This is a genomic window from Massilia scottii (assembly GCF_030846495.1).
GTDB classification, from domain to species: domain Bacteria; phylum Pseudomonadota; class Gammaproteobacteria; order Burkholderiales; family Burkholderiaceae_D; genus Telluria_A; species Telluria_A violaceinigra.
Genome location: NZ_JAVCWM010000038.1, coordinates 1 through 55,167 on the forward strand (window position 1 = coordinate 1; position 55,167 = coordinate 55,167).

At 62.1% G+C, this 55,167-nt stretch carries 50 protein-coding genes and 1 tRNA gene; 33 read left to right on the plus strand and 18 right to left on the minus strand.

Translation table 11 applies throughout. The features are described from left to right. From RBA41_RS30840 to RBA41_RS30850, 3 genes are all read left to right on the plus strand, one after another. Nucleotides 1-2,397 (plus strand): RHS repeat-associated core domain-containing protein (locus RBA41_RS30840; RefSeq protein WP_306628175.1); only part of this gene is annotated, 2,397 nt, incomplete at its 5' end. A 2-nt stretch (nucleotides 2,398-2,399) separates the two neighbouring features. Then, complete coding sequence (locus tag RBA41_RS30845) at nucleotides 2,400-2,726, plus strand: hypothetical protein (RefSeq protein ID WP_306628176.1); 327 nt, start codon at nucleotides 2,400-2,402, stop codon at nucleotides 2,724-2,726. Between the two features lie 98 nt (nucleotides 2,727-2,824). Next, nucleotides 2,825-3,232 (plus strand): hypothetical protein, encoded by a 408-nt coding sequence (locus RBA41_RS30850; protein ID WP_306628177.1) that lies wholly within the window; start codon nucleotides 2,825-2,827, stop codon nucleotides 3,230-3,232. A gap of 248 nt (nucleotides 3,233-3,480) precedes the next feature. On the opposite strand, the gene RBA41_RS30855 is transcribed toward RBA41_RS30850, so the two are convergent. The 4 genes from RBA41_RS30855 to RBA41_RS30870 all read right to left on the minus strand — a co-directional run bounded on the left by RBA41_RS30855 (nucleotide 3,481) and on the right by RBA41_RS30870 (nucleotide 7,063). Next, nucleotides 3,481-3,855 carry a DUF3052 domain-containing protein gene (locus RBA41_RS30855; RefSeq protein WP_306628178.1) on the minus strand — a complete coding sequence of 125 codons (375 nt, stop codon included), beginning with the start codon at nucleotides 3,853-3,855 and terminating at the stop codon, nucleotides 3,481-3,483. 33 nt (nucleotides 3,856-3,888) lie between these two features. After that, complete coding sequence (locus RBA41_RS30860; protein WP_306628179.1) at nucleotides 3,889-4,356, minus strand: DUF2061 domain-containing protein; 468 nt, start codon at nucleotides 4,354-4,356, stop codon at nucleotides 3,889-3,891. Between the two features lie 108 nt (nucleotides 4,357-4,464). Beyond that, nucleotides 4,465-5,049 carry a response regulator transcription factor gene (locus tag RBA41_RS30865; RefSeq protein WP_306628180.1) on the minus strand — a complete coding sequence of 195 codons (585 nt, stop codon included), beginning with the start codon at nucleotides 5,047-5,049 and terminating at the stop codon, nucleotides 4,465-4,467. A 25-nt stretch (nucleotides 5,050-5,074) separates the two neighbouring features. Beyond that, nucleotides 5,075-7,063 (minus strand): sensor histidine kinase, encoded by a 1,989-nt coding sequence (locus RBA41_RS30870; protein WP_306628181.1) that lies wholly within the window; start codon nucleotides 7,061-7,063, stop codon nucleotides 5,075-5,077. A gap of 125 nt (nucleotides 7,064-7,188) precedes the next feature. On the opposite strand from RBA41_RS30870, the gene RBA41_RS30875 reads away from it, so the two are divergent. The 6 genes from RBA41_RS30875 to RBA41_RS30900 all read left to right on the plus strand — a co-directional run bounded on the left by RBA41_RS30875 (nucleotide 7,189) and on the right by RBA41_RS30900 (nucleotide 12,086). Next, nucleotides 7,189-8,181, plus strand: a complete 993-nt coding sequence (locus RBA41_RS30875; RefSeq protein ID WP_306628182.1) for a TRAP transporter substrate-binding protein — start codon at nucleotides 7,189-7,191, stop codon at nucleotides 8,179-8,181. Between the two features lie 104 nt (nucleotides 8,182-8,285). After that, on the plus strand, nucleotides 8,286-8,852 hold the full coding sequence (locus RBA41_RS30880; protein ID WP_306628183.1) for a TRAP transporter small permease: 567 nt from the start codon (nucleotides 8,286-8,288) through the stop codon (nucleotides 8,850-8,852). After that, nucleotides 8,849-10,129: a TRAP transporter large permease gene (locus RBA41_RS30885; protein ID WP_306628184.1), complete on the plus strand. Its 1,281-nt coding sequence runs from the start codon at nucleotides 8,849-8,851 to the stop codon at nucleotides 10,127-10,129. Before RBA41_RS30880 ends, RBA41_RS30885 begins: the two co-directional genes overlap by 4 nt. A 315-nt stretch (nucleotides 10,130-10,444) precedes the next feature. Continuing rightward, complete coding sequence (locus RBA41_RS30890; protein WP_306628185.1) at nucleotides 10,445-10,966, plus strand: methylated-DNA--[protein]-cysteine S-methyltransferase; 522 nt, start codon at nucleotides 10,445-10,447, stop codon at nucleotides 10,964-10,966. Further along, on the plus strand, nucleotides 10,939-11,844 hold the full coding sequence (gene xerD, locus RBA41_RS30895; protein ID WP_306628186.1) for a site-specific tyrosine recombinase XerD: 906 nt from the start codon (nucleotides 10,939-10,941) through the stop codon (nucleotides 11,842-11,844). The genes RBA41_RS30890 and xerD overlap by 28 nt, the downstream gene beginning before the upstream one ends. A 77-nt stretch (nucleotides 11,845-11,921) precedes the next feature. Continuing rightward, entirely contained in the window at nucleotides 11,922-12,086 is a 165-nt protein-coding gene (locus tag RBA41_RS30900; protein ID WP_167087072.1) for a hypothetical protein, read from the plus strand. A gap of 234 nt (nucleotides 12,087-12,320) precedes the next feature. On the opposite strand, the gene RBA41_RS30905 is transcribed toward RBA41_RS30900, so the two are convergent. Both RBA41_RS30905 and RBA41_RS30910 read right to left on the minus strand, forming a co-directional pair. Further along, nucleotides 12,321-15,437, minus strand: a complete 3,117-nt coding sequence (locus RBA41_RS30905; RefSeq protein WP_306628187.1) for an efflux RND transporter permease subunit — start codon at nucleotides 15,435-15,437, stop codon at nucleotides 12,321-12,323. 3 nt (nucleotides 15,438-15,440) lie between these two features. Beyond that, nucleotides 15,441-16,673, minus strand: a complete 1,233-nt coding sequence (locus tag RBA41_RS30910) for an efflux RND transporter periplasmic adaptor subunit (RefSeq protein ID WP_306628188.1) — start codon at nucleotides 16,671-16,673, stop codon at nucleotides 15,441-15,443. A gap of 346 nt (nucleotides 16,674-17,019) precedes the next feature. Between RBA41_RS30910 and RBA41_RS30915 the strand changes: the two genes are divergently transcribed. Then, a complete protein-coding gene (locus RBA41_RS30915) occupies nucleotides 17,020-19,536 on the plus strand; it encodes a sensor domain-containing protein (protein ID WP_306628189.1) in 2,517 nt (838 codons plus the stop codon). Here the strand turns inward: RBA41_RS30915 and RBA41_RS30920 are convergent. Next, nucleotides 19,517-20,491 (minus strand): endonuclease/exonuclease/phosphatase family protein, encoded by a 975-nt coding sequence (locus tag RBA41_RS30920; RefSeq protein WP_306628190.1) that lies wholly within the window; start codon nucleotides 20,489-20,491, stop codon nucleotides 19,517-19,519. The genes RBA41_RS30915 and RBA41_RS30920 overlap by 20 nt on opposite strands. A gap of 38 nt (nucleotides 20,492-20,529) precedes the next feature. Between RBA41_RS30920 and RBA41_RS30925 the strand changes: the two genes are divergently transcribed. The 8 genes from RBA41_RS30925 to RBA41_RS30960 all read left to right on the plus strand — a co-directional run bounded on the left by RBA41_RS30925 (nucleotide 20,530) and on the right by RBA41_RS30960 (nucleotide 28,703). After that, nucleotides 20,530-21,021, plus strand: a complete 492-nt coding sequence (locus RBA41_RS30925) for an aminoacyl-tRNA deacylase (protein ID WP_306628191.1) — start codon at nucleotides 20,530-20,532, stop codon at nucleotides 21,019-21,021. 242 nt (nucleotides 21,022-21,263) lie between these two features. Then, nucleotides 21,264-23,681 carry a M66 family metalloprotease gene (locus RBA41_RS30930; RefSeq protein WP_306628192.1) on the plus strand — a complete coding sequence of 806 codons (2,418 nt, stop codon included), beginning with the start codon at nucleotides 21,264-21,266 and terminating at the stop codon, nucleotides 23,679-23,681. Nucleotides 23,682-23,924: 243 nt separating this feature from the next. Then, nucleotides 23,925-24,542, plus strand: a complete 618-nt coding sequence (gene plsY, locus RBA41_RS30935) for a glycerol-3-phosphate 1-O-acyltransferase PlsY (protein WP_306628193.1) — start codon at nucleotides 23,925-23,927, stop codon at nucleotides 24,540-24,542. A 60-nt stretch (nucleotides 24,543-24,602) separates the two neighbouring features. Beyond that, nucleotides 24,603-25,265 (plus strand): DsbA family oxidoreductase, encoded by a 663-nt coding sequence (locus RBA41_RS30940; protein ID WP_306628219.1) that lies wholly within the window; start codon nucleotides 24,603-24,605, stop codon nucleotides 25,263-25,265. 1 nt (nucleotide 25,266) lies between these two features. Then, a complete protein-coding gene (locus RBA41_RS30945) occupies nucleotides 25,267-25,557 on the plus strand; it encodes a DUF427 domain-containing protein (RefSeq protein ID WP_306628194.1) in 291 nt (96 codons plus the stop codon). A gap of 187 nt (nucleotides 25,558-25,744) precedes the next feature. Then, entirely contained in the window at nucleotides 25,745-26,980 is a 1,236-nt protein-coding gene (locus RBA41_RS30950) for a CmpA/NrtA family ABC transporter substrate-binding protein (protein ID WP_306628195.1), read from the plus strand. Nucleotides 26,981-27,102: 122 nt separating this feature from the next. After that, on the plus strand, nucleotides 27,103-27,909 hold the full coding sequence (gene ntrB / locus RBA41_RS30955) for a nitrate ABC transporter permease (RefSeq protein ID WP_306628220.1): 807 nt from the start codon (nucleotides 27,103-27,105) through the stop codon (nucleotides 27,907-27,909). Beyond that, nucleotides 27,906-28,703: an ABC transporter ATP-binding protein gene (locus RBA41_RS30960; RefSeq protein ID WP_306628196.1), complete on the plus strand. Its 798-nt coding sequence runs from the start codon at nucleotides 27,906-27,908 to the stop codon at nucleotides 28,701-28,703. Before ntrB ends, RBA41_RS30960 begins: the two co-directional genes overlap by 4 nt. 58 nt (nucleotides 28,704-28,761) lie before the next feature. On the opposite strand, the gene ftsH is transcribed toward RBA41_RS30960, so the two are convergent. From ftsH to RBA41_RS30980, 4 genes are all read right to left on the minus strand, one after another. Next, nucleotides 28,762-30,798 carry an ATP-dependent zinc metalloprotease FtsH gene (ftsH, locus tag RBA41_RS30965; protein ID WP_306628197.1) on the minus strand — a complete coding sequence of 679 codons (2,037 nt, stop codon included), beginning with the start codon at nucleotides 30,796-30,798 and terminating at the stop codon, nucleotides 28,762-28,764. Nucleotides 30,799-30,955: 157 nt separating this feature from the next. Further along, nucleotides 30,956-31,801 carry an endonuclease/exonuclease/phosphatase family protein gene (locus tag RBA41_RS30970; protein ID WP_306628198.1) on the minus strand — a complete coding sequence of 282 codons (846 nt, stop codon included), beginning with the start codon at nucleotides 31,799-31,801 and terminating at the stop codon, nucleotides 30,956-30,958. A 108-nt stretch (nucleotides 31,802-31,909) separates the two neighbouring features. Continuing rightward, nucleotides 31,910-32,950 carry a tRNA (adenosine(37)-N6)-threonylcarbamoyltransferase complex transferase subunit TsaD gene (gene tsaD, locus RBA41_RS30975; protein WP_306628199.1) on the minus strand — a complete coding sequence of 347 codons (1,041 nt, stop codon included), beginning with the start codon at nucleotides 32,948-32,950 and terminating at the stop codon, nucleotides 31,910-31,912. A 96-nt stretch (nucleotides 32,951-33,046) separates the two neighbouring features. Next, the gene (locus RBA41_RS30980; RefSeq protein ID WP_306628221.1) at nucleotides 33,047-34,105 is read right to left on the minus strand and encodes a 3-deoxy-7-phosphoheptulonate synthase; all 1,059 of its coding nucleotides are present in this window, start codon (nucleotides 34,103-34,105) and stop codon (nucleotides 33,047-33,049) included. Nucleotides 34,106-34,277: 172 nt separating this feature from the next. Here RBA41_RS30980 and RBA41_RS30985 point away from each other — a divergent pair, with 172 nt between their 5' ends. Then, the gene (locus RBA41_RS30985; RefSeq protein WP_306628200.1) at nucleotides 34,278-35,966 is read left to right on the plus strand and encodes an alkaline phosphatase D family protein; all 1,689 of its coding nucleotides are present in this window, start codon (nucleotides 34,278-34,280) and stop codon (nucleotides 35,964-35,966) included. Nucleotides 35,967-36,027: 61 nt separating this feature from the next. On the opposite strand, the gene RBA41_RS30990 is transcribed toward RBA41_RS30985, so the two are convergent. The 4 genes from RBA41_RS30990 to RBA41_RS31005 all read right to left on the minus strand — a co-directional run bounded on the left by RBA41_RS30990 (nucleotide 36,028) and on the right by RBA41_RS31005 (nucleotide 40,225). After that, on the minus strand, nucleotides 36,028-37,155 hold the full coding sequence (locus RBA41_RS30990; RefSeq protein ID WP_306628201.1) for a HupE/UreJ family protein: 1,128 nt from the start codon (nucleotides 37,153-37,155) through the stop codon (nucleotides 36,028-36,030). Then, entirely contained in the window at nucleotides 37,152-38,345 is a 1,194-nt protein-coding gene (locus tag RBA41_RS30995) for a tetratricopeptide repeat protein (RefSeq protein ID WP_306628202.1), read from the minus strand. Before RBA41_RS30995 ends, RBA41_RS30990 begins: the two co-directional genes overlap by 4 nt. A gap of 98 nt (nucleotides 38,346-38,443) precedes the next feature. Continuing rightward, nucleotides 38,444-38,686 (minus strand): hypothetical protein, encoded by a 243-nt coding sequence (locus RBA41_RS31000; RefSeq protein ID WP_306628203.1) that lies wholly within the window; start codon nucleotides 38,684-38,686, stop codon nucleotides 38,444-38,446. Between the two features lie 33 nt (nucleotides 38,687-38,719). Next, the gene (locus tag RBA41_RS31005) at nucleotides 38,720-40,225 is read right to left on the minus strand and encodes a DUF4331 domain-containing protein (RefSeq protein WP_306628204.1); all 1,506 of its coding nucleotides are present in this window, start codon (nucleotides 40,223-40,225) and stop codon (nucleotides 38,720-38,722) included. A gap of 119 nt (nucleotides 40,226-40,344) precedes the next feature. Here RBA41_RS31005 and ybiB point away from each other — a divergent pair, with 119 nt between their 5' ends. The 11 genes from ybiB (at nucleotide 40,345) to RBA41_RS31060 (ending at nucleotide 51,196) form a co-directional block, all read left to right on the plus strand. Further along, a complete protein-coding gene (gene ybiB / locus RBA41_RS31010) occupies nucleotides 40,345-41,334 on the plus strand; it encodes a DNA-binding protein YbiB (RefSeq protein ID WP_306628205.1) in 990 nt (329 codons plus the stop codon). Then, nucleotides 41,318-42,103, plus strand: coding sequence for a uroporphyrinogen-III C-methyltransferase (gene cobA / locus RBA41_RS31015; RefSeq protein WP_306628206.1), 786 nt, complete (start codon nucleotides 41,318-41,320; stop codon nucleotides 42,101-42,103). The genes ybiB and cobA overlap by 17 nt, the downstream gene beginning before the upstream one ends. A gap of 191 nt (nucleotides 42,104-42,294) precedes the next feature. Continuing rightward, nucleotides 42,295-43,503, plus strand: coding sequence for a BaiN/RdsA family NAD(P)/FAD-dependent oxidoreductase (locus RBA41_RS31020; protein ID WP_306628207.1), 1,209 nt, complete (start codon nucleotides 42,295-42,297; stop codon nucleotides 43,501-43,503). Nucleotides 43,504-43,621: 118 nt separating this feature from the next. After that, nucleotides 43,622-43,834: a 30S ribosomal protein S21 gene (gene rpsU / locus RBA41_RS31025; RefSeq protein ID WP_008451879.1), complete on the plus strand. Its 213-nt coding sequence runs from the start codon at nucleotides 43,622-43,624 to the stop codon at nucleotides 43,832-43,834. A 161-nt stretch (nucleotides 43,835-43,995) separates the two neighbouring features. Further along, nucleotides 43,996-44,445, plus strand: a complete 450-nt coding sequence (locus RBA41_RS31030; protein WP_306628208.1) for a GatB/YqeY domain-containing protein — start codon at nucleotides 43,996-43,998, stop codon at nucleotides 44,443-44,445. A gap of 190 nt (nucleotides 44,446-44,635) precedes the next feature. Beyond that, nucleotides 44,636-46,420, plus strand: a complete 1,785-nt coding sequence (gene dnaG / locus RBA41_RS31035; RefSeq protein WP_306628209.1) for a DNA primase — start codon at nucleotides 44,636-44,638, stop codon at nucleotides 46,418-46,420. A gap of 511 nt (nucleotides 46,421-46,931) precedes the next feature. Next, the gene (rpoD, locus tag RBA41_RS31040) at nucleotides 46,932-49,154 is read left to right on the plus strand and encodes an RNA polymerase sigma factor RpoD (protein ID WP_306628210.1); all 2,223 of its coding nucleotides are present in this window, start codon (nucleotides 46,932-46,934) and stop codon (nucleotides 49,152-49,154) included. 100 nt (nucleotides 49,155-49,254) lie between these two features. After that, nucleotides 49,255-49,333: transfer RNA gene (locus RBA41_RS31045), tRNA-Ile, on the plus strand. Nucleotides 49,334-49,804: 471 nt separating this feature from the next. After that, the gene (locus RBA41_RS31050) at nucleotides 49,805-49,948 is read left to right on the plus strand and encodes a hypothetical protein (RefSeq protein ID WP_306628211.1); all 144 of its coding nucleotides are present in this window, start codon (nucleotides 49,805-49,807) and stop codon (nucleotides 49,946-49,948) included. Between the two features lie 35 nt (nucleotides 49,949-49,983). Continuing rightward, on the plus strand, nucleotides 49,984-50,289 hold the full coding sequence (locus RBA41_RS31055; protein WP_306628212.1) for a helix-turn-helix transcriptional regulator: 306 nt from the start codon (nucleotides 49,984-49,986) through the stop codon (nucleotides 50,287-50,289). Beyond that, nucleotides 50,282-51,196: a reverse transcriptase family protein gene (locus RBA41_RS31060; protein ID WP_306628213.1), complete on the plus strand. Its 915-nt coding sequence runs from the start codon at nucleotides 50,282-50,284 to the stop codon at nucleotides 51,194-51,196. The genes RBA41_RS31055 and RBA41_RS31060 overlap by 8 nt, the downstream gene beginning before the upstream one ends. Nucleotides 51,197-51,210: 14 nt before the next feature. Here RBA41_RS31060 and RBA41_RS33530 read toward each other — a convergent pair whose 3' ends face one another. Continuing rightward, nucleotides 51,211-51,327 (minus strand): hypothetical protein, encoded by a 117-nt coding sequence (locus RBA41_RS33530; RefSeq protein WP_374709624.1) that lies wholly within the window; start codon nucleotides 51,325-51,327, stop codon nucleotides 51,211-51,213. A 56-nt stretch (nucleotides 51,328-51,383) separates the two neighbouring features. Continuing rightward, nucleotides 51,384-51,821: a site-specific integrase gene (locus RBA41_RS31070; protein ID WP_306628214.1), complete on the minus strand. Its 438-nt coding sequence runs from the start codon at nucleotides 51,819-51,821 to the stop codon at nucleotides 51,384-51,386. Between the two features lie 74 nt (nucleotides 51,822-51,895). Here RBA41_RS31070 and RBA41_RS31075 point away from each other — a divergent pair, with 74 nt between their 5' ends. From RBA41_RS31075 to RBA41_RS31085, 3 genes are all read left to right on the plus strand, one after another. Beyond that, complete coding sequence (locus RBA41_RS31075) at nucleotides 51,896-52,516, plus strand: hypothetical protein (RefSeq protein ID WP_306628215.1); 621 nt, start codon at nucleotides 51,896-51,898, stop codon at nucleotides 52,514-52,516. Nucleotides 52,517-52,636: 120 nt separating this feature from the next. Continuing rightward, nucleotides 52,637-53,395: an NYN domain-containing protein gene (locus tag RBA41_RS31080; protein ID WP_306628216.1), complete on the plus strand. Its 759-nt coding sequence runs from the start codon at nucleotides 52,637-52,639 to the stop codon at nucleotides 53,393-53,395. Between the two features lie 497 nt (nucleotides 53,396-53,892). Then, nucleotides 53,893-54,462 (plus strand): nuclear transport factor 2 family protein, encoded by a 570-nt coding sequence (locus RBA41_RS31085; protein WP_306628217.1) that lies wholly within the window; start codon nucleotides 53,893-53,895, stop codon nucleotides 54,460-54,462. Between the two features lie 169 nt (nucleotides 54,463-54,631). Here the strand turns inward: RBA41_RS31085 and RBA41_RS31090 are convergent. Continuing rightward, a partial coding sequence (locus tag RBA41_RS31090) for a hypothetical protein (protein ID WP_306628218.1) occupies nucleotides 54,632-55,167 on the minus strand: 536 nt, incomplete at its 5' end.

A 55,167-nucleotide genomic window follows, 5' to 3' on the forward strand; every position in this document is an offset into this window, starting at 1 on the left:
GTTGAATCCGAATATGGCCCGCTCCAGCGCCTGGTGTCGAGCACGATCCGCGATGCCAGCGGACGCGCTGAAACCACGCATTATGAGTACGACGTTGCCGGACAACTGATCCGTATGACCGCACCCGACGGCTCTGCGCTGGAATACACGTATGACGACGCGCACCGCCTCACCGGCATGCGGGACCGTGCCGGGAACAGCATCAGCTTCACGCTTGATGCCATGGGCAATGTTGTGCGGCAGGAAGTGAAGGACGCCAGCGGAAAACTTGTGGCGCAGACTACGCGCGCCTTCGACGCGCTCAATCGCCTGCAGCGGGAGCAGCGCAGTACCAAAGACCCGGGCGCGCGCTTTGAATACGATGCGGTCGGCAACCTGACATCGAGTACCGATCAAATGGCGCGCGTCAGCAAGGGAACTTACGACACGTCTCATCGTCTGATCCAACAGACGCTGCCTGCTGCGGATGCCACGGGCAAGCCGTCAACGGTCGACTACGCGTACACGCAGCAGGATCAGCTTGCATCGGTGCTCGATCCGCGTCGCTTGCAAACGCGCTACGTCGTCAACGGGTTGGGGCAGCAAACGGCGCTCATCAGCCCAGATACCGGCACCACGACCACGCAGTTCGATGGCGCTGGAAAAGTGATATTACGCACCGATGCGACTGGACGCAAGACCGTCTATCGATACGACGCGGCGGGTCGCGTGACAGCCATCGGCACCAGCACGTTTGAATATGGGGCGGCCGGCAGTCCCGCAGCCGGCCGTGTGACGGCAATGTCGGATGAGGCTGGAAAAACGATGTACGCCTACGACGGCATGGGTAGGCTCGTAAGGAAGGAACAGGCGAGCGGCCCAGGGTCAAGGCGGTTCATAACCGCGTACACCTATGGCAGTGAAGGAAGTGCTGTTGGACACGTAACCTCGATGACCTACCCCAGCGGCAATCGCATCGACTTCACCTACGACAGCAATGGGAAGCCGTCGACCCTAAGCCTGACGCGTCCGAATGCTGCGCGCACGACGATTCTAAGTCAAATAACCTACCAACCGTTTGGCGCCGTGCGCGCATGGATATGGGGCAATCACAGCGCGGGAACTCCGAACAAATACGAGCGCCAGTTCGACCTGGAAAATCGCATTATCAGTTACCCTCTTGGCCACCTGAAAATGGGAGGTGCGACGCGCACGCTCAGTTACGATGCCGCCGGACGGATCGTGGCGAGCACGCATGCGGGGAACGCGACGTCAAGCAGGCTGGACCAGCGTTACAGCTACGATGGACAGGATCGCCTGATCGGCTTTACCAGCGCCACAGCCAGCCAGCGCTTCGAGTACGACACCAACGGCAATCGTACCAAAGTCGTTATTGGCGCCAATAGCTACTCCAACACGATCGATCCCCGCAGCAACCGGCTGACTGCCACCTCCGGACCGGTGCCAGCGAAACGCAATGCGTACGACGCCACGGGCAACCTCGTCAGCGACGGAACGATACGCTACGGCTACGGCAACAACGGGCGCCTGAGCAGCACCACAGGCATCAATGGCGCGTCCACGCAATACCGCTACAACGGGGTCGGCCAGCGGGCAATGAAGTCGGAGACTGCCGGCACATCGACTTTTTTCGTCTACAACGCAGCCGGACAAATGGTGGGGGAGTACAACAGCGCCGGGACGCCGATACAGGAGACGATTTACCTGGAGGGGATGCCGGTTGCCGTGGTCACACCGCGCACGGCGAGCGCAGGGGAGAGTGCTTACTATCTCTACGCAGACCATTTGGGAGCGCCGCGAGTGATCACACGCGCCAGCGACAACAAGATGGTATGGCGCTGGGATAGCGCAAACCCGTTCGGCGAGGACCAGCCTGATGAAAACCCAAACCGCCTTGGGAATTTCACTTTCAACCTTCGCTTTCCGGGACAGTATTATGATAGAGAAACCAATCTACATTACAACTACCATAGGGATTACGATCCGCAGACTGGACGGTACGTGCAGTCGGACCCAATCGGGCTTCGCGGGGGACTAAATACGTTTGCCTATGGGGAGGGAAACGCCGTATCGAAGATTGATCCGTTCGGGCTCCAGGTAATGCCAACACCGTTAGGGCCGATACCACTACCTCCGCCAATCGTCTATCCTTCTAGTAAACCACCTATAGACCCGTGGAATGATACGCATACTGAGACTCGAATTCCCGGAATCTATCCTAAAGTACCCAAGGGTCCAGGCGTGCCCAGTGGCAATGGTCCGGATGAAGAATCTGCCTGTCGAAAAATGCTAGAGGCGTGCATGGGGGCGGCCGGTAAATGCGGGTACTTAACCAAACCCGTGCAGGTCATGTGTATTGCGTCTTACTTCGCCTGTATGGTCGCAATAGGGGATTAAAGATGAAGACAATTGAATTTGATCATCTTGCATCTTTGATGCAAGATGAAATTGAAGAGTTGATAATGTCAACTATAGAGTTTGTGATAGTTGCGGATGGGGCAAAAAAACACGCTCTACTATCTTTTTTAGAGAGTGAGGAGAAATATTTTAACGGAGAGCGGCGATTTTTGGATCGGATTGCTTACCTATGGGGTGCGCGGCACGCTTTTTCAATCATTCCATTTGTTACCGTTTGGAATAAAGCACTGATTAATGGTTTTGAGATTAAATCAAAGAAAGAGATAGATTCGAAAATCTATCTCTTCTTTGAGAAGCGCGGAAATTAGTTGTTTAGTTTCGTGCGGTCATAAACTGGCGTATCGGCAACTGGTGGGGTCGTTGGAACTCAAATGGGTAAGAAATCTGAGAATTATGAGTGTGCGAAATGAATGCTGGAAAGCGTGCATCGATTTACGCCATTTTAGGAATTGGGGGCGTCGGATTGACTACCTATTTCATTTATCTGATGCTTGAGGCGGATAGCATGAGACTGGTAGACGGAACAAAACTTGTTTTTTTGGGAGCTGCATGTTTGATGTTTTTTGCTAGCATTAGCAACTTGATGATTGCATTCGCACTCGAGTTTGGTCGTGTTACCGAGGTGGTAGGAATGCAGAGCTGCGCGGAATTACGTCGTGACGGCGATATTGTCCGGAAAAACGCGCGGATTCGATTGATCAGAAATCTTGATGCTGACAATAGCGCCTTGAATTCAGATCAAAAAATACTCATTTTTCTTGCAGGTTGGCGGCCGGCTTCCTGCGCTGAAAGCGGTGTCATGCTGCGCATGTAGATTGCTGATGACGCCCCTCCCGCCGGCGCAAGAGGTCCATCGCGACCATTTCGTCAAATGCTCGTTTCATGTTCGGCGCTTCCGCGATCAGGGCGGCTGTCTTGCGGTCTTGACCTCAAGGTCCACCTGTCGTTCCCGCTCATCCTTCAGTCCGTCGTTCCCGCCGTGTGCCGCCTTGGCGCGGGAACGACGGTGGCTATCGGTAACGGCAGTGGCTATCGGCAGCGCCCATGGCAGTCCAGATGCCCCTACAAGCGCTTCAACCTCACCGCCGACCAGTCGCTATCCATCGATATCATCGCCACGCCGGTCACCCCGCGCTCCTTGGCCCACGCGAAAATGGAATCGCGGGTGAGGTCGGTGGCCTTCGGCGCGCTCGGCTTGAGGTAGGCTACCCACAAGGACCCCTTGTCGCCCAGCCGCTCCAGCGCGGCCGGAAACCAGCGTTCCAGTTCAGCCTGGCTCAGTGCGAACACCAGCACCACGTCCGCCGGTCCTTCGTCTTCGTTGATCAAGCTCTTCGGCAACTGTTCCATCATGGCGGGATGGACCCCGCCATTGAAGACCGCCAGCGACTTGGCCGTCTTCAGGTACATCTTGTCGGCTATCGTTTTCTCGCTCATCGGATATTACCCAGATTGAATTAGGAAGCGAAATTATGCTACCAGTGTTTGACCCGGGTACGCACCGTTGCGTTCATTTTCATTTTGATTATATTGTTCAATTTCTTTCCGGCCACCCTTGCCGAAGCGGTCCCACAGGCGGTCGTGGAAGGGCAGGACGATGACGTTGAGCACCGGTTCGATCAGCGCCGCCAGCCCGCCGAAGGCCAGCGAGCCGCTGGCCCAGGCCATCACGCCGAAGGCGACCGCGATGTGCAGGCCGGTCTGGCTGAGCTTTTCCAGCCCCAGTGCCAGCATGCGGCCACGCGCCGTGCGCGCCAGCCCCGCCAGCGCATGCCAGGTTTTTTCGTGCAGCGGCAGCAGCGCCACGTTGAGCACCGGCTCGATCAGGGCGGCCAGCCCGCCCAGCGCGATGGAGCCCGTCATCAGCCAGGTCAGGGCGAAGGCGATGGCCATGTGGGTGGCGATCCTGCTCGTCGTTTTTGCCGCTGCCCTGACCATGATGCCGTCCTTCCTGTTGCGTGTGCGATTGGTGAATGATAATCGTTCGCATTTGGAAAAGACAGTTGATTCTGTATCCGATTCCGATAGGAGAAAGCTATGCCCGGGCTATTTGAGCAGGCCGGCCAGTTCCACCGCGGTTTTCACCTGCATCTTGTCGAAGATATGGGCGCGGTGCACTTCCACCGTGCGCATGCTGATGCCGAGCTGGTCGGCGACGACCTTGTTCATCTTGCCGGCCAGGATCAGGTCCAGCACTTCGCGTTCGCGCGCCGACAGGCTGGCCAGGCGCGCCTGCACCAGCGCGGCAGCGCCCGCCTGGCGCGACATCGCCAGCGCTTCCTCGACCCGGTCCATCAGGCGGTTGCCGTCGAACGGCTTCTCAAAAAAGTCGAAGGCGCCGCGTTTCAGGCTGTCGACCGCCATCGGCACGTCGCCGTGGCCGGTCAGGAAGATGACGGGCAGGCGCGCGGTCAGGCCGCGCGCGACCAGCTGGTCGAACACGGCCACGCCGTTCAGGTCGGGCATGCGCACGTCGAGCAGCAGGCAGTCGCCCTGGGCGTCGAAGCGGGCCGCGGCCTGCTCCAGGAAAAGGTGGGCGCTGGCGTGCCCGCAGGCGTCAATGCCGCGGGAGCGCGCCAGCCAGACGAGGGAGTCGCGCAGGACGTCCTCGTCATCGACGATATGCAACATGGGAGTCTCCGGTTTTTCGCGTAGTCTACCCCAGCGGCGCCGCTTGCGCCGGCAAGCTGAAGCTGAAGATGGTGCCGCCGGCCGGATTGGCGGCGTGTTTCAGGCTGCCGCCGTGAAATTCGACGGCGCTGCGGCATACCGACAAACCCATGCCCATGCCTTCGGCCTTGGTCGAGAAAAACGGCGAAAACAGGCGTTCGGCCACCTCGGGCGCAATGCCGTGGCCCTGGTCGGTCACGGCCACGCACACCTGGCCGTGCTCGCAGGTGGCGCTGATGCGCAGTACCCGCCGCGCGGGGGCGATGTCCTGCATCGCTTCGATGCCGTTGCGCGTCAGGTTCAGCAAAACCTGTTCGAGCATCATGCGGTCGGCGCTCACGCACGGCAGGTCGGGCGCGATATGGGTTTCCAGCACCACGTAAAACTTGCGCGCCTGCAGCTCGATCAGCGCGTAAATGCCCTCGACCAGGGCATGAACGCCGATCTGCTGGCGCTGCGGTTCGCGCTTTTTGACGAACTCGTGCACGCTGCGGATGATCTGGCCGGCACGCTGGGCTTGCAGGCTGGCCTGTTCCAGCGCCGGCTTGAGCAGGCCGGCGTCGACCGCCTGTTCGCTGGCCTGGGCCCGTCCCAGCACGTTCAGGGCGCCCGTGGTGTAGCTGGCGATCGCCGCCAGCGGCTGGTTCAGCTCGTGCGCCAGCATCGAGGAAATCTCGCCCATGGTGGCCAGGCGCGCGCTGGCCTGCAGCTTTTCCTGCTGCTGGCGGTTGAGTTCCTCGACGCGTTTCAGGTCGGAAATGTCGAGAATCGAACTCATCCAGCCGGTCTGGCGCCCGTCGCTGTCGACCAGCGGGGCCTCGAAAATGAGCACCGGCACGCGCACGCCGTCGGTGCGCTGGAAGATGGTTTCGAACTGCTGGGTCGCTTGGCCGGCCAGCACGGCGGCGAAGCGCTGCTGGTAGACCGCCATCGCTTCCGGCGCCCAGTAAGGCATGGGCGGGGTCTTGCCCAGCAGTTCCTCGGGCGGCAGGCCGACCATCTGGCAAAAGGCCGGGTTGACGTAGGTGACGCGCCCTTCCAGGTCGCGCGCGCGCAGGCCGGTGACGAGCGAATTTTCCATGGCCGTGCGAAACGCCATCTGCTGGCGCAGCGCGCCTTCGGCCGCCAGCCGGCGCGCGATGTGGCGCCACAGCGCCGCCAGGCTGGCCACCAGGCCCAGCGCCAGCAGCACCACCGATCCGACCAGCAGGTTGGGCAGCAGGCGCGGTTCGCTCTTGACGCTGTCGGTGGCCAGCATCACCGACGCGCCGGTCAGGTCGAGCGCGCGCTTGTGGGTGTACACCCCGCGCCCGGGACCGGCGGCGGCGCGCCTGGCCAGCAGCGCGTCGTCGCGGTCGAGCAGGGAAATGGCGTTATCCTGGGCGAACCACCAGGGCACGGTTTCGTCGAGCAGGATCTTGAGGTCGACCGTGGCCACCAGGCTGCCCATGTAGGCGCCGTCGCGAAACAGCGGCAGGTGGTAGTCGAGCAGGCGCTGGTGGGGCAGGGCGCCGCGATACGGTTCGGCGTAGCGCCCGATGCGTCCGGCGCGCGCCATCTCGGCGGCGTCGCGCGCGGGCGCGCCCAGGGAAGGGGCGCCGGGCGCCGCGCTCGACAAGATCAGGCGGGCGTCGGCATCGTACCAGCGCACCTGCTCCAGCTCGTGGCTGAGCTTGATCATCTGGGCCAGGCGCGCCTGCAGCACCGGCGTGGCCAGCTTGCCTTCGGCCAGTTCGGCGCCGAGCGCGGCCAGCGCTTCCTCGTTGCGGGTCAGTTCGAAGCGGATGGTTTGCTCGACCCACAGGGTGTCGGCGATCAGTTGTTCCTGGCGCTCGTTGGCTTCCATCTGGCGCGCCTGCCACGGCAGCCAGAACAGCACCGCCAAAAACAACAGCACCAGCAGCACCGGCAGCAGCCAGCGCCACGGGCCGCCGAGCACGAAAGGGGGGCGCGTGGGCTTGGAAGAGGAAGTCATGGCGCAAAGTGTCCGAATTTGTGTCTCTTGGCTATTGTGGTTATCCACAGTTGCAGTGCAGAATGGTGATTGGCAGACTGCCTTGCAGTCAAGAAATGTTAGTTACCATTAACAGGGAGACAAGTATGCAAATTAAATCGCTCGTCGTCGCGCTCGCCGCCGCGGCCAGTTTCAATGCATGGGCGCAAGCGCCAATCGTGATCAAGTTCAGCCATGTCGTGGCAACCGACACCCCCAAAGGCCAGGCCGCCGAGCGCTTCAAGTTGCTGGCCGAGAAAGCCACCATGAACCGGGTGAAAGTCGAAGTCTACCCGAACAGCCAGCTGTACAAGGATAAGGAAGAGCTCGAAGCCTTGCAGCTGGGCGCGGTGCAAATGCTGGCGCCCTCGCTGGCCAAGTTCGGCCCGCTGGGCGTGAAGGAATTCGAAGCCTTCGACCTGCCGTATATTTTCCCGAGCAAGGCGGCGCTGTACAGCGTGACCGAAGGCCCGATCGGCAAGGGCTTGCTGCAAAAACTCGAACCGAAAGGCATTACCGGCCTGGCGTATTGGGATAACGGCTTCAAGGTGATGTCGGCCAACAAGCAGCTGCGCGTGCCGGCCGACTTCCGCGGCCAGAAGCTGCGCATCCAGTCGTCCAAGGTGCTCGACGCCCAGATGCGCGCGCTCGGCGCCAACCCGCAGGTGCTGGCCTTCTCCGAGGTGTACCAGGCGCTCCAGACCGGCGTGGTCGACGGCACCGAGAATCCGCCATCGAACATGTTCACGCAAAAGATGCACGAAGTGCAGAAGCACGTGACCCTGTCCAACCACGGCTACCTGGGCTATGCCGTCATCGTCAACAAGAAATTCTGGGACGGCTTGCCGGCCGATATACGCGCCAGCCTGGTCAAGGCCATGGCCGAGGCCACCACGTTCGAGAAAGCCATCGCCCAGCGCGATAACGACCTGGCGCTCGAAGCGATCAGGAAAACCGGCAAGACCGCCATCTACACGCCGACCGCGGCCGAACAGGCCGAATGGCGCAAGGTATTGCTGCCGGTGCACAAGCAGATGGAAAGCCGCATCGGCGCTGAGCTGATCGGTTCGATCAACAAAACGGCCGCAGCAGCGAAGTAAACACCCCGGCGCGCGCCGCTCCGCCCTCGCGGCGGGCGCCGGCGCGCGCCGCACGCCTCACATTTCCCTTTCCTTGTTTTAAAGATTCAACATAAGGATTCGACATGAAATTTCTCGACCATCTGGAAGAGTGGATCATTGCGAGCCTGATGGGCGCTGCCACGCTCGTTGTGTTCGTCGCGGTGATCCACCGCTACCTGTCCGGCCTGCCCATTCCCGGCCTGCAGGACTGGCTGATTCAAATTAATACAAGCTGGGCCCAGGAACTGTGCATCTACATGTTCGTCTGGATGGCGAAATTCGGGGCGGCGTATGGCGTGCGCACCGGCATCCACGTTGGCGTCGACGTGCTGATCAACCTGATGAGCGAACGCTGGCGTAACAAGTTCATCGTGTTCGGGCTGGCGGCGGGCGCCGTCTTTACCGCCGTCATCGGCACCCTGGGCGCCAGTTTTGTCTGGCATATGGCGCAGACCGAGCAGACCTCGTCCGACCTCGAGATGCCGATGTGGATCGTGTATCTGGCGGTGCCGCTGGGCTCCTACCTGATGTCCTTCCGTTTCCTGCAGGTGATGGTGCATTTCGTGCGCACCGGCGAGCTGCCCAAGCATGACCATTCGCACGTCGAGGGCCTGGAAGAAGAACTGCCGGCGAAAGGCGGTGCCGCATGAACGCCCTCATCATTTTCGCCCTGCTGATCGTGCTGATGCTGACCGGGATGCCGGTCTCCATTTCGCTCGGCCTGACCGTGCTCACGTTCCTGTTTACGATGACCGATGTGCCGATCGCTTCGGTGGCGCTGAAGCTGTTTACCGGCATCGAGAAATTCGAGATCATGGCGATCCCGTTCTTCATTTTGGCGGGCAACTTCCTGACCCACGGCGGGGTGGCGCGGCGCATGCTCAATTTCGCCACCGCCATGGTCGGGCACTGGCATGGCGGGCTGGCGCTGGGCGGTGTGGTGGCGTGCGCGCTGTTCGCCGCCGTGTCCGGTTCGAGTCCGGCAACCGTGGTGGCGATCGGCTCGATCGTGCTGCCGGCCATGGTGCGCCAGGGCTATCCGAAGCGCTTCGGCGCCGGCGTCGTCACCGTCTCCGGCGGCCTGGGCATCCTGATCCCGCCGTCGATCGTGATGGTGATGTATTCGGTGACCACCAATACCTCGGTCGGCCAGCTGTTCATGGCCGGCGTGATTCCGGGGCTGATGCTGGCCAGCCTGCTGGGCCTGACGACCTGGTACCTTGCGCGCAAGAACAATTATCCGCGCATGCCCAAGGCCAGCTGGGGCCAGCGCTGGCGCGCCTTCCGCGAGTGCGCCTGGGGTTTGCTGCTGGTGGTGATCATTATGGGCGGCATTTATTCGGGCAAGTTCACCCCGACCGAAGCGGCGGCGATGGCGGCCGTGTATGCCTTCGTCATCGCCGTGTTCGTCTACAAGGACTTGCGCATCCGCCAGGTTGCCAAGGTGCTGCTCGATTCGGCATCGATGTCGGCCATGCTGCTCTACATCATTACCAATGCCGTGCTGTTCTCCTTCCTGATGACCAGCGAAGGCATTCCGCAGGCGATGGCGGGCTGGATTACCGGCCAGGGATTGGGCGTGGTGAGCTTCCTGCTGGTGGTCAACATCCTGCTGCTGTTGGCGGGCAACGTGATGGAGCCCTCGTCCATTGTGCTGATCATGGCGCCGATCCTGTTCCCGGTGGCGGTGACCCTGGGGATCGATCCGATCCACTTCGGCATCATGATGGTGGTAAACATGGAGATCGGCCTGTGCACGCCGCCGGTGGGCCTGAACCTGTACGTGGCCTCGGGCATTACCAAAATGGGCATCTCGGAACTGACCGTCGCGATCATGCCGTGGCTGCTGACCATGCTGGGCTTCCTGATCCTGGTGACGTACGTACCACAGATCTCCCTGTGGCTGCCTAATTTAATTTACAACTGAAATATATTTTCCCTCAGCGTGTAAAAAAAGCCACATTTTCTGAAATTAAATACGTTATGATGAGCACCGATTCAGCACCATACTGGTGCGGATGGGGCGAACGGATTGCAGGTTGGGGGAGTGGGAAGATAGAAGAAACGGTAGTTCATACCGGAGAAATATCGAGGAGACACGCGTTTTACAGAATGCTGTTGGCATGACCAAACGGCCGGGAACGTGAACAAAATTTGGAACGCACCGCAAGGTGCGTTTTTTTTCGTCCGTGCGCAGCGCCGGCCGATTGGTTTGGCGCCGCCGCTGCGCTACACTGCGTACATGAACAATCAAGCAGAGAACATTTTTTCGGCCATCGTGGCAGCGCCATTCGGGGCGGTCGGCATCCGCACCGAGGCCGCGCGCGTGCGCGAACTGGTTTACCTGCCGCCCCACTTTGGCGAAAAAGACGCGCTCGATGCGGTCGCCGAACTGGCGGCGCAGCAGGTGGCGCACTACCTGCTTGATCCCGATTACCGCTTCAGTTTGCCGCTGCTGGAAGCCGGCAGCGTCTTCCAGCGCAAGGTGTGGGACGCGATCGCCTCGATCCCGCGCGGCACCGTGCGCACCTACGGACAGGTCGCCAGGCACATCGGCTCGGCGCCGCGCGCGGTGGGCCAGGCCTGCGGCGCCAACTGGTTCCCGATCATCGTTCCCTGTCACCGGGTCACCGCGGCCGGCGGGCTGGGCGGCTTTTCGCACCACGATGATGAACATGGTTTCCACCTGGGCGTCAAGCGCTGGCTGCTTGCGCATGAAGGGGCTGGCAAGGGACCATGGCAACAGCAGTCAATCTTGAACTGATCGACGCCTTCTGCGACCAGCTGTGGCTGGAGCAGGGGCTGGCGAAAAACTCGATCGACGCCTACCGGCGCGACCTGCGCCTGTTCGCGCGCTGGCTGGAAGTGACGCGTCCGGCGCTGGCCAGCCTGCACGCGGTCGGTCCCGGCGAGCTGGAGGCGTATTTTTCGGACCGCCATGCGGAATCGAAGCCGAGTACGGCCAACCGGCGCCTGTCGGTGCTCAAGCGCTTTTACCAGCTGGCGCTGCGCAACAAGGAAATGACGGCCGATCCGTGCCTGCAGATGGCCTCGGCCAGGCAGCCGCAGCGTTTCGTGCATACCCTGACCGAGGCGCAGGTGGAAGCCTTGCTGGCCGCGCCCGACGTGAGCACGCCGCTGGGACTGCGCGAGCGCACCATGCTCGAACTGATGTATGCGAGCGGCTTGCGCGTCTCCGAGCTGGTGACCTTGAAAATGATGGAGCTGAGCCTGAACGACGGCGTGCTGCGCATCACCGGCAAGGGCAGCAAAACGCGCCTGGTGCCGTTCGGGCAGGTGGCGCGCCAGTGGATCGAACGCTACCTGAAAGAGGCGCGTGGGATCATCCTGAACGGCCAGATGGACGATGCGCTGTTCGTGACCGGGCGCGGGGGGCCGATGTCGCGCCAGATGTTCTGGATTTTGATCAAGAAGCATGCGGGCAATGCCGGGATCACGGCACCCCTGTCGCCGCATACCCTGCGCCATGCGTTCGCCACGCATCTGCTCAATCATGGCGCCGACTTGCGGGTTGTGCAACTGTTGCTGGGGCACGCGGATATTTCGACTACACAAATTTACACGCATGTTGCGCGCGAGCGCATGAAGCGACTGCATGCGGAGCATCACCCACGTGGTTAATTCAAATGCCGAACGCATAACTGGGTCATAATGCTGTCTTACTACCCCCCTTTCTTTTATAACCCAAGAGGTGATCCATGGCTAAAACTAATTTCCAGTACGAAAAGCGGCAGAGGGAATTAGAAAAGAAGAAAAAGGCGGACGAGAAGGCCAGGCGCAAGCTGGAAGCCAAGACCACGCCTGGCGGTGAAGAGAACGAGACACCGGATGAGGATGATGCTGAGGAAGCGAAGCCGGAATAATTGCGCTAGCTCGGATCGCAACCACAAGCCTGAAACCGTCGTTCCCGCCTTCGCGGGAAGTCGTTTCTGGCAGTGCCAGGAACGACGGTTTTGCGTTTTGGGGCATCAAGGATGCGTTCGCGGTACGCTGCGAACCTGGCCCCCCGCCGCGTGCCGCATTGGCGCGTGGGCGACGGGGTCCTTAGGGTAGAAGCGGGTGACGTCCAGACGTTCAGTCGTCCGGACGTCCGGTTTTCAGGCGCTCACAACGACCTTCTCCCCCTCATGTTCCTCAGCCTTCTCATTGCCCCTGAACCAGCGCGCCACGCGCTTGCCCAGGCTGTCCAGGTAGGTGTACGCCACCGGCACCACCACCAGGGTCAGCAAGGTTGAGGTAATCACCCCGCCGATCACCGCGCGCCCCATCGGCGCCTGCGTTTCGCCGCCGTCGCCCATGCCGATGGCCATCGGCAGCATGCCGAAGATCATCGCCAGGGTCGTCATCAAAATCGGCCGCAAGCGCACCTGGCCGGCCTCCAGGATCGCATCGTGCTGGCTCTTGCCTTCGCGCTGCCCGTGATTGGTAAAGTCGACCAGCAAGATCGCGTTCTTGGTCACCAGCCCCATCAGCATCACGATCCCGATCACCGAGAAGATATTCAGGGTACTGCCCGTCACCAGCAAGGCAATCAGCACCCCGATCATCGACAGCGGCAGCGACACCATGATCGCGATCGGCTGCAGGAAGCTGCCGAACTGCGAGGCCAGCACCAGGTAGATGAAGATCACCGCGATGCCCAGCGCGGTACCGGCCGCGCCCATGGTTTCGGCCATCTGCTCGGCGTCGCCGCCGACGTCGAAGCGCACGCCCTCGGGCAGCTCGATGCTCTTCATGGCCAGCTTGACGTCGCCGTCCACATCGCCCGTCGGACGCCCTTCGGCACTGGCATAGATCGCCACCCGGCGCTCCAGCGCCTGGCGCTTGAGCACCTGCGGGCTGGTCGAGGGAACGAATTCGACCACCTGGCGCAGCGGCACCATGACCGGATTGCCTTCGGCATCGCGCTTGCTCGACGCCAGCGACAGGTCGCCCAGGTCGGCTACCTTCTGGCGGCCCGACTTCGGCAACTGCACGTTGACGTCGTAGTTCTGCCCGTCCGGCGCCAGCCAGCGGCTGATCTGGTCGCCCGCCACGAACGGGCGCAGCGCCAGCCCGATCTGCTGGGTCGACAGTCCCAGGTCGCTCGCCAGCTCGTTGTTGATCTTGACGATGGTGGCCGGACTGGCGCCTTCCTGGCTGTATTCCAGGTCGGCGATGCCCTTGATCGCGCGCATCTTGTCGATCAGCTGGTGCGCCACGGCGTCCAGCTTGGCCTCATCCTGGCCCAGGATCGCGATGAAGATCGGCTTCCAGCCCACCGACATGGTGATCCCGGCAATCGACTGCAGGCGCTCGCGGATCAGGCGTTCGACTTCCTTCTGCGAGCGGCGCCCGGTCTTGTGCACGTCGGTCAGTTTCAGGTTCATCTGGGCCGTGTGGCGCCCGTTGTCGGTGCCCACGGTGGTGATCGCGGCATCGATTTCCCTGAACGGTTTCAAGGCCGCTTCGACCTGCTGCATCTTCTGGTCGGTGTATTCCAGGCTCGATCCGACCGGCGCCTTGAACTCCATGTGGATGTAGCCGTCGTCCGTTTCCGGGAACATTTCGCCGCCGATCAGCGGGGTCAAGGCCAGGCTGCCGACGAACAGCGCCAGCGCCAGCGCCAGGGTCGATTTGCGCCAGCGCAGCGCCAGTTCCAGCACCTTGCCGTACCAGACGTGCAGGCGCTCGATGCCGTGCTCGATCTTTTCCATGCCGCGGCCCAGCCACGGCACGTACTTGAAGCGGTCCTTGACCGGGTCGCGCCAGACCGAGGAGAGCATCGGGTCGAGCGTGAAGCTGACGAACAGCGACACCATCACCGCCACCGCCACCGTGATCCCGAACTGCAGGAAGAAGCGCCCGATGATGCCTTCCATGAAAGCGACCGGCACGAACACGGCGACGATGGCGAACGTGGTGGCCATCACCGCCAGCCCGATTTCATTGGTGCCGTCGTTGGCGGCCTGGGTGTGGCTCTTGCCCATGCCGAGGTGGCGCACGATGTTTTCGCGCACCACGATGGCGTCGTCGATCAGCAGGCCGATGCACAGCGACAGCGCCATCAGGGTCAGGAAGTTGAGCGTGAAACCGAAGAACTGCATGGCGATGAAGCTGGCCATCACCGAAATGGGCAGCGTCAGCCCGGTGATGATGGTGCTGCGCCAGGAGTGCAGGAACAGGAACACGATCAGCATGGTCAGCAGCGCGCCTTCCATGATGGTGCGCTTGACGTTGTCGAGCTGCTTTTGCACGCGGTCGGACTGGTCTTCGAGGATATCGATGCGGATGTCGGCCGGCAGGGTGGTGCCCATGGCGATGACCGCTTTCTTGATGCCGGTGCCCACGTCGACCACGTTGGCGTCCTGGATCTTGGTCACTTCGAGCGTGATGGCGCGCTTGCCGTTGATGCGCGAGATCGAGGTCTCTTCCTGTTCGCCGTCGATCACGTCGGCCACCTGCTCGAGGTAGACCGGGCCGCTGGCGCGGCGCGCCACGATGATCTTGTTAAAGCCGCGCGCATCCTTGATCTTGCCTTCGATGCGCACCAGCCGTTCGGCCGCGCCCCAGGCGATGTTCCCGGCCGGCAGATTGGCGTTGGTGCTCTGGATCGCGCGCAGCACTTCATCGACGCCGATGTTCTGGCTGGCCAGGCCGTCGGGCCGGATATGCACCAGGATCTGGCGGTTGGTCGTGCCGCGCACGCGCACCTGGCCGACCCCGGCCACGCCCTGCAGGCGCTTGGTGATGACTTGCTCGGTCAGGGTCGACAGTTCGCGCAGGCTGCGCTTGTCCGACATGAGCGACAGTTCCACGATGGCGCGGCTGTTGTCGCCTTCTTCACGGGCGATGAACGGTTCCTTGGCTTCCTTGGGAAAACCGGGGCGCGCGAGACCAATCTTGTCGCGCATGTCCGTCATGGCCTTGTCCATGTTGGTCGACAGGTGGAATTCGACCTGCACGCCGGCCCGGCCTTCCCAGGAATTGCTGCGGATTTTCTTCACGCCGCTGACGGTGTTGATGGCGTCTTCGAGCGGGCGGGTGATGTCGTTTTCCACCTGTTCGGGCGAGGCGCCGGGGTAGTTGACCTGCACGTAGGCGACCGGAATGGCGACGTTGGGCATGCTTTCCACGCCCAGGCGGCGGTACGAGAACAGGCCGAGCACGACCAGGGCCACCATCACCATCGTGGCGAACACCGGATTCTTGATACTGGTTGTTGTGATCCACATGGCTCAGCCTTTCGGAGCGGCGGGGGCGGCCGGCGCGCTGGTGACGCTGGCGGTAGCCGGCGGCTCGCTCAGTTTTACCTGGCTGCCGGGCTTGACCGCGTCGAGGCGGGCGGTGATCACGCGCGCGCCGTGCTCCAGGCCATCGGTCACTTCGACCATGCCTTCATCGTCGTTGCGCAGGCCGAGGGTGACCGGGCGCACCACCACCTTGCCGGACTCGACGACGTAGACCACATCGCGTTCCTTGTCCTTGCGCAGAGCGGCGAGCGGCAGCAGCGGGCGCAGCGCCGATTTCTGGGTGGTGATCGCGCCCTTGGCGAACATGCCGCCGCGCAGGGCGCTGTCGGCGTTGTCGACACTGATATACACCAGCATGCCGCGCGAACCGGTTTCGGTGGTCGGGTTGATGCGCGCCACCTTGCCCAGGAAGGTGCGGGACGGATAGCCATCGACCCGGAAACGCACTTCCTGGCCGGCCTTCACGCGCGGAATATCGGACGCCGGCACCTGCGCTTCGAGCGTCAACTGCTGCAGGTTGACGATGGAGAACGCCGGCATGTCGGGCGAGAGCTTGTCGCCGGCCTGCACGTGGCGCTTGCTGACCACGCCGGCCAGCGGCGCGCGGATTACCGTGTCGTTCAGGGCGATGCGGGCCAGCTCGACCTGGGCCTGGGCGGCGCGCACGCTGGCGCGCGCCAGCGCCACGCTGTTGTCGGTGGTGTCGTAGGCGTTTTGCGAAATGTATTTTTGCGCCAGCAGGGCGGCGCTGTTGGCATTGTTCTTGGCGGCCATCGACAGGCGCGCACTGGCTTCGTCGAGCGCGGCCTGCTGCTGCGCCATGCGGGCCTTCTGGTCGGCCTGGTCGAGCCGCGCCAGCACCTGGCCGGCGGCCACGTTCATGCCTTCCTGCACGGTCGTTTCCAGCACCTGGCCCGAGACCTTGGACTTGACGGTAGCCTGGGTCAGGGGCGCGAGCGAACCGGACAACGGCATGTTCACGCTCAGCTCGCCGGCGGCAACTGCCGCCACATCGGCGCGCGCCAGTTCGTACACTGGCGCCGCCTTCTTGGCGTCCGGCCCCTGGGCCGTGGGGGCGGCGGCCGGCTTGCGCGCCTGCACCGTGAACCAGGCGCCGGCGCCGAGGGCGACGATCAGCACGCCGAGCGCGGGAGCGCGCCAGCGTGGCTTGCGGAGGGTGGGCTGGGCCGGCGCGCTGGGCAAGGTCTCGAGTTTCATGGTGGCTTGGTCTTCTTCTGGTCGGGCGGGTGGTTGGGGCGCAGTGCGGTTCGCCTTGCGGGGCGCCGGTGCACCGTCCTGTGCGCAGGATGGTGTCACGGGCGCATGTTGTCACTATAGAAAACCGGCGGCCCGGCCGCACGCCGAATGCGACAGACCGCCGTTTGTGCACGACGAACTGCAAAAAAACCCGACAAAGCGCAAATTTTGCGGATTAGAAACAATTCTCCCGGCCTGCGCTTTGCGTGCGCGCAAACGGAACCGAACGTCCACGGTCAAAAATGGGTCTAAGGAGTATGGGCCAGCCTGCCGGCGGCCTCTGCCACAATGAGATGAAGGGAACACCGTGAGTGCTGACAAACCTGCCGAAGCGGGCAGTGTCGAGCCGGAAGGACCGGGACGCGAGGCGCTCGACGTCCTGTACCGTTTCGTCGCTGCCCTTGAACTGGCGCCGACGGTGGCCGTGCACAGCACCGACCGCAACGGCATCGTGCGCTACTGGAACCATACCTGCGCCGACGTATTCGGCGTCACCGCGGCCGAGGCGGTCGGGCGTCCCCTGACCAGCCTGGCCTCGCACCTGGACCGCGAGGAAGACTTCTGCAACACGCTCGAAACGGTGTGGAAGACCGGCCGCACGGCGCCGCCGCGCGACTGGCATATCCGGCGCCTCGACGGCGCCGAGCGCTGGCTGTACTCGACCCACTTCCCGGTGCTGCGCGACGGCGTGCCGCAGCAGCTGTTCTGCATGGAAGTCGATATCAGCAAGCGCAAGGTCGACGAAGCGGAACTGATCGAAGCGGGCGCCAACTTCCGCCAGCTGTTCGAGCGCTCGACCGACGCCATCGTCCTGATCGAGGGCAACCGCATCATCGACGCCAACCCGGCCGCGCTGGTGCTGTTCCACTGCGCCGGCAAGCAAGACATGGTCGGCAAGACCCTGCTCGATTTTTCGCCCGAGGTGCAGGCCACCGGCGAAACCTCGGTCGTGGCCGACGCCGCCCTGACCTCGCGCGCCTTCATCGACGGCAACCACCGCTACGAGTGGGAGTACCGCCTGCCCGACGGCGCCCATTTCTGGGCCGAGGTGCTGCTTACCTCGGTCACCCTGGACCATGAATTCCTGTCCTATGCGGTGCTGCGCGACATTTCCCCGCGCAAGGCGGCCGAGCATGCGCTGGCCATGGCCGCGCGGGTGTTCGAGAATTCGCGCGACGCCATCATCATCACCGACCGCTTTTACCGGGTCATCGCGGTCAACCAGGCGTTTACCGACCTGACCGGGGTGGCGGCGGTGGACGTGATGGGCGGCGAAGTGCCGGGCCTGCGCTCGGGCATGCACGAACCGTCGTTCTACCAGCAGATCTGGGACTTCGTGGCGGTGCACGACCACTGGGAAGGCGAGGTGTGCTGCGTGCGGCGCGGCGACGACGATGTCCCGATATGGGTAGCGGTCACGGCCATTCGCGACAGCGCCGAGCAGGTCTCGAACTACATGGCGATCATGACCGACATCACCGAGCGCAAGCGCGCCGAGGAACAGACCCGCTACCTGGCCGAGCACGACTTCCTGACCGATTTGCCGAACCGCGTGCTGTTCCTCGACCGCCTGCAGCAGGCGCTGGTGTCGGCGCGGCGCCAGCACACCAAGGTGGGCGTCATGTTCCTCGACCTGGACCGCTTCAAGGGCATCAACGACAGCTTCGGCCACCACGTGGGCGACGCCGTGCTCAAGGAAGTGGCCACGCGCCTCACCGGCTGCGTGCGCGGGGTCGATACCGTCAGCCGCCAGGGCGGCGACGAGTTCGTGGTCATCCTGGCCGACATCGGCGGGGTCGACCAGGCCGCCCATGTGGCCACCAGCGTCATGCACGCGGTGGCGCAGCCGGTGCGCAGCGATGGCCACACGATCAGCCTGTCGGTCTCGATCGGCATCGCCATCTCCCCGGACGACGGCGTCGACATCGACACCCTGCTGAAAAACGCCGACGTGGCCATGTACCACGCCAAGCAGAACGGGCGCAACGCCTTCAGCTTCTTCAATGCCGACATGAACGCCCACGTCATCGAACGGGTGCAGATCGAGAACGAATTGCGGCATGCGCTGTCGAACCAGGAGTTCCTGCTCGAATACCTGCCCGAGGTGAACATCGCCAGCGGCCAGACCATCGCGGTCGAGGCACTGCTGCGCTGGCGCCATCCGCAGCGCGGCCTGCTCATGCCGCACCAGTTCATTCCGGTGGCCGAAGAATGCGGGCTGATGGTGCCGATCGGCGAATGGGTGCTGCGCCAGGCGTGCGCGCGGGCGCGCGCGTGGCGCGACGAGGGCTGTCCGGTGGTGGTGGCGGTCAATCTGTCGGGGGCGCAGTTCATCGACAGCGGCCTGGTGCACAGCGTCGAGGAAGCGCTGCGGCTGTCCGGGCTGGCGCCCGAGTTTCTCGACCTCGAGTTTACCGAAAGCGTCATCATGCGCGGCGACGATGCCACCATGGCCACCATCGCCACCTTGCGCGCGCTCGGGGTGCAGCTGACCATCGACGACTTCGGCACCGGGTATTCGAGCCTGAGCTTCCTGCGCCGCTATCCGCTGACCAAGCTGAAGATCGACAGCTCGTTCGTGAAAGACATAGCGGATGCGGACCCGGGCGCGCCCGTGAATGCGTCCGCGAACGCGAACGCCAAGGCGAACCTGATCCCCGCCATCATTGCGGTGGCGCGCAGCCTCAAGCTGCGCGTGATCGCCGAGGGCGTCGAGACGGCCGAGCAGCTGCTGTTTCTACGGCAGCATGGCTGCGACGATTACCAGGGGTATTACGCGAGCATGGCGTCGAGCGACCCGGACCTCAAACCCCGCCCTCACTGAGGCCGCGCGGCCCGTCGAACAGGCGGATGCGCGCCAGCACCTGGCCGTGGTCGGACGCCTCGGGCAGTTCCAGCACGATGTGGTCGTTCAGGTACACCACGTCGACCACCTCGCCGATCGCGTTGGGCAGGGTAGCGTTGAATTCTTCCGACACCAGGATGTGGTCGATGGTCGTGTAGTGGCTGTCGTGCACGATGCTGAATCCCACGTGGCGCAGGTGGTCCTGGCGCTGCTGCAGCTGGTAGGCGTCGAACATGCGCTCGCCCAGGGTATTGCCGTTACCCAGCACGATCATGGTGGTCACGGCGTCGGCCACATCGTTGAAGTCGCCCAGCACCACGCGCGGGCGCTGGTGTTCCCTGGCCAGCTGGCTCAGGAACACGCGCAGGGCCGCCGCTTCGGTGCCGCGCCGGATCAGCGAGCGCAGGCAGGCCAGCGCGTACAGTTGCGGGTCTTCGCTGCTGTCGCCGTTGCGGTAGTCGGGGCGCTTGGACTTGAGGTGCACCACCACCACGTCGACCGTGCAGTCGGGCGAGACGATCACCGGCGCATGGATCACGGCGCGCGAAAAGCGGTCGGCTTCGCGGCTGCCGGGCGGCAGCGCCACGCCCTCGGGGAACTGCAGGTGGGCCACGCCGGGCGCGGCCAGCGGCAGGCGCGATACCAGCGCCACGCTGGGCGTGAGGCGTTCGGCGGCCGGATCGGGATCGAAGCCGACGTGCAAGGCGTCGCGGTAGCGGCGGGTGCGCGCCAGCGCGTCAAGCAGGGCGGCCTGCGAAAAAATCTCCTGGAAACCGATCACGTCGGCATCGAGCAGGTCGATCTGGCGCGCGGTCCAGTTCAGCTTGGCCTCGTATTCTTCCGGCGTGGACGGCAGGAGATTGTCGTACAGCTTCGCGCCGGGTGGGGCGAGGTTGTACACATTGAAGGTGGCAAAGCGAATTTCTTGCTGCATAATAAGAAACTCCTCATTGAACGTTTAGCGTATCACGCATGGCCAAGAAAGAGCACATTTCCGAAACACCGGCGACGCAGTTCCTGCGCAAGCACGGTGTGATTTTCAGCGAACATCCCTATCCGTATGAAGAGCATGGCGGCACCTCGGTGTCGGCGCGCGAGCTCGGCGTGCCCGAGCATTCGGTGGTCAAGACGCTGGTGATGCAGGACGAAGCGGCCAAGCCGCTCATCGTGCTGATGCATGGCGACTGCAAGGTGTCGACCAAGAACCTGGCGCGCGCGATACCGTGCAAGTCGGTCGAGCCGTGCAAGCCCGAGGTGGCCCAGCGCCATTCCGGGTTCCAGATCGGCGGCACCTCGCCGTTCGGCACGCGCAAGGCGCTGCCGGTGTATGTGGAAGAGAGCATCCTGGCGCTGGAAACGATGTATATCAACGGTGGCCGGCGCGGCTACCTGGTCGGCATCGCCCCGCAGGTGCTGGTCGATCTGCTCGGCGCGCGCGCGGTGAGCTGCGCGCTGGAAGAATAGGCGCCGCGCCGTCCAGCGCTTGCCCGGCCTGGCGATGAGAATAGATGCATGAGCGAAAGTATTTGAGGCCGTGACACCGCCTCGAATGCCATCGGCGCATCCTCAAGCGTGGTTTTGTTACAAATATTTTACGAAAATTTTACTAATATTCTTAACAAAAGTTTACTTTGTCGAGTCCGGCAGGATAATGTGCAGCCTGTTTGCATAGAAATACATCCTTGAAACGCTGAACCGGAGTTGACATGAGACGTTTGTTGAAATGCCTGGCAATGATTGCCTTAACCAGCGGGGTGCTGACCGCATGCGGCGATAACACAGGCGCTTCAAGCGCCCCCCGCTCCGCCGGCGCGGACGCCCCACCGCCTGTCGTGAGCACGGCCGATGCGGCCGGAACCGGGGTGATGACTGGCGGCGGCGCCAAGGCCGGCAGCGCTGCCGGCCTTGCCGATGCTGGCGCCGCCCCGCTCGCCATTACCAGCGCCATGGGCGTGGCCGCCGCTGCATCGACCACGCAATGGACATTTTGCGCGAACGAAAACAGCCGTTGCGTCTTCACCGGCAACCAGACCGTGCGCTATGGCGCTGGCGACCGCTTCGTCAGCAAGACGCTGGGCTGGGGCGCCTCCTGCAACAACGCCACCTTTGGCGATCCGGCACCGGGCCTGGCCAAGCGTTGCGAAGTCACCAGCACCTGGGAAGCGTGCGGCATCGAGGGCGGCCAGTGCGCTTTCGGCGATACGCGCACCGTGCGCTATGGTTCCGGCACCAGCTTCATGAGCAAGACGGCGACCGGCGGCGTCGCCTGCAACAGCAATGTGTTCGGCGATCCGACGCCGGGCATCGCCAAACGCTGCGACAAGGCTGCCGTCACCTGGACCTTGTGCGCTCCCGAAGGCGGCCGCTGCAATTTCAGCGGCGCCAGTGCGGTGCTGTTCGGGGCGGAAGGCAAGTATTACACCTATACCAAGACCGACGGTGTCGATTGCAACACGACCGCCATGGCCAACCCGGCCCCCGGCCTGGTGAAAAGCTGCTACATCCCTGGCGCGCCGGTTGCCGACGCCACGCCACCGGTTGCCGGCGATCCACGCATCGGCAGCATCCAGCTGGCGCAATCGCAGCTGTTCGACAGCGCCGACAGCGCCCTGATTTTGATCAGGGGCAAGGCGGTGATGGTCAAGGTCAATGCCCTGAGCAACACGCCAGGCGTGGCCAAGCCGGACGGCAAAGTCCAGGTCAAGGATGCGAATGGCAATGTGCTGCGTGAAATCCCCCTGAACAAGCCGGCCGGTGCACTTCCTGCCAGCGTGCCGGTCGTGCCCGATGCGAACACCTCCTACATCGCGGTGGTGCCGTCCGACCTGGTCCGCCCTGGCCTGCGCCTGAGCGTGGTCCTGGCGAATGGCCAGAGCAAGACCATCAATCCGCGTGTCGGCGGTGGTGTGCCGATGGAGCTGGTCACGATTCCGGTCCAGATCGGCGGTTCGGTCGGCCGTGTCGTCGGCAATCTGCGCGACTTCGTTCAGGATCGCATTCCGGTGTCGGGCGTGAACCAGTTGGGCCGCGCCCCGTATGTGTCGTCGCGCGTGACGCGCTTGCCCGTTAATGAAACCGAGTGGCGCGATGCGTTCGGTAAAATCCTGGGCGAAATCGCCGACTTGCACCGCCTGGAAAATGCCAACGATCGCCAGCATTACTTCGGCTTCATTCCGAAAGCGACCTACGGCCTGGCCGGCCTGGCCTATGTGCCGGGCACCAGTGGCGTTGCCGCAGATATTCCATCGATGAACGAAGATGGCTTGCGCGGTATCGTGGTCCATGAACTGGGTCACAACTACCGTCTGAACCACGCCGCTTGCGGCGGCGCCGGCTCGCCGGACCCGAAGTATCCCTACCCGAACGCGCAGCTGGGCACGGGCAGCCACTACACCTGGGGCTATCTGTTCAGCAGGGCTGCCTTCTTCGATCCGCGCAACCCGAATACGCATGACATCATGAGTTATTGCGGCGGCAGCACCTTTTCGGACTACAACACCGGTCTGATGCAAGCGTTCCTGACCCCGGCGGACACGCTCATGAAGGCGACGGCTGACAATGCACCACAGGATCTGATCCTGGTCAGCGGCCAGATCAGCGGCGACAAGGCAACGCTGTCGCCCCTGAAATCGTACATCGGCCGCGCCCGGGTGCAGGACAAGGGCGAGTACACCTTGCGGATCGTGACCGCCAAAGGCGCGCTCGACTATCCGTTCTCCACGCTGGTGGTCGACCATGCCGAGGAAATGAAGTCGCAGAACTTCAGCCTGTCGATTCCTAACCCGGGGCAGATCGTCAGTATCTCGGTGGTCAAGGGCACGGCGAGCCTGATGCAGTCGACCGCCCGCTTGATCCCCGAAGGCAGCGTCCAAGGCGGGAGGGCCGTGGTGCAGGTGCGCGAGCAGGCCGGCAAGGTGCAACTGAACTGGGATCATTCCCGCTATCCTTACCTGACGGTGACCTTGGTCACCGATGCCAAGCGCTCGACCCTGGCGCAGGATCTGCAAAGCGGCAGCGCGGTCTTGTCCCTGGGCCCGTTGCCGGCCGGTGGCGCGTTCGAATTCAGCCTCTCCGATGGCGTCAATACGACGCTGGTCAAGCAGGAGCGCGACAGCGCAATGTAACAAGGCGGGGGCCAGTGAGCCCCTGGTAACGCAAAGCGGCCCGAAAGGGCCGTTTTGCGTTGTGCATCCCCGGGCTGCTGCGGGCCAAGGTCTGATGGGGTAGATGTTGCGCCGTTGATGAAAGAGCGTCCCGAACGGCCCCGGCAGGAGGGTGAGCAGGGGTGGGCAGGGGTGATCCGGCTGCGACTATGGTGTATATTCACGCCCGGCGCGTGGCGCCTCTTCCCAACGAGAGAGACAACAATGAATACAGCAATTTTCACCATCGTCGCCTATCTGATCGGCTCGATTTCGTTCGCCGTGGTGATGAGCCGCGTGTTCGGCCTGTCGGACCCGCGCACCTATGGTTCCAAGAACCCGGGCGCGACCAACGTGCTGCGCAGCGGTAACAAGGGCGCGGCCATCGCCACCCTGATCGGCGACGCCGCCAAGGGCTGGTTCGCGGTCTGGCTGGCGGTGCGCCTGTCGGGCGAGTATGGCGTGGGCACGGCCGGCATCGCGCTGGTGGCCATTGCCGTGTTCCTGGGACACCTGTGGCCGGTGTTCTTCCGCTTTGTGGGCGGCAAGGGCGTGGCGACCGCGGCGGGCGTGCTGATCGGCATCAATGTGTGGCTGGGCCTGGCGGTGCTGGCGACCTGGCTGGTGGTCGCCTTCGCCTCGCGCTACTCCTCGCTGGCGGCACTGGCGGCTTCCGTTGCCGCGCCAATTTACTACGGGCTGGCGTTCGGCATCGATGAACTGTTTTTCGCCGTGGTGGCGATGAGTTCGCTGCTGCTGTACCGCCACAACCAGAACATCGCCAACTTGATGGCCGGCAAGGAAAGCAAGATCGGCAGCAAATCGGCCGGCGCCAAAAAATAGGGTGTGCGGGTGCGATCTGCCGCTTGGCGCTAGAATGGAACGCCCGACCGACAGGAGCGCCTGGTGACCAAGCTGAAAATTGATTTTGTATCCGATATCTCCTGCCCCTGGTGCGTGATTGGCCTCAAGTCGCTGGAACAGGCGCTGGGCCGCCTGGACGGCGTGGCGAGCGCCGAACTGCACTTCCAGCCCTTCGAGCTCAATCCGAACATGGTTGCCGAAGGCCAGGACATCGGCGAACATCTCACTGAAAAATACGGCGCCACGCCGGAGCAGGGCGCGCAGACACGCGACATGATCCGCGCCCGCGGCGCCGATCTGGGCTTTCGCTTCGACATGGATGCGCGCAGCCGCATCTACAACACCTTCGACGCGCACCGCCTGCTGCACTGGGCCGAGCTGCAGGGGCGCCAGCGCGAACTGAAAATGGCGCTGTTCGAGACCTACTTCACCAAGGGCGAGAGTCCGGGCGACCATGCCGTGCTGGCGCGGGTGGCGGGCGAAGTGGGCCTGGACGCCGCGCAGGCGGCCGAGGTGCTTGCCAGCGGCGCGTATGCCGGCGACGTGCGCGAGCGCGAGCGGTTTTATCAGCAGCAGGGCATCAGTTCGGTGCCGGCCATCATCATCAACGACCGGCACTTGATTTCGGGCGGGCAGCCGCCGGAAGTGTTCGAACAGGCGCTGCGCCAGATCGCAGCCGAATCCACGTCACAGGAGCATTGAGATGCCTACAGCAAGCTGGAACGGCGCCGTGATCGCCGACGCGCCGCAGGATCAGGTGCAGATCGTCGAAAACAATGTGTATTTCCCGATGTCGGCGGTCAGGCAGGAATATCTGCAGCCGAGCGCGACTGAGACGAAGTGCCCGTGGAAGGGCACGGCGAACTATTTCAGCTTGCTGGTCGATGGCGAAAGCAACCGCGATGCGGTGTGGACCTACCGCGCGCCGTTCGATGCGGCCAGGCAGATTGCCGGGCATGTGGCATTCTGGAAGGGCGTGACCGTCCAACGCTGACCCGACAGATCCCGCGATTGACGGGCGCTTTTGGTGCGCCGCACAATAACGGTGCCGAAAACCGTCCATCGCGGCGCTTTGCGCCGCTAAGTTCTTCCTCCCTCACTCTCATTGCCCGCTGGCACGCCGTTTGCTGATGCCTTGGTAACGGCGCACGCCTGCGCCTGGCTTGCCAAACGAGGGAACCATGACGACCGACCGCACCATCCTGACCCGCCGCACCCTGCTCAAGGCCGGCGCCGCCGTCTCGCTCACCGGCCTGGCCAGCGGCGGTGTCTTCGCCGCCGGCTCCGACAAGCCCGAAAAAGAAGACATCAAGATCGGCTTCATTCCCCTGACCGACTGCGCCTCGGTGGTGATGGCCTCGGTACTCGGCTTCGACAAGAAATACGGCATCAAGATCGTCCTGAGCAAGGAATCGTCCTGGGCCAGCGTGCGCGACAAGCTGGTCAACGGCGAACTCGATGCCGCGCATGTGCTCTACGGCCTGCTGTACGGCGTCCAGATGGGCGTGGGCGGCGCCAAAAAGGACATGGCGGTCCTGATGAACCTGAACCACAACGGCCAGGCCATCACCCTCTCCAAAAAAGTGGCCGACAAGGGCGGCGTGGACGGCGCCTCCCTCGCCAAACTGATGCAGACTGACAAGCGCGAATACTCCTTCGCCCAGACCTTTCCGACCGGCACCCACGCAATGTGGCTGTACTACTGGCTGGCCACCTACGGCATCAACCCGCTCAAGGACGCCAAGGTCATCACCGTGCCGCCCCCGCAGATGGTGGCCAATATGCGGGTCGGCAACATGGATGGCTTTTGCGTGGGCGAGCCGTGGAACCACCGCGCCATCGTCGACGGCGTCGGCATCACCGCCGCCACCACCCAGGATATCTGGAAAGACCACCCGGAAAAAACCCTGGGCACCACGCTCGAATGGGCCAAAAAATACCCGAACAGCGCACGCGCCCTGATTGCCGCCGTACTGGAAGCGAGCAAGTGGATCGACGCCGGCCTCGTCAACAAGACCAAAATGGCCGCCACCATCGCCGACAAGTCGTACGTGAACACCTCGGTCGATGTCATCAACCAGCGCATCCTGGGGCGCTACCAGAACGGCCTGGGCAAGACCTGGGACGATCCGAACTACATGAAGTTCTACAACGACGGCTCGGTCAACTATCCCTACCTGTCGGACGGCATGTGGTTCCTGACCCAGCACAAGCGCTGGGGCTTGCTCAAGACCGAACCGGATTACCTGGCCACCGCCACCAGCGTCAGCCAGATCGGACTCTACACCGAGGCGGCCGCGATGGCCAAGGTGAGCGTGCCCAAGTCGCCGTTGCGCACGGTGAAAATGCTCGACGGAACGGTTTGGGATGGCAAGAATCCCAAGGCCTACGCCGAATCCTTCAAGATCAAAGCCTGAACCGGGAGCCCATGATGAGTGCCGTGCTGGAATCGATGTCGACTACCCCGAGCGCTGTGCCGCAGGCCGCGCCGGTGCCTGAAAAACGCGCGCGCAGCGAGCGCCTCGCCAGCCAGGGCGTGATGCTGAGCGATGGCAAGTCGCGCCTGCGCGGCGTGGTTTTGGCGCTGCTGCCGCCGCTGATGGGACTGGGCTTGCTGGTGCTGCTGTGGCAGATTTTATCGGTCAACAACACCAGCTTTCCCTCGCCCGCCGTGACCTTCGCCGAAGCGGTGCGCATGTTCGCCAATCCTTTCTACCGCAATGGCCCCAATGATCAGGGCATCGGCTGGAATATCCTGGCCTCGCTCAAGCGCGTGGCGCTCGGCTTCGGGCTGGCGGCCGCGGTCGGCATTCCGCTCGGCTTCATGATCGGGCGCTTCCGTTTTCTGGCGGGCATGTTCAATCCCATCATCAGCCTGCTCAAACCTGTCTCGCCGCTGGCCTGGCTGCCGATTGGCTTGCTGGTGTTCAAGTCCGCCGACCCGGCGGCGATCTGGTCGATCTTCATCTGCTCGATCTGGCCGATGATCGTCAACACCGCCGCTGGCGTGCAGCGCGTGCCGCAGGACTACATGAACGTCGCGCGCGTGCTGCAACTGTCGGAATGGAAAATCTTCACCAAGATCTTGCTGCCGTCGGTCTTGCCCTACATGCTGACCGGCGTGCGCCTGGCCATCGGCACCGCGTGGCTGGTGATCGTCGCCGCTGAAATGCTGACGGGCGGGGTCGGCATCGGCTTCTGGGTGTGGGATGAGTGGAACAACCTGAACGTGCCGCACATCCTGATCGCCATCGTCGTCATCGGCGTGGTCGGGCTGGCGCTCGAACTTGCCCTGGTGGCCCTGGCCAAGGCATTTACCTACGAAGAAGCGGGGGAACTGACATGAACAGGAAATTCATTGAAGTGCAGCACGCCGAAATGGTGTTCGAGACCCGCAAGGGGCGCTTTCACGCACTGAACAATGTCAGCCTGACGGTGGCGCAGGGCGAATTCGTCACCCTGATCGGCCACTCGGGTTGCGGCAAGTCGACCCTGCTCAACCTGCTGGCGGGATTGACCAGGGCGACCGACGGCACCCTGATCTGCGCCGGCCGCGAGATTGCCGGACCGTCGCCCGAGCGCGCGGTGGTATTCCAGAACCACTCGCTGCTGCCGTGGCTGAGCTGCTTCGAGAATGTGTACCTGGCGGTCGAGCGCGTGTTCTCGAACAAGGAATCGGTCAGCCAACTGCGCGATCGCACCAGTGCGGCGCTGGCGCTGGTGGGCCTGAGCGCGGCGGCGCTCAAGCGCCCCAACGAGATATCGGGCGGCATGAAGCAGCGCGTGGGCATTGCGCGCGCGTTGTCGATGGAACCGAAGGTGCTGCTGATGGACGAGCCCTTCGGCGCCCTCGACGCCCTCACGCGCGCGCACCTGCAGGATGAATTGCTGCGCATCGTGGCCCAGACCGGATCGACCGTGGTGATGGTGACCCACGACGTGGACGAGGCGGTGCTGCTGTCGGACCGCATCGTGATGATGACCAACGGGCCGGCGGCGACCATCGGCGACATCGTGCAGGTGCGGCTGGCGCGCCCGCGCGAGCGGGTGGCGCTGGCGCATGACGCGCTGTATATCGAGTACCGCACGCGCGTGCTGGAGTTCCTGTACCACCGCCAGTCAAGGCCGCAGGCGGCTTGACGGGACGGGGTGGGCGGGGCGGGGCTGCTGCGAGGTGACACCCGTGGGTGGAAGGCTCTCAGGCCGGCGGGCCGGTTGCCGCCGGCAGTGGCCTTGCCTCCAGCGCTGGCGCCGGCGGCAGGCCGGTGATCGCCAGAATATCGTGCTCGTCCAGCGTTTCTTTTTCCAGCAGCGCGCGCACCAGCGCGTCGAGCTGGGGCCGGTGCTGGCGCAGCAGGCGCAGCGCGTCGGCGTGGCAATCGTCGATGATGCGCAGTACCGCGAGGTCGATACGGCGCGCCGTTTCGTCGCTGAACGGCTTCTCGCCGGCGAAGCCGGCGGCGCCGCCCAGGAAGGGGTTCGGGCGCGGCGCCAGCTGCACCATGCCGAGTTCATCGCTCATGCCCCAGCGCGTGACCATGTTGCGCGCCAGCGTCGTCGCCTGCTCGATATCGTTTTCGGCGCCGGTGGTGCGGGTGCCGTACACAATCTCTTCGGCCACGCGCCCGCCCAGCATGCCCACGATGCGTGCCCGCAGATAAGCCTCGGGATAGTTGTAGCGGTCCGTCTGCGGACGCTGGTAGGTCACCCCCAGGGCTTGCCCGCGCGGCACGATCGTCACCCGGTGCACCGGGTCCGCGCCGGGCACGACCAGGCCCAGGATGGCGTGGCCGCTCTCGTGGTACGCAATCCGTTCGCGGTCCGCCTCGCTTAACAGGATCGGGCGCTCGGGACCGAGCACGATTTTTTCCAGCGCGTCCATGAAATCCTTTTGCCGCACGTCGGACTGCTCGCGCCGCGCGGCAAGCAGGGCCGCCTCGTTGACCAGGTTCTTCAGGTCCGCGCCGGACAGACCCGGCGTGGCGGCCGCCAGGTGCGCCAGGCTGACGTCTTTCGCCAGCGGCACCTTGCGTACATGCACGTTGAGGATCGCCTCGCGCCCGGTCTTGTCGGGCAGGTTGACGATCACGCGCCGGTCGAAGCGTCCGGGGCGCAGCAGCGCCTTGTCCAGTACATCGGGCTGGTTGGTGGCGGCGAGCACGATGATGCCCTCGCGGCTGGAGAACCCATCCATTTCGGTCAGGATCTGGTTCAGCGTCTGTTCCTGCTCGCTGGTGCCGCCAATCGCCATGGCACCGCGTGCGCGGCCGATGGAATCGAGTTCGTCGATAAAGATGATGGCAGGCGCATGCTCGCGCGCCTGCCTGAACAGATCGCGCACGCGCGCCGCGCCGACGCCGACGATCATTTCGACGAACTCGGCGGCGCTCATCGAGAAAAACGGCACGCCCGCTTCGCCCGCCACCGCCCGGGCCAGCAGCGTCTTGCCGGTGCCGGGCGAGCCGACCAGCAACACGCCCTTGGGCGCGGCGCCGCCCAGGCGCGTGTACTTGCCGGGGTCTTTCAGGAAGTCGACCACTTCGACCAGCTCATTTCTGGCCTCGTCGATCCCGGCCACGTCGTTGAAGGTCACGCGCGTCGCGCTCTCCTGGTCGTAGCGGCGGGCCTTGCTCTTGCCGATGCCGAAAATGGAGGCGCCCAGGCCCGCACCGTGCTGTCCGGTGCGCCGGAACAGCCAGAAGTAAAAGCCGATCAGCAGCAAGGCCGGCCCGAATCCGTAGAGCAAGGTAGCCCAGGCACTGCCGGCCTGCAGGGATACGGCACTGATTTCGACACGGTGGTTAATCAGAAATTGTTCCAGGCCGGGGTCGACGAACGCCGGCAAGGTGGTGCGAAATGCCTGTGCCGGCTTGGGCGGCTCCGTGAAGAGGGGCGTGGCGGGCGCATTGCCGCCATCCGCTTTTTTGCGCTCGGGGGGAGGCCAGGTGAAAGGGCTTGTGAAACGGCCTTCGAGAACCTCGCCCCGGCTGTAAATCGAATTCACATTTCCTTTCGCCACTTCCTGCTTGAACACCGTGTAAGGAATCGTGACAGGCGTATCCGCAGCGGGAAGAAAGGCTCTCATCACGAGATAATTGACAAGAAGAATGATCGCAAATGCGAGCCAGGTGTTGCGCGGCGGAAGCTGATTTTGCGCGGCCGTGCCGCTGCCGCCAGCCGCAGGCGGAGCCGGGCGTGATTGCTGGGGAGGACGGGAAAAATCATCGCGCTTCATAAGATGATTTGGCAACTCACCCAGCTGAAAGTTGCAGTGATCTGAAAAATATATCCGGATTTTTGCCAGTGGCCCGGCGCCAATCGCGCCTTCACAAACAGGCGCGGTGGATTGCCGCGGCAGCACAGGGCGCTGTGTCACCGCCGCCAAGCCCGACTCATGCGATATCGAGCACAATCGGCTGATGATCCGAGGCCGCCGTTTCCGACTGCACTTCCACCTCGGTCACGCGCGAGGCCAGATCGCTGGTGAGGAAAAAATAGTCGAAGCAATCGGCCCGCTCCGGCCACTTGAAGCCATGCAAGCCGGCGGTCGGCGCGCGCGCGATTTCCGGATGGCGCAGGCGCCACGCGTCGACCAGCGGCAGCGCGATGCTGTCGTCCGGCGCGATCAGTTCCTGGTAGTCGGGCGAATCGGGCGTGAAGTTGAAGTCGCCGCAATAGATCGCCGAGCCCGGCCGGAATCCGAGCTGGTACGGCGGGTCCATGGTCGGGTCCGGTTGGAAGATACGTGCCCGCTCGCACGCTTCCCAATGCAAATACTTGATGTGCCGCACCTGCGCCATGCGCTGCACCGGCGAGTAGTATTCCAGATGCGTGGTCAGCACGCGGACCTTGCCGCCGGGCGCGTCGATGACGGCCTCGATCAGCCCGCGCGGCATGCCGGCCGGACTGTTCGGATCGGGCGGCCACGGCAGCAGGTAGCGGTGCACCTGGTTGATCCGGTATTTGGAGAGCAACATATTGCCGAACTGGCGCGGCAGGTTGTTTTGGTAGATTTCGCTGGTCGGTTCAATTACCGGCTGGTAGCCACCGAAGGCCCCCGCCAGCTGGCGGAACTGGTTGGCGTTGGCGTTGCCTTCGAGCTCGGCATGATTTGACGCAACTTCCTGCAGGCAAATCACATCGGGATTTAATTTGCGCAACACATCGATGATGGCATGGATGCGGATCCTGCCATCCTTGCCGCAACCCCAGTGAATATTCCAACTAACAACACGCATACAGCACCTCCGGAAAAACAGAACCGGGCGAGTTTGCCATTCTTTGGAAAAATACGGTACACGGTAGGATCGTCATCGGCGCCGAACGTTCACCGCGCGGCGTTTTTTTCAGACCACCTTGATCTCGTCGAGCGGCCAGCGCGGGCGCACATTGAAGCTGTAGTCGCGCTTGGCGGCGTCGGGATTGATCTGCAGGCGCATGGCGCCGGCGAAGGCGATCATGGCGCCGTTATCGGTGCAGAACTCCAGCTCCGGATAGAACACGCGGAATTTTTTTGCGGAGGCAGCCGCGTTGAGCGAGGCGCGCAGCTGCGCATTGGCGCCCACGCCGCCGGCGATCACCAGGCGCTTCAAGCCCGTATGGCGCAGCGCGCTGACGCACTTGGCGGTCAAGACATCGACGATGGCATCGACGAAGCCGCGCGCGATGTTGGCCTTGTCCTGTTCGCAGATATTGGCGATGATTTTTTCGTCGTGGTTCTTCACCACCGTCAGCACCGCCGTTTTCAGGCCCGAGAAGCTGAAGTTGAAGTCCTTCGAGTGCAGCATGGGGCGCGGCAGCTTGTAGGCCAGCGGATCGCCGAATTCGGCCAGGCGCGAAATCGCCGGGCCGCCGGGGTAGCCCAGGCCGAGCAGCTTGGCCGACTTGTCGAAGGCTTCGCCGGCGGCGTCATCCAGGGTTTCGCCGAGCAGGGTGTACTGGCCAACGCCGTCGACCCGCATCAGCTGCGTGTGGCCGCCCGAGACCAGCAGCGCGATGAACGGGAACTGCGGCGGATCGCTCGCCAGCAGCGGCGAGAGCAGGTGGCCTTCGAGGTGGTGCACGCCGAGCACCGGTTTGTCGAGCGCAAGTCCCAGGCTGCACGCGATCGACGAGCCGACCAGCAGCGCGCCGGCCAGGCCCGGGCCCTGGGTGTAGGCGATGGCGTCGATATCGGCCATGGCGACGTTAGCGCGCGACAGGGTTTCTTCGAGCAGCGGGATGGCGCGCCGGATATGGTCGCGCGAGGCCAGTTCGGGCACCACGCCGCCGTACTCCTCGTGCATGGCGACCTGCGAATGCAGGGCGTGGGAGAGCAAGCCGCGTTGCGTGTCGTACAACGCAAGGCCGGTTTCATCGCAGGAGGATTCGACGCCGAGAACAATCATGGAAGGTGCGCAAGATAAGATGGAATGCGCCATTGTAAAGCACCGCCCCACCGTTCCCGCGCCAAGGCGGCACTCGGCGGGAACGGTGGGTGGGCTTTAAGGACGCTGCAACAGCTCCGCGTGCGCGGCACGCAGCATCTTCTCGGACGCATCCCAATCGATGCAGCCATCGGTCACCGAACAGCCATACTTCAACTGCGACAAATCCGCTGGAATCTTCTGGTTGCCGCCGACGATGTTCGACTCGATCATCACACCGACCAGCGACTTGTTCCCGTGACGGATCTGCTGCACCACGTCCGACATCACCAGCGGCTGCAGTTCCGGCTTCTTGTAGCTGTTCGCGTGCGAGCAATCGACCACCAGGTTGGCCGGCAGCTTGGCCTTTTCCAGCGCCTGCTCCGCAATCGCGATCGACACCGAATCGTAATTCGGACGCCCATCGCCGCCGCGCAGCACCACGTGCCCGTACGCGTTACCGCTGGTGCGCACGATCGATACCGTGCCCTGGCCGTTAATGCCCAGGAAGGAGTGCGGATGCGCCGACGACAAGATGGCGTTGATAGCGATGCTGATATCGCCATCAGTACCATTCTTGAAGCCGACCGGCGTCGACAAGCCCGACGACATTTCGCGGTGCGTCTGCGATTCGGTGGTGCGCGCGCCGATCGCGGTCCAGGCGATCAGGTCGCCCAGGTACTGCGGCGAAATCGGATCGAGCGCCTCGGTGGCGGTGGGTAGGCCCAGTTCGCACACGTCCAGCAGGAACTGGCGCGCCTTCTCCATGCCTTCGTCGACGCGGAAGGAATCGTCCATGTGCGGGTCGTTGATGTAGCCCTTCCAGCCGGTCGTGGTGCGCGGCTTTTCGAAATACACGCGCATCACCAGCAGCATGGTGTCGGCCACGTCGGCCTGCAGCGCCTTGAGGCGGCGTGCATAGTCGATGCCGGCCACCGGGTCGTGGATCGAGCATGGCCCGACGACGACGAACAGGCGCTTGTCCTTGCGGTCGATGATGTCGCGCAGCGCGGCGCGGCCCTGCATGACCGTGGCAAACGCGCTGTCGGTCAGGGGAAGGCGCTTGTGCAGCTCTTCCGGGGTCGGCATGGTCGCGAACGACGTGACGTTGGTATTTTCGATGTCTGGAGTAGTAATCATGAAGGCTGCTTTTTCTCGTGTTTTACGGCGTGGATACGGGAGTTTAGCCCGAATCGGCCCTTCTTGCACCGGCTGCATCAAAAGCCCGCCGATTACGGCACATTGTCATCGGCGAGTCATGTCGATCCTTTAAGCTTGCCGGCTTCCCAACCCCCTACAACGAGCTGCCATGACCCAACCGAATTCACGCCGCAAGTTCCTTCGCAACCTCTCGCTCGGGACCGTCGCGGCGTCCGGCGTCGCACTGGCCGGCTGCGGCGGCAGCGATGGCGGCGACATCGATGTCCGCTTCGCGCACGGCGTCGCCAGCGGCGATCCGATGAGCGACCGCGTCATCCTGTGGACCCGCATCAGCACCGCCGGCAGCGGCGACATCGAGGTCAGATGGGAGCTCTCCGAGGACAGCAACTTCGCCGTCATCGCCGCCACCGGCACCACCCCCACCGGCCCGGCGCGCGACTACACCGTCAAGGTCGATGCGACCGGCCTGGCCGCCAACCGCGCCTATTACTACCGCTTCGCCGCGTACGGCGCCGTCTCGCCGGTCGGCCGCACCAAGACCCTCGGCACAGGCAACCTGGCGCAGGTCAGGCTGGCCGTGTTCAGCTGCACCAACTACCCGGCCGGCTACTTCCATGTCTACGCCGAAGCGGCAAAGCTGAACGACATCGACGCCGCCATCCACCTGGGCGACTACATCTACGAATACGCCAAGGACGGTTACGCCGCCAGGGACGCCGAGGCGATGGGCCGGGTGTCGGTGCCGGCCAACGAGATCGTCACCCTGAGCGACTACCGCCGCCGCTACGCCCAGTACCGCGCCGACAAGGACCTGCAGGCGATCCACGCGCGCATGCCCTTCATCACCGTGTGGGACGATCATGAACTGGCCAACAATACCTGGCGCGAAGGCGCGGAGAACCACGACCCGGCCACCGAAGGCCTGTTCCTGGCGCGGCGCCAGATGGCGATCCAGGCTTACAACGAATGGATGCCGATCCGCCTGCCCGACGCCAGCAAGCCTGAGCGCATCTACCGCTCCTTCGACTTCGGCAACCTGCTGTCGCTGCACATGCTCGATACGCGCGTCATCGGCCGCGACAAGCAGCTCGGTTACGCCAGCTACGTCGGCGCCGGCGGCGCCTTCAATGGCGCCGCTTTTGCGGCCGCCGTGGGCGATCCGGCGCGCCAGCTGATGGGCGCCGACCAGGCCACATGGCTCAAGGGCCAGATGAGCAAATCGAGCGCCACCTGGCAGATGCTGGGCCAGCAGGTGCTGATGGCGCGCATGAACCTGCCGGCGCCGCTGGTGCTGGGCGCGATCGGCTTCAGCGCCTACGTCGCGCTGCTGGCGAAGGCGCAGAGCGCGCCGACGACCTTGAGCGCGGCCGAGCAGCAGATCCTGGCCCAGCCATCGGTGCCGTACAACCTCGATGCGTGGGACGGCTACCAGGCCGCGCGCGAAACCGTGCTGGCGACGGCCAGGACGCTGAACAAGAACCTGGTGGTGCTGGCCGGCGACACGCACAACGCGTGGGCCAGCGATCTGGCCGACATGAACGGACAGGCGGTCGGGGTGGAGTTCGGGGTGTCGTCGGTGACGTCGCCGGGCTTTGAAGACATCTTCAAGGACGAAGATCCGGCGCAGGTGGCGGCGGGCCTCAAACAGATCATCGGGCCGCTGGTGTATGCGGAAACGAAGTCGCGCGGCTTCATGGTGGTGTCGGTGACGCCGACCGAAACGCGCGCCGAGTACCGCTATGTCAGCACGGTCAAGTCGACCAGCTACACCGTCGTTGCCGGCAAGGTCCTCAAGACGCTGCCGGGCGCCGCCAACCGCAAGCTGATCGCGGTGTAAAAAAGGAGGACGGGGCGCACGGTGGAATGCGGCTCCGTCCCCAAAACCACGCACTTACTCTTTACACGGGCAGCACTTTCATATCGAAAGCGCGCTCGAACAGCCATACGGCAGCGATGAATGCGATGACGACCGAGCCGGTTGTCATCAGCTGGCGGTAGAACCAGGTGCGGCGCGTCAGGTAAGCGAGCGGCAGGAATACGGCCACGATGGCCAGCTGCCCGAGTTCCACGCCGACGTTGAAGCCGGCCAGGCTTAACACCATCGCACCTTGCGGCAGGCCCAGGTCGGCCAGCACGCCGGCAAAGCCGAAGCCGTGAATCAGCCCGAACACGAACGCAGCGAGCGGGCGCCGTCCGCGAAACAGCGGGACGATATTGTTCACCGCCGCCAGCACCACCGAGGCCGCGATCGCCGATTCCACCCAGCGCGACGGCAGCGCCAGCACCTGCAGGCTGGCCAGGGTCAGGGTCAGCGAGTGCGCCAGCGTGAACGCAGTCACCACCTTGAGTACATCGATAAAGGCCGCCCTGAGGGTCTGGTCCTGTTTCATCGCGACTGGCGCGAGCACCGCCGGCAGCAGCAGCGAGAGCAGGAACAGGATGTGATCGAAGCCGATCCAGATATGCCACACGCCGTGCCTGACGTAGTCGGCGAACTGGGCGAACTTGCCGGGCGCGCGGAGCGACAGATCCTGGCGCGCCGCTTCGGGGCTGAAGATGGCGGTCGAGGTCACGCCGTCGTGCTCCAGCTTGACCAGCCCCTTGTGCTGAGGATCGAGGTCGGCGAACAGGCGGTAGCCGACGCCGAGCGCCGCGCCGCCCGTCGCGCAAGTGGCGCGAAAGCGCAGCACCGTGTAGGCGCCGTCGGTATGCTGGTCGATCAGCTGTTCGCCGGCGACGATGGGGCAGGCCGCGTCGCCGCTGGTGAGCGCCAGGCGCGCCAGCGCGTAGTTGGCGATGGCGGCGTGCTGGCCGCGGATTTCATCCCAGGTCAGGTCGCCGTCGCCGTTCTGGTCGAGGTTCAGGGCAAAATCGAGGTCGCGCAGGGCGATGTCCCACTGGCCGTCGACCTGCTGGCCGGCGACCTTGAGGGTCAGGTAGCTGTCGCTCGGCTTGTGGGCGCGCGCCGGAGCGGCCACCAGAACCAGCGCGAACATCAGCAGGCCAATGAGGTAGCGGCCCATCATGCGCCCGCCCTGATTTGCCTGACCAGGCGCGCCACGGCCACGTCTTCCACCGCATGTTTTGCCACCCAGTCGATGACCGGTGCGGCGGCGGCCTTGTCGCCAGCCTTGGCGGCAGCTTCGAGCAGGACGATCATGTCGGCCGATTCCTTCTGCACCGCCCAGTTTTGCTGCGCCAGCGCCAGTGCGGTTTTGGCGTCGCCGCGGATGTGCAGTTCGTAGCGCGCCTGTTCACGCTGGTGAACGGTGTCGCCACGCTGCATGGCGGCGTTAAAGCGCGCCTTGAGTTCGGCGTCGGCATTGCGCAACGCGTCGGTGGCCGCGCCGTTTTGGCGCAGGGCCAGCGCATGGCGCAGCAGCAGGCCGTCGATGCGGGTGTGGTCCTTGACCAGCGCGATCACGTCGGGCGCGCGCTGCTGATCGAGCAGGAAGTCGGCGTAGGCGCCGAGCAGGTAGCTGTCGCGCGCATCGAGCGCCAGCGCGCGCTTGAAGCGTTCCTCGGCGGCTTTGGCGTCGCCGCGGCGCTGCGCCATTTCGCCGAGCAGGGTCAAGACCCAGACCTGCATGCCGGCGTCGGCTTCCTGGTTGCGGCGCAGGGTCATCTCGAGCAGGGCTTCGCTCTTGGCCGAGCGTCCGGTCATGGTGCCGACGTTGGCCACGCAGGTGATCGTCACCAGGTCGGTCGACAGCGACGACAGGCGGGCGCAGCTTGCGGTGGCGGCCTCGTAGTCGCCGCGCACGGTTTGCACGATGGCGCGCGTGAGCCAGGCTTGCGAATTTTTGGGGTCGGCGGCGACGATGGCATCGAGGTCGCGCAGCGCTTCGGCGAAGTGGTGGGTACTTTGCAGCAGGATGGCGCGCAGCAGGCGCACCTCGGGCGGGGGCGCCGGCATGGCCCACCACGGCGCCAGCGCGGCTTGGGCGTAGCCGAAGTAGCGTGGATCGGTTTCCTGGCGCGCCACCGTGATGTAGCGCTGCGCGGTGCGCGTGGCCAGCGCCAGATCCCTGGGGCTGGCGGCCAGTTGCGCGCGCAGTGCCGCCAGCTCGCGCTGGGCAGGGTCGGCGCGGCGCGGCAGGCGTTCGACCACGGTGCTGCCGCTGGCGGGAATGTAGGGTGCTGCGTGAATGGCCGGTACAGTGAGCGCGTAGAGCAGCAGCGCAGGCACGGCAATGCGAGCGAATCGTTTCGGCATGATGTGTTCTCAGTGCGTGAGAAGGTAAGTGCTTTTATATTTTTTGGGTACGACACCGGCCGGGAAGCACGCCTCCCGGCCGGATTGACAACGGGCGCTTACAACGCCGACGGTTCCGTGTCTTCCGGCGCGGTGCTGGCAATGGCGTCGATGGTGGTCGCTTCGCTATCGTCGGGCATGGCCGCCACGGTGGTCTTCACCGAGTTGTAGAAGGCATCGGCGACCGGGCCCGTTGGCGGCGGCGGCGGTGGCGTCGGCACTTCCGGCGGGGACGAGGTGTGGGTATCGCTGCCGCACGCCGTCAGCAGCAGCAAGGCACAGATCAGGCTCAGTTTTTTCATGGTGCTCTCCGGTTCATGTGATTGCGGCGGCCATTACTTCTGTGGCGAACCCGGAATCGGCGATTTGAGGTACGGGAAGCTGGCGTTGACCATGGTCTCGTCCAGGAAGGCGCCATCGGTGAAGCGCAGTGCGCCAGCCGGTGCATCGGCAGGTGCGCAGCCGATGTTGATGGTGCACAGCTTGCCCATGACGACGCGCAGCGCAACGTCGACCACGTCGTCGCCCGGACGGCGGCCGTTCGGGAAACCGGCGTTGTCGCCTTCAATCACGCCGAGGCGTTTTTGCGCGCCCGGTGCGGTCGGTGCGATCGAGGTGTTCAGGCGCAGCATTTCCGACGCGGTGACGGTCTTCGGCTGGTTCACGCCCTTGATCCCGGTGAGGAAGATGGCGACCAGGTCGGCCCGCGGGAAGTTGGTCGGGGCCTTGGCGCCGGCGCTGCCGTACAGGATTTCGACCAGCGCAGGCAGGGTCGGATTGGTGACGTAGTCGGCGAACTGGCCGTCGGCCGATGGCTTGCTGTGGTTGAAGCGGTCCTTGTCCTTCAGGCCGATGACGACTTCGTTCACCAGCGGCATGCCCAGACGCGAGACCTGGACCCAGGCGCCGCCTTCTTTCGAGACGTCGGCGTCGGACTTCGGCGTCGGGTTGATCAGGCGGCCCTGGCGCAGGCTGGCCGTGGTCCAGCCGCCGATGACCGGATCGCCCGCGCTGGCGCTGATCAGGCACGACGTCGGCACTTCCATGCTCAGGGTCGTCACGTTCTTGTCGGCCAGGTCATCCTTCGCGCCTTTTTCGGCGTTGGCGCTGAACTCGACGGCTGGCGCCTTGATGTTAATCAGGTCGAACGTTTCGCCGAGGTTGACGACGAACGGGTCCTTGCGCTGGCCGACGAACAGTCTGGCCGGGGCCGAGCAGCCGGGGATGGTGACGTTGTACAGGTGCTTGGCGGCGTAGGCGTCGTAATTGGCGATCGACTTGGTGCCGATGTTGTCCAACGGCTTGTCGAAGGCGGTGTGGCCGCTGTCGGCGTTGACCACCATGGCGCGGGTGCCGCTGCGGCGGTCGCCGCGCACCACGGTGACGGTGAAGGTTTCGCGCACATTGGCGCCGGCGGCATTGGTGTCGGCGATCGGGCCGCCGTTGATCACGAGGGGAATCGATACTTTTTTACCGCCCACGGTCAGCTGCGTGTCTTTATTGGTATTCTTGAAGCGGAACTGGAAGGTGAGGTCTTCCCTGGCGTCGCCATTATTATCGACATGAATTTCGTAGAGCGCGTCCGGGTCCATCATGAAATAATTCGGGCCGCCGTAGGCATCCTGCAGCGGGACATAATTGGCGATCAGCGTTGTAAAATCGCTGCGGCCCGGCTGGTAGCTGCGGAACATGTAGAAGTCGGTGGCATCGATCTTCGGATTGCGCGTAATGAAAGGCGCTTCCCGGTGGCTCGATGCGATCGCCGACGGCACGAATGCGCAGGCCAGCAGGTTTCCCGCCAGGACCGCGCCGATAGTCGCCCGTAGTCTCATCTGTTTCATGTTTCTCTCCTCGTTATAGGGTTCACACTGATGTGCATGCAGATATACGCGGCGTTACCGTCGCCGGATTCACTTTATGCCAAATAATTTTTTCGTAGCGGAGTGTTAAGCTGGAACCCATGAACAAAACAACCGAACCATTCCTCGCCGCCACTTTTATAAAAGAAATCGGGCGCGGCAAAAAAGGAGCGCGTAGCATGACGCGCGAAAACGCGCATGCGCTGTATGAAGCGATGCTCGACGGCAGGGTGTCCGACCTGGAGCTGGGCGGCATTTTGCTGGCGATGCGCATCAAGGGCGAGTCGGTGGAGGAGATCGCCGGTTTCCTCGATGCGGGCGAAGCCTCGTTCGCGCCGCTGGCCGCGCCGGCGGGGGCGTATGCGCCGGTGCTCATCCCGAGCTACAACGGTGCGCGCAAGCTGGCCAACCTGACCCCGCTGCTGGCGCTGCTGCTGGCGCGTGAAGGCGTGCCGGTGCTGGTGCATGGCGTGAGCAGCGATCCGGGGCGGGTGACCACGGCCGAGATTTTCGCCGAGATGGGGTTCGGGCCGGCCGCTTGCGCGAACGATGTGCAGGCCGCGTTTGCTGCCGGCAAGCCCGCCTTCATGCCGATCGAGACGCTGGCGCCGAAGATGGCGCAGTTGCTGTCGCTGCGCCGCATTCTGGGCGTGCGCAACTCGACCCATACCCTGGTCAAGATTTTGCAGCCGTTCGCGGGGCCGGCGCTGCGGCTGGTCTCGTACACGCATCCCGAATACCTGGAGATGCTCGGCCAATACTTCACCACCATCGCGCGCGAAGGGCGGGGCGACGCCTTCCTGATGCGCGGCACCGAAGGCGAAACGGTGGCCAATGCCAACCGGGCGCAGCAGATCGACTGGTTCCACGGCGCAGAGCGCACCGTCCTGGTGCAGCGCGATGCACCAACGGATTACGTGGCCGAGGGACCGGCCGAGCGTGACGCAGCCACCACGGCGGCCTGGATTACCCGCGCGCTGGAGGGTGGCGTGGCTGTTCCGGCGTCGATTACCGAACAAGTGGCACAGTGCTTGCTAGTTTCAAAGTCAATACAGGCAAACACGGGTGCGCATCATGGAGAACAACGGTAAGGTTTATCTGGTCGGGGCCGGTCCTGGCGATCCGGAGCTGCTGACCTTGAAAGCGGTGAAGGCGATTGCGGCGGCCGATGTGCTGCTGGTGGACGACCTGGTCAACCTGGCGATCCTGGAGCACGCCTCGCCGTCGGCGCGCATTGTGCCCGTTGGCAAGCGCGGCGGTTGCCGCTCGACGCCGCAGGCATTCATCGAACGCTTGATGGTGGCCGAGGCGCGGGCCGGGCGCAAGGTGGTGCGGCTCAAGGGAGGCGACCCCTTCATTTTCGGGCGTGGCGGCGAAGAGCGCGCGCACCTGATGGCGGAGGGCATCGCGGTCGAGGTCATCAACGGCATCAGCAGCGGGCTGGCGGCGCCGTCGTCGATCGGCGTGCCGCTCACGCACCGCGACTGGAGTTCCGGCGCCATCTTCGTGACGGGGCATGAGCGTGGCGACGAGCCCGGCAGCGCCCGCACGCCGGACTGGGCCTTGCTGGCGCAGACCGGGCTGACCCTGGTGATCTACATGGGCGTGGCGCGCTGCCGGCAGATCCAGGCGGCGCTGCTGGCGGGCGGCAAGGCGGGTGCGACGCCGGTGGCCGTGATTCATTCGGCGACCGGGGCGGGGCAGACGCAACTGCTGACAACCCTGGCCGACCTGGCGGACGACCTCGCCGTGTCCGGGCTGGGCAGTCCCAGCATCATCGTGATCGGCGACGTGGTGCGCTGCGCCGACAGCGCGGTGCAGCACGTCCAGGCACTGGCCCAAGCAGCTAACGTTTCCTAACCGGGGTCAGACCTCCAACTTGCCCCATAAATATTTCCTAACCGGGGTCAGACCTCCGACTAGCAACACTTTTATTGCTAATCGGAGGTCTGACCCCGGTTAGGAAACTTTTGCCTGCGGGTTCAGGCACTTGGCGGGCCTGCGCGGTTTACAATCACTGTTTTAGTGATTAGCGGAAACCGGCATACGCCATGGCAAAACAATTTGATGTAGCAGTGATCGGCGCAGGCGCGGCCGGGATGATGTGCGCGGCCGTCGCCGCCCAGCGCGGCAAACGCGTGGTGTTGATCGACCATGCGGAGAAGCTTGCGGAAAAGATCAGGATTTCGGGCGGAGGGCGTTGTAACTTCACCAATATCAATAGCGCGCCGCAGAATTTTTTGTCGGACAATCCCCATTTCTGCAAGAGCGCATTGTCGCGTTATACGCCTCAGGATTTTCTGGCCCTCGTGAAGAAACACCGCATCGGCTATCACGAGAAGCATCGCGGCCAGCTGTTTTGCAATGAGTCGGCCGAACAGATCATCCAGATGCTCAAGGCCGAGTGCGCCAGCGGCGATGTGACCTGGCGCATGCCGTCCAAGGTCGAGTCGCTCGACAAAACCGCCGAGGGCTTCTTCATCCTCACCGACAGCGGCGAGATCCTGGCCGACAGCGTCGTCATCGCCACCGGCGGCTTGTCGATCCCGAAGATCGGCGCGACCGATTTCGGCTACCGCATCGCGGCCCAGTTCGACCTCAACATGGTCGAGCCGCGCCCGGGCCTGGTACCGCTCACGTTCGACGGCCCCAGCTGGGAAGCTTTCGTGCCGCTGGCCGGCATTGCGCTCGAAGTCGAGGTGGAGACCGGCAGCAACAAGGGCAAGGGCAACAAGCGCGGCCATTTCCGCGAGGACTTGCTGTTCACCCACCGCGGCCTGTCGGGCCCGGCCATCCTGCAGATTTCCAGCTACTGGCAGCCGGGCACGCCGATCATCGTCAACCTGCTGCCGGAGATGGATGTGGCGCAGGAGCTGATCGACGGCAAGAGCACCCTCAAGAAGCAACTGGGCAACGTGGTCTCGCAGTGGCTGCCGGTGCGCCTGGCCGAGGTCTTGATCGCCATCGCCGGCCTCACGCCCGATGCACGCCTGGCCGACCTGCCTGACGCAAAACTGCGCAAGCTGGGCGACGCCATCAACCGCTGGGCCATCGTGCCGACCGGCTCGGAAGGCTACCGCAAGGCCGAGGTGACCCTGGGCGGCATCGATACGCGCGAGCTGTCGCAGCAATCGATGATGGCCAACAAGGTGCCGGGCCTGTATTTCATCGGCGAGGCGGTCGATGTGACAGGCTGGCTGGGCGGCTACAATTTTCAGTGGGCATGGGCGTCCGGCGTGGCGGCCGGGCAGGCGGTGTAGGCGGACTTGGGTTGTTGCGAAACAGCAAAAACGGATGGGTAGAAGCGAAATACTTCCAAAGCTGGGTGATCGGTGCTATTATCTCGTTCTTCCCTAAATCTAACGGTTTGATTTTTACATGACCACTATTCGCCTTAAAGAAAACGAGCCGTTCGAAGTCGCAATGCGTCGCTTCAAACGCACCATCGAAAAAACGGGTCTGCTGACCGAACTGCGCGCACGCGAGTTCTACGAAAAGCCAACGGCTGAGCGCAAGCGCAAGCTGGCAGCTGCCGTGAAGCGCCATTACAAGCGCATCCGCAGCCAGCAACTGCCTAAGAAATTATTCTAAGACTGTCCAGTCGAACCTGATCCGGTGACGGCCAACAGCCTGACCGGGTCATTGTTTTTACTGTAGTCGCAGACCCGCTCCGGTTTACCGCAGCGGGTTTTGCTATTTGGATTTTGCTGCTTGTACTTGCTATTTCATCATTTATCTAAACGAGGATTGCCATGGGCTTGAAAGAACAAATTACCGACGACATGAAAACGGCGATGCGCGCGAAAGAAGCGGCCAAGCTGGGCACGATCCGCCTGATCCTGGCCGAGATCAAGCGCCGCGAAGTCGACGAGCGCATCGAGCTCGACGATGAGCAAACCCTGGCGATCATCGAAAAAATGATCAAGCAGCGCAAGGATTCGATCACCCAGTTTGAAGCGGGCAACCGCGCCGACCTGGCCGACATCGAAAAAGCCGAACTGGCCATCCTTGTCGCCTACATGCCAGCGGGCCTGTCGGAAGAAGAGATCGCCGCCGAAGTTGCCGCCGCCGTGACCGCCTCGGGCGCCGCCGGTCCGCAAGACATGGGCAAGGTCATGGGCCTGCTCAAGGCAAAACTGCCAAAAGGCACCGACATGAGCGCCGTTTCGGGCTTGATCAAGAAGGCGCTCGCGCCCGCCTGATAGTGCTGCGGAGCGTTCCACGGAACGTTCTCGCGGAAGCCGCGTCGGCTAGCCGACGCGCCAAGCCGACGCGCCAAGCCGACGCGCCAAGGCGAAGCGCCAAGGCGACGCGCCCGCGTCTTGTCGCAGATCAAATCTGTGGCGGGCGCGGCGGTATAGTCTGACCTGACACAAAGACTGTTCATCGCACGTGATTCCACAATCCTTTCTGACCGATTTACTCAACCGCATCGACATCGTCGATGTGGTCGGCCGCTACGTCCAGCTGAAGAAGGGCGGCGCCAATTTCATGGGCTTGTGCCCGTTTCACAGCGAAAAATCCCCCAGTTTCACCGTCAGCCCGACCAAGCAGTTTTACCATTGCTTCGGTTGCAGCGCGCATGGCAACGCGGTCGGCTTCCTGATCGAGTATTCCGGCATGGGTTTCATCGATGCCGTCAAGGACCTGGCCCAGGGTGTCGGCATGGTCGTGCCGGATGCGGACGACAAGATCCCGCCGCTGCAGCGCGCCGCCAACCAGGCCCAGGCGCTGGCGTTGACCGAAGCCATGACCCAGGCCTGCGACTATTACCGCGGCCAGTTGCGCGGCGCCACGAATGCCATCGCCTACCTGAAAAACCGCGGCCTGACCGGCGAAGTGGCGGCCCGCTTCGGCATGGGCTACGCCCCGTCCGGCTGGGATAACCTGCGCACCGTGTTCCCCGATTACGAGGTGCTGGCGCTGGTCGAATCCGGTCTTGTGATCGACAAAGTCGACGAAGACGGCGGCAACAAGAAGCGCTATGACCGCTTCCGCGAGCGCATCATGTTCCCGATCCGCAACACTAAAGGCCAGGTGATCGGCTTCGGCGGAAGGGTGCTCGACCAGGGCGAGCCGAAATACCTGAATTCCCCGGAAACGCCGCTATTCCAGAAGGGCTTGGAGCTGTACGGCCTGTTCGAGGCGCGCCAGGCCATCCGCGACGCCGGCTACGTGCTGGTGACCGAAGGCTATATGGATGTGGTCGCGCTGGCCCAGCTCGGTTTTCCCCAAGCGGTGGCCACGCTCGGCACGGCGTGCACCAGTACCCACGTGCAAAAGTTGCTGCGCCAGACCGATAGCGTGATTTTCAGTTTCGATGGCGACAAGGCCGGCCGCCGCGCCGCCCGCCGCGCGCTCGAAGCCTGCCTGCCGCAGGTGAGCGACAACAAGATCATCAAGTTCCTGTTTTTGCCGGCCGAGCACGATCCGGACAGCTTCGTGCGCGAATTCGGCGCCGATGTGTTCGAGCAAGAGATTCACGAAGCGATGCCGTTGTCGCAATTTTTGCTGCGCGAAGTGTCGGCCGAGCACGATTTGTCCACGCCGGAAGGGCGGGCCCGGGTCCAGTTCGACGCCAAGCCGCTGCTGCAATCGATGACGCCCAGTTCCCTGCGCCTGCAGATCGTGCGCGGCCTGGCCAGCATGACCGAGTCCACGCCGGCCGAGATCGAAGCCCTGTTCGAGCTGTCCAAGCCGGTGTCGGTGGCGCGCCGGGCGCCGCCGCGCCAGGGCCGGCCCGAGCCGGTGGGGCTGGAATTGCAGATCCTGCGCCATCTGGTGGCCCATCCGCCGCTCAGCCTGGAGCTGGACGAGGCCGCCCTGGCCGCGTTCAGCCACTTCGGCCCGGACGCGGCCGAGCGCCTGCTGTACCTGGTCGCCTGCGGCCAGGCGCTGGGGGCGAACGGCAGCTTTGCCGCCTTGTCCCAGCATCTGAAGGATACGAGCAACGAATACGATGGCCTGGTGGCCGAAATTGCCTCGGAGCCGGAATCGGACTTCGACAGCGTGAAATTGTGGCTCATCGGCGCTGTGAGGCAGATCAAACTTGCAGCGCTTAAACAAGAGCTGACCCAGTTGTTTTCCGCCGGGCTGACCTCAGATCAGGTGGGTGTGCGGTACCGCGAAATCATGGCGGAGCAAAAGCGTCTGGAGGATGAAGGCGCGCCAACATAGACCCCTCGCAAAGGATGAAATCGGGGTCCGGTACAGGGGGCGTTTGGCACTGGAAAAAGACGGACTGCGTGCTATAATAAAACGATAAGTGTTGTGTTCGCAGAAATTTTTTCGTTGTCCGTAAGTTGTATTTCTTTCAGTGAGTTAGGCTCTTGATCGGCGCAAAGATGGTGGGCGTCGGCGGCCAGGGCCAGCTTTGGTTGCGACGGCGCGCTGCGCGGTCGATGGCAAACATCGGTTTGCTTTTCAACCACACACGGCTCGCGCCTCCAACCGCCGTTGTTTGCAGTAGACTACTGCCGAAATCGCGCGGGTCGTGCCCGTAAGGTGATGTAAAGGTGTTATGAGTGCAGCAATGCCGGAGCGGTCTGCGGGCCGATTCGGGACGTAGGGCCCAAAAGGCCGGCAACAAACTTTATCTTAATCCACCATAAAGCTAGTCGTTGTGACATCGAAAGCGCCTGTGCCAATCAAGAAACCTGAAACCCAAACGGCTGATAAGCCAACGAGAATGTCTGCCAAGGCGGATAAAGCGCAAGACAAGGCGGAAACGCGGAGCACGAGTACAAGTTCGGGTACGAGTACGAGTACGAGCGCCACGCCTGTCGTCAGCCAGACCACCGATGCCGCCGCGCTGGCCGCGATCGACACGTCCGGTTACGTGCTGCCCTCAGTCAAGGTACCGGGCAGGCGCGGGCGCAAGCCGAAAGAATTCCAGCCCGAGAACGATGAAGTGGCCGCCCTCAACGCGGTCGAGCGGGCCGAGCTGAAAGCGGTCGACAAGGCCAAGGCCAAGGACCGCAAGGCCAAGGAAAAGGCCCTGCTGAAAGACGCGTTCTCGTCGGATACCGAAGCGACCGAGGAAGAACTCGAGCGCCGCCGTCAAAAGCTCAAGACCCTGATCAAGTTCGGCAAGGAACGCGGTTTCCTCACCTACGCCGAAATCAACGATCACCTGCCCGAAAATATCGTCGATCCGGAAGCGATCGAAGGCATCATCGGCACCTTCAACGACATGGGGATCGCGGTCTACGAACACGCGCCCGATGCCGAGACCTTGCTGCTGTCGGACAATGTCGCCACGGTCACCAGCGATGACGAAGCCGAGGCCGCGGCCGAAGCGGCGCTGTCGACGGTCGACTCCGACTTCGGACGCACCACCGATCCCGTGCGCATGTATATGCGCGAAATGGGCTCGGTCGAGCTGCTCACGCGCGAAGGCGAGATCGAGATTGCCAAGCGCATCGAAGATGGCCTCAAGGACATGATCCAGGCCATTTCCGCCTGCCCGGTGACGATCGCCGAAATCATTTCCGCCGCGATCCGCATCCAGAACGACGAAATCAAGATCGACGAGATCGTCGACGGCATGGTCGACCCGGACGAACCGCTCGAGCCTGTCGTGGCGCCGGTCGCCACCGACGAGGATGAAGACGAGGAAGAGGCCGACGAGGAAGAAGAGGAAGAGGAAGAAGAGAACAACGCTTCCGGCGCTGCGGGTTTCTCGGCCGAACAGCTCGAAGCGCTGAAAAACCAGGCGCTGGAAAAGTTCGACATCATCTCGGTGCAGTTCGACAAGATGCGCAAGGCCTTCGAGAAAGATGGCTACAACTCGAAAGCCTACGTCAAGGCGCAGGAATCGATTTCCAACGAGCTGCTCGGCATCCGCTTCACCGCCAAGGTGGTCGAGAAGCTGTGCGACACCCTGCGCGGGCAGGTCGATGAAGTGCGCCATATCGAGAAGCAGATTCTCGACGTGGCCGTGAACAAGTGCGGCATGCCGCGCGCCCACTTCATCAAGGTATTCCCGGGCAATGAAACGAATCTGGAATGGGTCGATGGCGAAGTCAATGCCGGCCATGCTTACTCCGCCATCCTCGGCCGCAATATTCCAACGATCAAGGAACTGCAGCAACGCCTGATCGACCTGCAGGCGCGCGTGGTGCTGCCGCTGCCGGATTTGCGCAACATCAACCGTCAAATGGCGGCCGGCGAAATGAAGGCGCGCAAGGCCAAGCGCGAAATGACCGAGGCCAACTTGCGCCTGGTAATTTCGATCGCCAAGAAGTACACCAACCGCGGCCTGCAATTCCTCGACCTGATCCAGGAAGGCAATATCGGCTTGATGAAAGCCGTGGACAAGTTCGAATACCGCCGCGGCTACAAGTTCTCCACGTATGCAACGTGGTGGATTCGCCAGGCCATCACGCGCTCGATCGCCGACCAGGCGCGCACGATCCGCATTCCGGTGCACATGATCGAAACGATCAACAAGATGAACCGCATCTCGCGCCAGATCTTGCAGGAAACCGGCGCGGAACCCGATCCGGCGACCCTGGCGATCAAGATGGAAATGCCGGAAGATAAGATCCGCAAGATCATGAAGATCGCGAAAGAGCCGATCTCGATGGAAACGCCGATTGGCGACGATGACGATTCCCACCTGGGCGACTTCATCGAAGACAACAACACCCTGGCGCCATCGGACGCGGCGCTGCACGCCTCGATGCGTGGTGTGGTCAAGGATGTCCTGGACTCCCTGACGCCGCGCGAAGCGAAGGTGCTGCGCATGCGTTTCGGCATCGAGATGTCGACCGACCACACCCTGGAAGAAGTGGGCAAGCAATTCGACGTCACGCGCGAGCGGATCCGCCAGATCGAAGCGAAGGCGCTGCGCAAGCTGCGTCACCCATCGCGCTCCGACAAGCTCAAGAGCTTCCTGGAAGGTAATTAAGCCTTGACGGGCTGATGCGAAAAGCCATATCCTCTCGCCACTTTGTGACGGGAGGCTTTTCTTTTGATGGCCGTGTCAGCATCCCCGTCGCACCGATTTCGGGCCTCTAGCTCACGCTTGGTTAGAGCAGCGGACTCATAATCCGTTGGTACCGTGTTCGACTCACGGGAGGCCCACCAAATTTACTCGGTAAAAACAAGGGGTTGCGATTTTTCGCGACCCCTTTTTTTACCTTGTTTGAGTTAAAGGTTCGACGGAGGTTCAACTGAGTTTTGACGTCCTGAGTTGTCACCATTAAGCGCATTTCAAGCGCATTTCAAATTTTCATAATTAATTTCGCTAGTAGCGAAATGTTTCTTGCTTTTAGTGGGAATAGTTCGTATAGTCAATCTTGAGGTTAGCAGAGTACAACCGTCGTACTTTGTGGGCTGCTTCGGCAGCTTGTGGCGCCGTAAGGCTCTATCTCGTGTCTCGCGCATGTCGCCGTAGCAACGCGTATCTGAACGATGATGTGGTGTCGAGTACGAGCATGTCCGGAACGACACCGGACATGCGTTACTGGTAAGAGAGGGAAACTCGCCGTTAGCTCTGCTTGGTTATGAACGACGGCCGTTGGCAATTGTGTTGACGGCATAACCGAGGAGATCACCATGCGTGACCTTAAAGCCTCCAAGCGGCGGGGGTTGGTAAACAAAGCCAAGTCATGGCTCAGGCGTCCAGAAACGTTCAAGATTGCATCATTCGCCTTGAATCTGATTAATCTGCTCGCCCGTGCTATTGACCACTTCAAGTGAGCCAGCACCTCTCTTATTTTTAAGGAAAGTGGATCATGATAAATAGAGCACTGAAAATGCTAAGGACTTATCACCAAATCAAGCAAATTGAGTTGGCTAAGCGCCTCGGTGTTTCTAATTCATATCTGAGCGAAATCGAAACTGGTGTGAAAACTCCTAGCGTTGATTTGTTGGGAAAGTATGCAGAGATTTTCAAGATGCCAGTGTCGTCGATAATGCTTTTCTCGGAAAAAATGAGCAGCGATAAGACAACCGGTGAGCAGCTTCGCATTGCCGCTGCCGACAAGATTTTGCGGCTGTTGGAATGGATTGATGAACGAGACGCTGTAACACATGGCTAAATGTCTGTATCCGCTGAATCAGTCACCACTCTACAAGATTGTAGGGCTCGGCAAACTTGAGGCGGTACTTGGCATTGACGTCACTAAACTAGATCGCTTGCTGTCGCCTGATAATTATCGAGTTTGGATCAATGCGAAGGGGCGGGAAATTCAACAGCCGCTCAAATGGCTTGCTTACGTACATAAACGTATCGGTAATTTACTTGCTCGGATCGAGTTGCCGGAATATGTGTTTTCAAAAAAGGGGCGCTCCTATGTTGATAATGCGAAATATCACACAGGGAATTACCCTCTAGGAAAAACTGACATATCAAGTTTTTACCCCAGTACCACGCGCCAAATGGTATGGCGCATGTTCTCGGGGGATTTTGAATGCGCCAATGATGTTGCCGATATTCTTGCCGATATCTGTTGCTACCGACAAGCTCACCTTCCAACTGGAAGCTCTCTTAGTGGCAGGGTGGCATTTTTTGCCGCGCGGTCAATGTTTGATTCTGTTTCAGTAATCGCCAATAGCACTGCCAGTCGTATGTCTCTTTATGTAGATGATATTACGCTCTCCGGCCCATCTGTCAGCAAAAGCATACTCGCTGACGTGCGCCAGGTGATTAGACAACATGGTTTGAAAACAAAAAAATCAAAAACTAAGACGTTTCCAGCCGATTCGCCAAAAATGGTAACGGGGGCTGTGGTCGTAGCTGACGAGGTATGTTTGCCAAATAGTCGTCATAAGAAAATCTGGGAGACTCGGCAAGCAATTCGTGAAGCTGCGCCATCTGAGCGGGTAATACTTTCTCGGTCACTTCGTGGCCGCATGCAGGAAGCGCAGCAAATTTTTGCAAAGGGCCGCAGCGATCAGGGGGAATGTAGGGGCGATAGTTTCGTGGACCGTTCAACCAAGACTTAGCGCTGTGATCGGGTTCAACAGACGCGCGTTTCCTGAGGATGCTTGGGCAAGTGCGCGTAGCGCATCGTCATTGCCAAACTTTGGTGGCCGAGCACTTTTTGTAGCGCCAATATGTTGCCGCCATTTATCATGAAGTGGCTTGCAAATGTGTGCCGCAGGGTATGTGTCAATTGACCGGCAGGCAGCTTCAGTTCAGTTCGGATCGTTTCAGACCATCCCTGAACGCGCTGTAAGCGGTTGAGAAAATTTTCTCGTCGTCGGACTCGGCATTGTCTTCATGACCGCTATGCGCGGTGTAGTGCTTTTTGAAAGCGGCTTCGAGGTCTTTTGTGATCGGGACGCCGCGAGCCTTGCTTGATTTTGCTTGAACGAACTGGATGACGCCGCTGGGACTCTGAGTGACACGTAATGCTTCTGCTTCGCCCCATCTTGCGCCGGTCGATAGGCACACGTAACTGGCGGCACGCCTGTATGAAGCACATTTTTCTTGGGAGAGCGCTGATGGACGTAGCACGCTGTACGTTGGATGATGTGGTTTATCGAGCAACTCGTTTTGCCTCGCTTCCGCCAAATGAGCTTGCGCAAAAGCGGCAATTCTTGGTTTGTTCTGAATGTCGCGGGCCATCGTTTTTTCGGAAGGCTGCAAGGAGTGGGCAAGCGGCATGTTTTGGGGCACGTCCGCACGAACCTCGATGTACTTTGGCCGCGCCAGAATATGAAAGAAATGATGATGGGCAAGGTGAGGATCAAGATATTCTTGATAACCCAGGGCAACGTATAGTTGTTGATTTCACGTTTGGCGCTCAGGAAAATGAGCGGCATAACGATCCAGATGCAGTTGCAAACCCTGGAGGTCGAGGCGGTAGATATGTGGGTGGGGGGCATCGACCAGACGCTACGATGCACCGTCGTCTTAGCACGATCCTGCGCAATCTTGTCGCGTCTGAACAGTTCAGGACCTCACGGCAGCTTTTGGAAATCTCAGGAGTTGGGGAGTTCACTGTCGCAGATTTCTTTGTTCCGTTTGCATCAACTTTACCTTCGCATGACGGCCAATATCGTGGCTATTGGGGAATGGTCGCAAATGCCAGCATGGGGAAAGGTGGTGCACTGTGGCTCAATTCTGGCGGCAAAGGTGATGTAAGTTTAGTTGTGGGCGACGTACTGGTGCGTCAACTATATGGGCGATTTAATCTCGCTGATGAGGAAGACCTCGCAGGAGCATATGCATTGGTTTTTGGCAAGTTGAGGGTGTCTCAGAATGACAAAAAATACGTAAAAGTTGATGATCTGGGATTCTTCACGCTCCGTCCAGTGTAGCTGGCAGGCACTGCTCAGTAGATGTTGACGAAGCCGTCAACATATGGCATAATTCAATAACCACTCATCCCTCGCGACGTCATTTAGTTGGCTCTTGCTTGGGACGGAAGAGCCGCTCACATGGGCGGCTTTTTCACATCTGAAAGAATGTATACGGTTGTGTCGACAAGCGAAAACGCCGCAATAAAAACTGCCGTCTACATTGATGGATACAATTTGTACTATGGCCGACTGCGAGGTACACAGTTTAAGTGGCTTGACTTAGTGCAGTTCTTCGACACGTTGCTTGCTCAACGTGATCAGAACGAGAAACTGGTGCGAGTCAAGCTTTTCACCGCCCCGGCGCTGGCTACCTTCGCGACTCATGGCGCGGCTTCGGTAGAAGCACAGTCTGCTTATCAACGGGCGTTGAAAGCGATCCATGGCGAACGTTTTGAGGCGATTCATGGTAATCATTCTTTTGACAAGAACGGCGCCTTGCTGCCAGCTTTCGTAGCAGGCGAGCCATATGATCGAACGAATCGTGTCCGGGTCTGGAAGCTGGAAGAAAAAAAGACAGATGTTAACTTGGCAATATCCCTATATAGAGATGCATGTCAAGGTCATTTTGACCGCATAATTTTGGTCTCTAACGATAGCGATGCCGAGCCTGCACTTGCTGCGATCAGGCAAGATTTTCCGCACATAATGATTGGTGTTGTAATGCCGATTCACCCACCTGTACCGGGCGCAAGTGCACACCGCCGTGCTAGCGGCTCGTTGGCCAACCATGCACATTGGACATTGGCGAATATTGTTGACGATCAACTCTGCAACGCCCAATTGCCAGAAAAAATTGCCACTAGAAAGAAGCCGATCCTCAAGCCCAATCATTGGTAAATGCGGGGTGGCGACTACTGAGAATGGGGGCGGCTCAAGTTTTGACGAATGTCAAGATTCCGTCCGAAGGGATGGAACTCCCTGTGTCCTGGGGACTCGTAGGAGCGTTTTGGCCGGGCGTCCCGGCAAGCGACGATGTTATCCAGCTGAGGCGGTCGATTTGCTTTACAAAGTTCAACAAAGGTTCAACAGCATAGTTAGATGACATTGGTGCATTGGTGGACGATGAAGCCTAAGTATTTGTTTCATATGGGTATAGTTGCGTATTGTAGCGTAATGCTAAGGACTCATAATCCGTTGGTGCCGTGTTCGACTCACGGGAGGCCCACCAATATTCCGTACAAAAAGAAGGGAGACATGAGATTGTCTCCCTTTTTTTCGTTTCAAGACCCCGCAGATCGACGTGGGGCGCGGTCGTGCCGGCCCCTTCGGCACGAAGGGTATATGCATCGTTTAAAGCACACCGTGACCATTTCCTGGATTAAACTTTAGTCCGCATGAGCGCAATCTCGCGTTCGTCGCTGGTGTCGCCGCGGTCGGAAACTGACGGGCGCTCCGCATTTTCTGAACAGGAGCATCGATTGAACAAGGCATTCATTTCGCTGGTAGCGGCATGCGCATTCGCGCTGCCACTGCAAGCCTCGGCTCAGGACCCTGTGCAAGCCACGGCCGACCACGCCCAACTGCTTTCAAGCCCGGATCCCAAACTGGCCGCCAACAAACGCCTTGTCTACGATTTCTGGCGCGAGGTATTGGAAGCCGGTCACCTCGAACTGGCGGACAAATACCTTGTCGATTCCTACATCCAGCACAATCCCACCGTGCCCAGCGGCCGCGAGGGATTCGTCAAGTTCTTTTCCAGGTTTTCGAAGGTAAAACCAATCGCAGCGAGCATCAAGGCGCCATTGGTGACGATCATGGCCGAGGGCGACCTGGTCATGCTTGGTTTCGTCAGGGAATATCCGGACCCTGCCGCCGCTGGCCAAAAATACACCACCACCTGGTTCGACATGTTCCGCATCAGGGACGGGAAAATCGTCGAGCATTGGGATCCGGCGCGCAAATAAGCAATCCCGAGGGCGGCGACAAGTCGCCCGAACAGGCCATTCTGCGCACTGTCCCGGAAACCAGGCTGAAAGGCGGGCCATCCAAAGAGGATCCCGGCCAATATCGGCCTGCTGAGGGCGAGACCTGACGCGAAATGCGCGCCCGCGCCGGCCGCCCCGCAGTGCCCCGCTAACTGCCCGACAGGATAATCAGCGAACTGTATTTTTCCAGCAGTACCGCAATCGCGTACAGGGACGCGCCCAGTGCGCCGGCGCCGATCAGCATATTGGTCTTGAAGCCCAGATAGACGATCCATTCGAGCACCAGCAGGACAAAAAAGCACAACAGTATGCTGGCGATGACTTTCAGGTCCAGGAACAGGTAGCCCAGGCTCGCCAATACCGCCAGCACGATAAACAAGGCCAGATAGCGGTTGCGGTGCGCTCTGCTTGGCCATGGCGATGCGCCGACCAATAGCGCGAGCGACAGGCCGATGGTGCAGTAATACTCCAGGCCCGCCTCGAAATACTGGATGGATTCCCAATGGATCCCATTGGTGCGCACGGCGCAATAGACCACGAGCACGATCAGGTGGCCGAAAACAACGCCCTTCAACATGCGCTCGTCCAGTTTCAGATACAGCGTGCCCGGCGTGTAGACCATGTAAAAGGAAAGCACGCCCGACAAACACACCGCGGCGAAAAATCCGAAAATGCTGGACTGAT

What these genes read in the sequence shown, in the direction of transcription:
- RBA41_RS31060 (WP_306628213.1), top strand. Translation starts at nt 50,282, where the DNA reads ATGGCTAAATGTCTGTATCCGCTGAATCAGTCACCACTCTACAAGATT.
- ftsH (WP_306628197.1), bottom strand. Translation starts at nt 30,798, where the DNA reads ATGAAGCGCGATGATTTTTCCCGTCCTCCCCAGCAATCACGCCCGGCT.
- rpsU (WP_008451879.1), top strand. Translation starts at nt 43,622, where the DNA reads ATGACCACTATTCGCCTTAAAGAAAACGAGCCGTTCGAAGTCGCAATG.
- RBA41_RS30875 (WP_306628182.1), top strand. Translation starts at nt 7,189, where the DNA reads ATGCAAATTAAATCGCTCGTCGTCGCGCTCGCCGCCGCGGCCAGTTTC.
- RBA41_RS30970 (WP_306628198.1), bottom strand. Translation starts at nt 31,801, where the DNA reads ATGCGTGTTGTTAGTTGGAATATTCACTGGGGTTGCGGCAAGGATGGC.
- RBA41_RS31080 (WP_306628216.1), top strand. Translation starts at nt 52,637, where the DNA reads ATGGGCGGCTTTTTCACATCTGAAAGAATGTATACGGTTGTGTCGACA.
- RBA41_RS30880 (WP_306628183.1), top strand. Translation starts at nt 8,286, where the DNA reads ATGAAATTTCTCGACCATCTGGAAGAGTGGATCATTGCGAGCCTGATG.
- RBA41_RS30905 (WP_306628187.1), bottom strand. Translation starts at nt 15,437, where the DNA reads ATGTGGATCACAACAACCAGTATCAAGAATCCGGTGTTCGCCACGATG.
- RBA41_RS30920 (WP_306628190.1), bottom strand. Translation starts at nt 20,491, where the DNA reads ATGCAGCAAGAAATTCGCTTTGCCACCTTCAATGTGTACAACCTCGCC.
- RBA41_RS30945 (WP_306628194.1), top strand. Translation starts at nt 25,267, where the DNA reads ATGCCTACAGCAAGCTGGAACGGCGCCGTGATCGCCGACGCGCCGCAG.
- RBA41_RS30985 (WP_306628200.1), top strand. Translation starts at nt 34,278, where the DNA reads ATGACCCAACCGAATTCACGCCGCAAGTTCCTTCGCAACCTCTCGCTC.
- RBA41_RS31070 (WP_306628214.1), bottom strand. Translation starts at nt 51,821, where the DNA reads ATGGCCCGCGACATTCAGAACAAACCAAGAATTGCCGCTTTTGCGCAA.
- RBA41_RS31030 (WP_306628208.1), top strand. Translation starts at nt 43,996, where the DNA reads ATGGGCTTGAAAGAACAAATTACCGACGACATGAAAACGGCGATGCGC.
- ntrB (WP_306628220.1), top strand. Translation starts at nt 27,103, where the DNA reads ATGCTGAGCGATGGCAAGTCGCGCCTGCGCGGCGTGGTTTTGGCGCTG.
- RBA41_RS30925 (WP_306628191.1), top strand. Translation starts at nt 20,530, where the DNA reads ATGGCCAAGAAAGAGCACATTTCCGAAACACCGGCGACGCAGTTCCTG.
- RBA41_RS31085 (WP_306628217.1), top strand. Translation starts at nt 53,893, where the DNA reads ATGAGCGCAATCTCGCGTTCGTCGCTGGTGTCGCCGCGGTCGGAAACT.
- RBA41_RS33530 (WP_374709624.1), bottom strand. Translation starts at nt 51,327, where the DNA reads ATGATAAATGGCGGCAACATATTGGCGCTACAAAAAGTGCTCGGCCAC.
- RBA41_RS30910 (WP_306628188.1), bottom strand. Translation starts at nt 16,673, where the DNA reads ATGAAACTCGAGACCTTGCCCAGCGCGCCGGCCCAGCCCACCCTCCGC.
- RBA41_RS30860 (WP_306628179.1), bottom strand. Translation starts at nt 4,356, where the DNA reads ATGGTCAGGGCAGCGGCAAAAACGACGAGCAGGATCGCCACCCACATG.
- RBA41_RS31050 (WP_306628211.1), top strand. Translation starts at nt 49,805, where the DNA reads ATGCGTGACCTTAAAGCCTCCAAGCGGCGGGGGTTGGTAAACAAAGCC.
- plsY (WP_306628193.1), top strand. Translation starts at nt 23,925, where the DNA reads ATGAATACAGCAATTTTCACCATCGTCGCCTATCTGATCGGCTCGATT.
- RBA41_RS30960 (WP_306628196.1), top strand. Translation starts at nt 27,906, where the DNA reads ATGAACAGGAAATTCATTGAAGTGCAGCACGCCGAAATGGTGTTCGAG.
- RBA41_RS31000 (WP_306628203.1), bottom strand. Translation starts at nt 38,686, where the DNA reads ATGAAAAAACTGAGCCTGATCTGTGCCTTGCTGCTGCTGACGGCGTGC.
- RBA41_RS30990 (WP_306628201.1), bottom strand. Translation starts at nt 37,155, where the DNA reads ATGATGGGCCGCTACCTCATTGGCCTGCTGATGTTCGCGCTGGTTCTG.
- RBA41_RS30845 (WP_306628176.1), top strand. Translation starts at nt 2,400, where the DNA reads ATGAAGACAATTGAATTTGATCATCTTGCATCTTTGATGCAAGATGAA.
- RBA41_RS30930 (WP_306628192.1), top strand. Translation starts at nt 21,264, where the DNA reads ATGAGACGTTTGTTGAAATGCCTGGCAATGATTGCCTTAACCAGCGGG.
- RBA41_RS30885 (WP_306628184.1), top strand. Translation starts at nt 8,849, where the DNA reads ATGAACGCCCTCATCATTTTCGCCCTGCTGATCGTGCTGATGCTGACC.
- RBA41_RS31005 (WP_306628204.1), bottom strand. Translation starts at nt 40,225, where the DNA reads ATGAAACAGATGAGACTACGGGCGACTATCGGCGCGGTCCTGGCGGGA.
- RBA41_RS30870 (WP_306628181.1), bottom strand. Translation starts at nt 7,063, where the DNA reads ATGACTTCCTCTTCCAAGCCCACGCGCCCCCCTTTCGTGCTCGGCGGC.
- rpoD (WP_306628210.1), top strand. Translation starts at nt 46,932, where the DNA reads ATGTCTGCCAAGGCGGATAAAGCGCAAGACAAGGCGGAAACGCGGAGC.
- RBA41_RS31020 (WP_306628207.1), top strand. Translation starts at nt 42,295, where the DNA reads ATGGCAAAACAATTTGATGTAGCAGTGATCGGCGCAGGCGCGGCCGGG.
- RBA41_RS30855 (WP_306628178.1), bottom strand. Translation starts at nt 3,855, where the DNA reads ATGAGCGAGAAAACGATAGCCGACAAGATGTACCTGAAGACGGCCAAG.
- ybiB (WP_306628205.1), top strand. Translation starts at nt 40,345, where the DNA reads ATGAACAAAACAACCGAACCATTCCTCGCCGCCACTTTTATAAAAGAA.
- RBA41_RS31055 (WP_306628212.1), top strand. Translation starts at nt 49,984, where the DNA reads ATGATAAATAGAGCACTGAAAATGCTAAGGACTTATCACCAAATCAAG.
- RBA41_RS30900 (WP_167087072.1), top strand. Translation starts at nt 11,922, where the DNA reads ATGGCTAAAACTAATTTCCAGTACGAAAAGCGGCAGAGGGAATTAGAA.
- RBA41_RS30890 (WP_306628185.1), top strand. Translation starts at nt 10,445, where the DNA reads ATGAACAATCAAGCAGAGAACATTTTTTCGGCCATCGTGGCAGCGCCA.
- RBA41_RS30995 (WP_306628202.1), bottom strand. Translation starts at nt 38,345, where the DNA reads ATGCCGAAACGATTCGCTCGCATTGCCGTGCCTGCGCTGCTGCTCTAC.
- RBA41_RS30865 (WP_306628180.1), bottom strand. Translation starts at nt 5,049, where the DNA reads ATGTTGCATATCGTCGATGACGAGGACGTCCTGCGCGACTCCCTCGTC.
- cobA (WP_306628206.1), top strand. Translation starts at nt 41,318, where the DNA reads ATGGAGAACAACGGTAAGGTTTATCTGGTCGGGGCCGGTCCTGGCGAT.
- RBA41_RS30950 (WP_306628195.1), top strand. Translation starts at nt 25,745, where the DNA reads ATGACGACCGACCGCACCATCCTGACCCGCCGCACCCTGCTCAAGGCC.
- RBA41_RS30850 (WP_306628177.1), top strand. Translation starts at nt 2,825, where the DNA reads ATGAATGCTGGAAAGCGTGCATCGATTTACGCCATTTTAGGAATTGGG.
- xerD (WP_306628186.1), top strand. Translation starts at nt 10,939, where the DNA reads ATGGCAACAGCAGTCAATCTTGAACTGATCGACGCCTTCTGCGACCAG.
- tsaD (WP_306628199.1), bottom strand. Translation starts at nt 32,950, where the DNA reads ATGATTGTTCTCGGCGTCGAATCCTCCTGCGATGAAACCGGCCTTGCG.